The sequence below is a fragment of the Janthinobacterium sp. GW822-FHT07A03 genome (assembly GCF_058798815.1).
In genome coordinates this window covers 111,931-169,601 of record NZ_JBXAKW010000005.1, presented here as the reverse complement: position 1 = coordinate 169,601, position 57,671 = coordinate 111,931, and the positions used below count along the sequence as shown (strand labels likewise).

The window sequence follows — 57,671 nt, the reverse complement described above, 5'->3', positions numbered from 1 at the left end:
ACCATGGGCTTCTTGTACAACGCCACCTCCAGCGAGGCCGTACCGGAGGCCACCAGCACCGCATCGGCGGCGCAGATGGCCGTGTGCGAGCCGCCATCCGTGAGCAATATCTCGACGTCCTGCAAGCCCGCCTCACGGATCAGCTGTAGAAAATACTGGCGCTGCTTCTCGCCGGCCATGGGCGCGACGAAACGCAGGGAGCGGTCGCGCGCCAGCAGCAGCTTGCAGGCGCCGACAAACGCCACGGTATTGTATTTGAGTTCGCCCATGCGGCTGCCCGGCATCAGGGTCACGACATTCGCGTCTTCGGGCAAGCCCAAGGTGCGGCGCGCGGCCGTCTCGTCAGGCTGCAGGGGAATCATTTCGGCCAGCGGATGACCGACATAGGTAACGGGCACCCCTGCCTTGCGGTAGATCTCTTCCTCGAAGGGGAAGATCACCAGCATGTGCGAGACGGCCTTGATGATTTTCTTGATGCGTCCACCGCGCCAGGCCCAGATCTGCGGTCCGATGTAGTGCACGGTGGGGATGCCGCCCTCCTTCAACTGCTGCTCGAGTCCCAGGTTAAAACCCGGATAATCGGCGCCGATGAAGACGGCAGGACGCTCCGCCAGCAGCTGGTCGCGCAGCGCGTTCTGGATGCCCTTGATTTCGCGGTAGCGGGGAATGATCTCGAACAGGCCGCGCACGGTCAATTTGTCGAGCGGCCAGTCGGACACAAAGCCCTGCTGGGCCATGTGCTCGCCGCCGATGCCGTGGAAGCGGGCGCCGGGCAGCTGCGGCACGAGGCCGGACAGCAGCCGGCTGGCCAGCAGGTCACCCGACACCTCGCCGGCGACGATGGCGACCGACAGGCCGCTGGACTGGTCAGCGGACGATGCCACGCGACGCCACGCCCAAAAATTCGCGCATGGCGCGAATGTGTTCCGCCACCTCGGGCGACGACGCCGCTTCTTCTTCGAACAGGGCCGCCTTGGATTCTTCCAGGGTCAGTCCCGAGCGATAGATGAGTTTATACGCGGCGCGGATGCCGTTGATCTGCTCGCGCGTAAAGCCGCGGCGTTTCAACCCCTCGATATTCACGCCGTGGGCCTGCGCCGGATTGCCGTTCAGGAGGACGAAAGGCGGCACGTCCTGCGTCAGGCTGGTGCTCATGCCGACAAAGGCGTGCGCGCCGATCTTGCAGAACTGGTGCACATTGGCGAAACCGCTCATGATGACCCAGTCGCCGATTTCCACGTGGCCCGCCAGTTGGGCGTTGTTCGAAAAGATCGTGTTGTTGCCCACCAGGCAGTCATGCGCCAGGTGCACATACGCCGAGATCCAGTTGTCATTGCCCAGGCGCGTCACGCCGCCACCCTGCACGGTTCCCGTGTTGAAGGTGCAGAATTCGCGGATGGTGTTGCGGTCGCCGATTTCCAGGCGCGTCGCCTCACCTGCCCATTTTTTATCCTGCGGCTGCGCGCCGATGGACGAAAACTGGAACAGGTGGTTGTCGCTGCCGATCGTCGTGTGGCCGTCGATGACCACATGCGGGCCAACCTTGGTGCCAGCGCCGATGCGCACGTGCGGACCGATGATGGTGTACGGATCCACCTCGACCGAGCTGTCGAGCTCGGCCTTCGGATCGATGACTGCCGTGGAGTGGATGGCCGCCATCTTACTGCCCCGCTGGCTGGCTCGCAGACTGGCTCGCATCCTGCGCGCTGCGGATGGTGCACATCAGTTCCGCTTCCAGCGCCACCTTGCCGTCGACCGAGCCGACCGCCTTGTATTTCCAGATGCCGCGCGAGACACGCAGGATTTCCACGTCCATCTTCAGCTGGTCGCCCGGTTCAACGGGACGCTTGAAGCGCGCATTGTCGATGCCGACAAAGTAAACCACCGAATTTTCGTCCGGTTTCACGCCCATCGACAGGAACGACAGCAAGGCCGCCGTCTGCGCCAGCGCTTCGATCATCAGCACGCCGGGCATGACCGGCTTGTGCGGGAAATGGCCCTGGAAGAACTCTTCGTTGACCGTCACGTTCTTGATGGCGGTGATGGTTTTGTTCGCTTCCCAGTCCAGCACGCGGTCAACCAGCAGCAGCGGATAGCGGTGCGGCAGCAGCGATTTGATGGCGAGGATGTCGAGGGTCTTTTTTTCAGTAGTCATTTTTCGTCTTGCGTGGTCAGTGTTTTAATTGTTTTTTCAAGCGCGCGGATCTTCTCGCGCATGCTTGACAGGTTGCGCACGATGGCGGCGCTCTTTTCCCAGTCGGCGTTCTTGGCCAGCGGATAAAAACCCGTGTACTGGCCCGGTTCCGCGATCGAGCGCGAGACCATGCTGCCCGAGCCCACGTGGACGCGGTCGGCAATGGTCAGGTGGCCCAGCACCATGGCGGCACCGCCAAAGGTGCAGTATTTGCCGATGATGGCGCTGCCGGCCACGCCGACGCAGCCGGCCATGGCCGTGTGCGCGCCGATATGGCAGTTGTGGCCGATCTGGATCTGGTTATCGAGCTTGACGCCATCTTCGATGATGGTGTCGGCCAGTGCGCCACGGTCGATGGTGGTGTTGGCGCCGATATCGACATCGTCACCGATCACCACCCTGCCCGTCTGCGGAATCTTGATATACACGCCGCCTTCGTTGGCGAAGCCGAATCCGTCGGTGCCGATCACGGCGCCCGAATGGATGATGCCGCGCTGGCCGATCACGCAGCGCGCGTGGAAGGTCACGTTGGCGAACAGCTGGGTGCCGGCGCCAATGACGGCGTCGCGGCCAATCACGCAGCCAGCGCCAATCACGCATGCAGGGCCAATCACGGCGCCCGCCTCGATCACGGCGCGCGGCCCGACCGATGCGGTCGGATCAACCTTTGCGCTGGCGTCGACAAAGGCGCCCGGGTGGATGCCAATCGGCGCCTTGATCTCGTGCAGGGCGGCAAAATACTGCGCCGCGCGCGCGAAATACACATAGGGATTCGGGGTGACGATGCGCGCGCCGGCGTAGTCGCCGCCGATCAGCGCGTCGTCGGCCGGCGTGAGGATCAGCGCCGCGGCACCGCTCTGGGCCGCCTGTGCGCGGAATTTGCTATTGCTGAGAAAGCTGATGTGCGAAGCGCCGGCGTCGGCCAGCGGCGCGATCCCTGAAACTTCCAGATTGGGATCGCCCGCCAATTGTCCGCCGAAGCGTTCGACCAAGTCTCCTAGTCGAGTGCCCATCTGATTACCTTTATAAGTACGCCTGCCAGCGCATGCACTGGCAGGCTTAAAACCATTTCGATTACTTGTCCAGCGCCTTCAAGACCTTGTCGGTAATGTCGATGCGCGGGCTGGCCCACAGGGCTTCCTGCAGCACGATGTCATATCCTTCGATATGCGCCATCTGCTGGATGATGGTGTTGGCTTTTTCCGCGATGGCGCTGCGCTCTTCGTTCGTGCGCTGGCTCAGGTCTTCGCGGAACTCGCGCTGGCGGCGCTGCAGCTCCTTGTCCAGCTCGAAGAATTCGCGCTGGCGCTTGGCGCGCTCCGCCTCGCTCAGGGTCGGCATGTCCTTTTCCAGGGCTTCGTTGGCCACCTTGAAGCGGGCCGCCAGTTCCTGCACGGCTTTTTCGCGCGAGCGGAACTCTTCGGCCAGCTTGGCGCTGGCCAGCTTGGCCAGCCTCGACTCGTTATAAATACGTTCGCTGCTGATCCAGGCGATCTTCGACTCCTGAGCCTGCGCCTGCACCGGCAACAGCGAACTCCAGCACAATGCGATCGCGGCAAGGGTCTTGGGCAGGGTAGCGGATGCGGTGTTCATGATACTCCATGGTCAAAAGGTAAAAGCTGTCGCCCCCGTTCAGATGGCCGGTTAGAAACCGGTACCCATCTGGAACTGGAAGCGCTCCAGGCGGTCCGTCGGCTTGGCGTTCAGCGGCTTGGCATAGCTCAGCTTGAGCGGGCCCACCGGTGAAATCCAGCTGATGCCCAAGCCAGCAGAATAGCGCAATTGCGAGATTCGCATTTTTTCGCCTTCCTGGTAGACCTGGCCGCCGTCAAGGAAACCGAACCAGCGCAAGCTGCGGTCATTGCCCGAACCGGGGAATGGCATCTGCAGTTCCGCGTTACCGATCAGGCGCGACGCGCCGCCCAAGGCATCGTTGGTGCTCGGTTCGACCGCGCCCAGCGAGGAACTCAGGTAGCCACGCACCGAACCGATGCCGCCGCCGTAGAAGTTCTTGAAGACCGGATACACGTGCTTGCCGATGCCGTGGCCGTAATCGAGCTCGCCTTTCAGCGCCAGGGTGACCTTGCTGAACAGCGGACGGAAATACTGGTGCTCATAGATGGCACGGAAGTACTTCTGGTCGCCGATCAGATCAGCCTCCAGGTTGACGCGCTGGTAGCGGCCGATCGATGGCGTCAGGGCGCTGTCGCGGCTGTCGCGCTGCCATGCCGCCGTCAGCGGGATGGAGTTCGTGGTAGCCGATCCGATACCGTCGGACGGGCCACCATTGTCGATCACGTACTGCTTGAAGCGGATCGGACTGGTGATGTCGGTTTCGATGCGCGAGCGCTCGGCACCGATGCCGAAGAAGACGGTGTCGACTTCCGAGAACGGCACGCCGAAACTGACGCGGCCACCGGTCTGCTTGATCTTGTAGCTGCCGATGTTCAGCGCCGGCGGTTCCGTCGTGCGCAGGTAGACTTCAAAGCTGCGCGAAATGCCATCATCCGTGTAGTACGGATTGGTTTGCGAAAACGCAATCGTGCGGCTGTAATGGCTGGTATTGAGTTCGATGCCGACCGTATTGCCGCTACCGGCGAAGTTGGCTTGCGAAATCGATGCCGACAGGGTGAATTTTTCCGACTGCGAGAAGGCGCCGCCGATCAGGAAGTTACCCGTTGGTTTTTCCACCACCGTCACGTTGACGTCGACCTGGTCGGTCGTGCCCTGCGCTTCCGGCGTGTCGATGGTCACGTCCTTGAAATAGCCGAGGCGGTCGACACGGTCGCGCGACAGCTTGATCTTGTTGCTGTCGTACCAGGACGATTCGAACTGGCGGAATTCGCGGCGGATGACTTCATCGCGCGTGGTGGTGTTGCCGGCGATATTCATGTGGCGCACGTAGACGCGCTTGCCCGGATCGATGAAGAAGGTAAAACCGACTTCATGCTTTTCGCGGTTGATCTCGGGATTCGCATTGACGTTGGCAAACGCGTAGCCGAACGTGGCCAGGCGGTCCTGAATGCGCTTGTTGGTTGCCGTCAGGCGCGCGCCCGAGTAGATCTCGCCTTCGCGCATCAGGTTCAGCGCTTTCAGCTCTTCTTCGCGGCCGAACATCTCGCCTTCGAACTTGGTGCCGGCGATCTTGTACTTCTCGCCTTCCGTGATATTGATCGTCAGGTAGATATCTTTTTTATCGGGCGTGATCGACACTTGCGTGGAGTCGACCTGCATCTCGATATAGCCGCGGTCCAGGTAGAAGGACTTGAGCGACTCGATGTCGCCCGTCAGCTTGGTCTTCGAATATTGATCGGCCTTGGTGTACCAGCTGAACCAGCCGCCCGTGTTCAGGGCCAGCTGCTCGCGCAGTTCCTTGTCGGAGAAAGCCTTGTTGCCGACGATGTTGATTTGCTTGATACGGGCCACGTCGCCCTCGTCGACGGCGAACACCACGTTGACGCGGTTGCGCTCGATCGGCGTGACGGTGGTGGTGATCTTCACGCCGTACAGGCCATGCGACAGGTACTGGCGCTTGAGTTCCTGTTCCGCGCGGTCGACGGACGCCTTGTCGAAAATCTTGGCTTCACCGACGCCGATTTCCTTCAGGGCCTTGACCAGCACGTCCTTTTCAAATTCCTTGGTACCGGTAAATTCCACGGTAGCGATGGCCGGACGTTCCTCGACCAGCACCACCAGCACGTCGCCATCGGCTTCCAGGCGCACATCCTTGAACATGCCCGTCGCATACAGGGCCTTGATGGCGGCAACGCTCTTCTCGTCGGAGAACGTTTCGCCGACCCGCACCGGCAGGTAGGCAAAGACGGTGCCCGCTTCAGTACGCTGGATCCCTTCGACCCGGATGTCCTTGACAGTAAATGGCTGGACGGCCAGCGCGTGGCCGGAACAGATGGCCATGACGGCGGCGCCGATCAGGCTGCGGCGAAAGGAAGGCAAGGCAAAACGAGCAGAATGTAATTTCATTGGGGTTATTCAATGGGTAAATCAATGGACAACATACACAAAAGATTGCTTGTGCGACTCACGCAATGGCATCAACCACCGCCCTAATTCAGCAATCGCAACACGTCATTAAAGACGGCAAGCACCATCAAGGTCAGCAACAAACCGATCCCCAGGCGCTGGGCAATCTCGCCTACGCGCTCCGGCAAGGGGCGTCCGGTCAAAACTTCCAGCGAATAATACAGCAAATGCCCGCCATCCAGAACAGGAATGGGTAGCAAATTCATCACGCCCAGACTGATACTGATGAAGGCGATGAAGCTCAGGTAGCTTACCAGGCCGATGCGCGCCGTCTGGCCCGCGTAATCGGCGATGGTAATGGGCCCCGTCACATTCTTCAGCGACACCTGGCCAGTGATCATTTTGCCCAGCATTTTCAGGCTCATGACACTGGTATCCCAGACCTTGGCGGACGCCTTGCCCACGGCAGAGAACGGTCCGGAGGCCACGGTGATCATATCCGGCACCTGTCCCAGCTTTGCCTGTATCTTACCAACTGTTACAGCTCCCTCTGCCCCGGCGCCCGGCACGGCGTCCGGCGTAATGGGCAAGGTCAGGTCCTGACCCTGGCGCAAGAGCTGCAATTGCAGGGTCCGGCCCGGCGCCTGGCTCAGGGTGGCGATGACGGCCGCCACGTCGTGCACGGGCTGTTCGTCGATGGCCAGGATCTGGTCGTTTTTCTGCAAGCCGGCGCGCGCGGCGGCGCCACCGGGCATGATTTCCATCAAGGTGGGCGCGGAACGGGCCATGGTCAGACCCAGCTTGCCCAGCACGTCGCCTTCCAGGTCCGCTTCCGTCAGGCTGGCCGTTGGCAAGGTCGCTTCCTGCTGGCCACGGTCGGGGCGGCGCACTTCGATGCGCGCCGGCAGCTTGTCGAGGGTGGCCTGGATCAGCTCCCAGCGCAGCTCGGACCAGCTGGCCACGGCCTTGCCATTCACCGACTCGACCATGTCGCCGCTGCGCAAGCCGGCCGTATAGGCGGCCGTCTGCTCGGCCACGGGACCCAGCTTGCTCGACGGCTCTTCGATGCCATGCATGAACAGGCCCGCGTACAGCACGATGGCGACGAGGAAATTGGCCAGCGGGCCGGCGGCCACGATGGCAATGCGGCGCCAGACGCTCTGGCGCGTGAATTCGCGGCGCAATTCGCTTTCCGGCAAGTCGCTGAGGTCTTGCGCGCGGCTGTCGAGCATGCTCACATAACCGCCCAGCGGCAGCGCGGAAATCGCCCATTCCGTCTGGTCCTTGCCAAACTTGCGCGAATACACCACTTTTCCCATGCCGATCGAGAAACGCAGCACTTTCACGCCGCACCAGCGCGCCACCAGATAGTGGCCCAGCTCGTGCAGGGTAATCAGCGAACCGAGCGCGACGATAAAGGCCAGCAACGTGGTGATGAGCGTCATGCAGCCAGCCTTTGCGCGATGTACGCGTGCGCGGCCGCTCTGGCCAGGCGGTCCTGCTCCATCACGGCGTCGATGCTCGAAGCGGCGCCGTGCGGCACCGTCTCGATAACGTGCGCGATGACGCGGTCGATCTGGCGGAAGCCGATCCGCTCGTCGAGGAAAGCTTGCACGGCCACTTCATTGGCCGCGTTGAGCAGCGCCGGCGCCGTGCCGCCCGCGCGCAAGGCGTCGAAGGCCAGTGCCAGACAGGGGAAACGGCGGAAGTCGGGACGTTCGAACTGCAGGGTGGCCACTTGTGCCAGGTCAAGCTGCGCCACGCCAGAATTGATACGCTGCGGATAGGCCAGCGCATGCGCGATGGGCGTGCGCATGTCCGGATTACCCAGCTGGGCCAGCACGGAACCGTCGATGTACGAGACCATCGAATGGATCACGCTTTGCGGATGGATCAGCACCTCGATCTGGTCGGCCGGGGCGCCGAACAGCCAGTGCGCCTCGATCACTTCCAGGCCCTTGTTCATCATGGTGGCCGAATCGACGGAAATCTTGCGGCCCATGGCCCAGGTCGGATGCTTGCATGCCTGGTCCGGCGTGACCTTGTCGAGCGTCTCGACGTCGCGCGTCAGGAAGGGACCGCCGGAAGCCGTCAGCACGATCTTTGCCACGCCGGCGGCGCCAGGCGCGCGGCCATGGGCGTGCGGCATGCATTGGAAGATGGCGTTATGTTCGCTGTCGATGGGCAGCAGCACGGCGCCGTTATCGTGCACGGCATCGATGAACAGCTGGCCGGACATGACCAGCGCTTCCTTGTTCGCCAGCAATACTTTCTTGCCGGCACGCGCTGCCGCCAGGGTGGGCGCCAGGCCGGCGGCGCCGACGATGGCCGCCATCACGCCCGTCACTTGCGGTGCGCTGGCGATGGCGCACAGGGCTTCCTCGCCGTACTCGACTTGCGTATCGACACCCTGCCCGCGCAGCAAGCGCGTCAGTTCAAGGGCGGCATCCGCCGTGCCGACGACGGCGCGCCGGGGACGGAATTGCAGGCACTGGGCGGCCAGTTCGGCCACACGGCTGTGGGCGCTCAGCGCATACACGCTGTATTGCTCGGGATGACGCGCGAGCACGTCCAGGGTGGACACGCCGATCGAGCCGGTCGCGCCTAGAATGGTGATGTATTGCATGAGTTTCCTTAAAGCCAGCTGGCCACGAGGGCGGCAAATGGCAGGACCGGGATCAACGCGTCGATACGGTCGAGTACGCCGCCATGGCCAGGCAGCAGCTTGCTGCTGTCCTTGATGCCGGCGCGGCGCTTCAATTGGGATTCGAACAGGTCGCCAACGATGCTGGCGGCGACGAGCAATAGCAGCACCAGCAAGGCCAGCGGCCAGCCACGGCGCAATTGCAGCTGCACGGCGAAGGTGTCTTGCAGCACCGGCAGCGATGGCGCGGCCACGATGGTGATGGCGGCGATGGCCAGCACGGCGATGCCGCCGCCGATGGCGCCTTCCCAGGATTTCCCAGGAGAAATACTCGGCGCCAGCTTGCGCTTGCCGAAAGCCTTGCCCGAGAAATAGGCGCCGATATCGGCGATCCACACGAGGGCCATGACGGACAGCAGGTATAAAGGGCTATGCAGGAACAAGGCGATGATGGCGACGAAGCAGCCGACGATGGTCACCGGATACACCAGGCTGAGCAAAGTATTGCCCAGACCTTCGGTAGGCGGCAAGCCCGTCGCCAGCGAGGGCACGAAGCGGATCAGCCAGATGGCCACGCACAGGGCGAACCAGAAATTGAGCTGCGCCATGCCGTTACCGACAAAAAACGTATAGGCGAAGGCGGCGGTCCAGACGGCGGCGATCGGCAGCGCCTGGCGATTTTTGAAGATGCGGAAGCTTTCCCAGACGGCGGCGCCGAAGAACGCCGTGGCGATCACGGCGAAGGCGGGGAAATAATTCAGATACAGAACCGGCAGCAAGACCGCCAGAAGGACCAGGGCGGTGATTATCCGTGTTTTCAGCATCAGTTTGTCTTTTCAGTTAGTTGCGCGCTGGTACGGCCAAAGCGCCGTTCGCGCTGCTGGTAAGACGCGATTGCCGCGTCGAGGCACTCGTCATTGAAGTCGGGCCAGAAAGTCTCGGTAAAAAACAACTCAGTGTACGCCAGTTGCCACAGGAGGAAATTGGAAATGCGCTGCTCGCCGCCCGTGCGGATGAACAGGTCGGGCTCGGGCGCATAGGCCATGGCCAGGTGCGGCGCCAGTTGCTCTTCCGTGTAAGCGTGCCCGTCAGGCTGGCCCTTGGCGGCAGCCTCGGCCGTCATTTTGTTGACTGCCTGCATGATGTCCCAGCGGCCGCCATAGTTGGCGCAAATCGTCACGGTCAGGCGCGTATTGCTGGCCGTCTTGCGCTCGGCGTCCGCCACCAGTTGCTGCAACTGGGCATTGAAGCGCGACATGTCGCCCACGACCTTCAGGCGGATATCGTTGGCGTGCATGCGTACGACCTCGCGTTCCAGCATCGTGACGAACAGGCCCATCAGCATCGACACCTCTTCTTCCGGGCGGCGCCAGTTTTCCGAGCTGAAGGCAAACAGGGTCAGATATTCGACACCCCGGTCGAGGCAGGTCTCGACGACACGGCGCACGGTGTCCGCGCCCTTGACGTGGCCTGCCACGCGCGGCAGGAAGCGCTTGGTTGCCCAGCGACCATTGCCATCCATAATGATTGCCACATGGCGCGGCACCGTGCCCACCTCAGGTACTGCCGTTGTCGAACTCGAATAGATCATGAAAACACGAATACCAAAAATAAAAGATAACTATTATGCGCCAAATAGCACTGCCCGGAAAAGCCATGCTTTCCCGGGCAGCGTCAAAAGAACTGAAAACTAGACCGTCAGCACTTCTTTTTCTTTGTCGACAACCATCTTGTCGATGTCGGCAATAAACTTGTCCGTCAGCTTCTGCACTTCTTCCGACGAGCGGCGCTCATCGTCCTCGGAGCAGGCTTTTTCCTTGACCAGTTTCTTCAGCGACTCGTTCGCATCGCGGCGAATGTTACGCACGGCAATCTTCGCGTCTTCCGCTTCACTCTTGACCAGCTTGACCATTTCCTTGCGGCGCTCTTCCGTCAGCGGCGGCGTCGGAACGCGGATCAGGTCGCCCTGTGCCGACGGGTTCAGACCCAGGTCGGCGTCACGGATGGCTTTTTCGATGGTGCTGGCCATCTTCTTCTCGTACGGCTGCACACCGATGGTGCGCGCGTCGATCAGGGTCACGTTGGCCACCTGGGTCAGCGCCGTCGGCGAACCGTAGTACTCGACCATCACGTGGTCCAGGATACCCGTATGGGCGCGGCCGGTACGCACTTTGGCCAGATCGGCCCGCAGTGTTTCCAGCGACTTCGTCATGCGTTCCTGGGCATTCTTTTTAACGTCAGCTAAGGACATTGCTGTACTCCTTGTCTTGATAATAATGAATATTGCTACTTCGCTTGCGATGAAAACACCAGCGCAGTCGGGAGTGCCGAAAACCGTTCAGGGCAAGGCGCTGCGCCGAATGTACGGCAAGGCACTGCAACGCAGCCATGGACGGCTTCTCGGTGCTCCGCTTCCCTTATACGTGAACCAGGGTGCCTTCGTCTTCGCCCATGATGACGCGCATCAGCGCGCCTGGCTTGGTGATCGAAAACACTTTAATGGGCAGTTTCTGGTCGCGGCACAGGGCGAATGCGGTGGCATCCATCACTTGCAGGTGCTTGGCGATGGCGTCGTCGAACGTAATCGTGTGGAACAGGGTGGCGTTCGGATCCTTCTTCGGATCGGCCGTGTAGACGCCGTCGACCTTGGTGGCCTTCAGGACGATCTCGGCGCTGATCTCGGAACCGCGCAGGGCGGCTGCCGTGTCGGTGGTGAAGAACGGATTGCCGGTACCGGCGGCGAAGACGACCACTTTACCTTCTTCCAGGTATTGCAGGGCTTTCGGGCGGACGTACGGCTCGACCACTTGTTCGATGCCGATGGCCGACATGACGCGCGCGGTGATACCGACGTGACGCATGGCGTCGGCCAGGGCCAGCGCATTCATCACGGTGGCGAGCATGCCCATGTAGTCGGCGGTGGCACGGTCCATGCCTTGCGCGCCAGGCGCGACGCCGCGGAAGATATTGCCGCCGCCAATCACGATTGCCAGTTCCACACCCAACTTCGCCACCTCGGCCACATCGGCCACCATGCGCTCGATCGTGGCGCGGTTGATGCCGTAGGGATCATCGCCCATCAGGGCTTCGCCGGACAACTTGAGGAGGACGCGCTTGTAGGCTGGTTTTGACATGAGCTGGGGCTCCATAAATGAGGTTATTCGAGTATGACATGGCGCAGCGCCTTGCAGCGCCGGATAGGCGGGAGGAAGCTGCCCATGCCGCCGCCCGGCACGACAGGTGCGGGCGGGCCAAAAAAACGGGCCTCTCGGCCCGCTTTACTTACGCTCCCTGGGAGGCAGCCATCTGTGCTGCGACTTCTGCTGCGAAGTCGTCTTGCTTCTTCTCGATGCCCTCGCCTACCACGTACATGGCAAAACCCTTGACGCTGGTGTTAGCCGCCTTCAGCATTTGCTCAACCGACAGCTTGTCGTTTTTCACGAAAGCCTGGTTCAGCAGCGAAACTTCTTTCAGGAACTTCTGTACGGAACCTTCCAGGCGCTTGGCCAGGATTTCCGGCGATTGCGCTGGCTTGCCTTCGGCGGCCGCTTTGGCTGCGTCTTCTTCGGCTTTCAGTTGGGCAACCGAACGCTCTTTTTCGATCAGTTCCGCTGGCACTTCGTTCGACGACAGCGATACTGGCTTCATGGCAGCGATGTGCATGGCCACGTCTTTGCCTACTTGCTCATCGGCGCCGTCGAATTCGACGATCACGCCAATGCGCGAACCGTGCAGGTACGAAGCCAGCTTGGCGCTGGTTTCGAAACGCTGGAAGCGGCGGATGGTCATGTTTTCGCCGATCTTGCCGATCAGGGCAGCGCGCACTTCATCCAGGGTCTTGCCGTCGAGTGGCAGGGCCAGCAGGGCAGCTACGTCAGCCGGGTTGTGTTCCGCTACCAGACGGGCAGCGTTGTTGGCCAGTGCCAGGAAATCGTCGTTTTTCGCAACGAAGTCGGTTTCCGAGTTCACTTCGACCAGGGCGCCTACGCCGTTGGCGATGTAGGTTGCCACGACGCCTTCAGCGGTGATGCGCGCCGATGCTTTCGATGCCTTGCCGCCCAGCTTGACGCGCAGGATCTCTTCCGCACGCGCCATGTCGCCTTCGGCTTCGGTCAGTGCTTTTTTGCATTCCATCATTGGTGCGTCGGTTTTGCCGCGCAATTCGCCTACCATCGCTGCTGTAATCGCTGCCATGTGTTTCTCCTGATTCGGTGAGTCGATAGTCGCGGCCGGGCATGCATGCCTCGCCAGCTGTCACTATCGTTTTTTTGTTAAAAAAAAGGGGGAGCTGCTGCCACCCCTTTTCCCTTACTGCTGTGCTTACAAACGGCTATCCTGCGATAGCCTGGCCATTAAGCCTGTTCGTTCACTTCGACGAATTCGTCGCCAGCGGCTGCTTTAACCATTTCAACAACTTCGTTACCGGCAGCTGCACGGCCTTCGATGATTGCGTCAGCAACACCGCGAGCGTACAACATGATGGCTTTCGAGGAGTCATCGTTACCTGGGATCACGAAGTTCACGCCTTCTGGGGAGTGGTTGGTATCGACAACGCCGATGACCGGGATACCCAGTTTAGCTGCTTCGGTGATCGCACCTTTGTGGTAGCCGACGTCGACGACGAAGATTGCGTCAGGAACGCCGCCCATGTCCTTGATGCCGCCGATCGATTTTTGCAGCTTGATCATTTCGCGGGAGAACATCAGCGCTTCTTTTTTCGACAGCTTCTCGATCGAACCGTCTTCGATCATCACTTCCATGTCCTTCAGACGCTTGATCGAGGTTTTGATCGTCTTGAAGTTGGTCAGCATACCGCCCAACCAACGTTGATCAACGAAAGGCACGCCAGCGCGTTGTGCTTCAGCAGCGATGATTTCGCGAGCTTGACGCTTGGTGCCAACCATCAGGATGGTGCCACGGTTTGCAGCCAGTTGACGCACGTGCTTCATTGCGTCCTGGTACATCGCCATGGTTTTTTCCAGGTTGATGATGTGGATCTTGTTGCGATGGCCGAAGATGAACGGTGCCATTTTTGGATTCCAAAAACGGGTTTGGTGACCAAAGTGGACACCGGCTTCCAGCATTTCGCGCATTGTTACGGACATTATTAACTCCAGGGTTGGGTCTGGAATCCGATCAGTCACCATACAGGCACCCTTGTCGATCGGATTCGCGTGTTTATATAAATTAAAGACACTGTTTTACTGCATTGCTTAAAAGAGAATTCAAGCAACCCGGGATTCTACACTGAAATGCCCGCAGCATCAAGTCCGCACCGCAAATCGCGCGCCCGATGGAAACAGCCAACGCACCACGATGGTGCAGGGCGTGGCGGCACCGCCTTTTCATCCGCTTTCCACGCATAATTCCCCTCCCGGCCATAGGAAGGAGGCGGCGGATTCAGGGCGCCTCGTTTATAATTTCGACATATTTGCAGACTTTTTCTCATACAGCAGGAATCGTCTGTGCTTTTCACCTGAATTCTTGCAGATTGCGAATTACACCATGTCCACCATCCGTATCAATACCGCCGCCGACATCGAAGGCATGCGCGTTGCAGGCAAGCTCGGCGCCGAAGTTCTCGACTACATCACCCCCTTCGTCAAGGTCGGCGTCACGACGGGCGAACTGGACCGCCTGTGCCATGAATACATGGTCAACGTGCAGGGCACCATCCCTGCCCCGCTGAACTACTGCCCGCCCGGCTACACCCCCTACCCGAAGGCCATCTGCACCTCCGTCAACGATGTCATCTGCCATGGCATTCCCGGCGACAAGGTCCTGAAAAGCGGCGACTCCGTCAACCTCGACATCACCGTCATCAAGGATGGCTACCACGGCGACAACAGCCGCATGTTCCTCGTCGGCACGCCGACCATCCTGGCCAAGCGCCTGTCGGAAATCACCTATGAATGCATGTGGCTGGGAATCGACCAGATCAAGCCGGGCGCCCACCTGGGCGATATCGGCCATGCCATCCAGCAGCACGCGGAAAGAGCCGGCTACAGCGTGGTGCGCGAATTCTGCGGCCACGGCATCGGCAAGGTCTTCCATGAAGAGCCGCAGGTATTGCACTACGGCAAACCAGGCACCCTGGAACGCCTGGAAGCGGGCATGATTTTCACCGTCGAGCCGATGATCAACTCGGGCCGCCGCGAAATCCGCGAAATGAACGATGGCTGGACCATCAAAACCAAGGACCGCAGCCTGTCGGCGCAATGGGAACACACGGTGCTGGTCACGGAAACGGGCTATGAAGTGCTGACCGTCTCGCCCGGCATGCCGCCGCCACCCGCCTTGATCCTGAACAAAGCCTGATTCTTCCATCCCACGCACCGCCACCCAGGGCCCAGATGAAAAAGCAAGTTCGGGAACAGCTGAAGCAGCAACTGAAAGCCGACCGCCAGGTCGTCATTGCGGCCTTCCAGGCCGACGGCAAGCCTGAAAAACTGCTGCGCAGCCTGCGCCACAGCGTCGATGGCGTGCTGGCGCGCGCCTGGCAGGAAGCGGGCTTGCCGCCCGGCACGGCCCTGGTGGGCGTGGGCGGCTATGGCCGCGGTGAACTGTTTCCGTATTCCGACGTCGACCTGCTGATCCTGCTGCAACAGGCGCCGGACGCCGCCACGCAGGAAAAGCTCGAGGAACTGGTGCAGCTGCTGTGGGACCTGGGCCTGGAAATCGGCCACAGCATCCGCACGGTCGACGAGTGCCTGGTGGAGTCGAAGGCCGACATCACCGTGCAGACGAGCCTACTCGAAGCGCGCCTCGTGTGCGGCAACGCGGACTTGTTCGCGCAATTGCAGCAGCGCTATGACGCGGCGATGGACCCGCAGGCATTCTTCCAGGCAAAAACGGCGGAAATGCGCCAGCGCCATGCCAAATACGAAGACACGGCCTTCAGCCTGGAACCGAATTGCAAGGAAAGCCCGGGCGGCCTGCGCGACCTGCAGGTGATCCTGTGGGTGGCCAAGGCAGCCGGCCTGGCCAATTCCTGGCGCACGCTGGCCACGGGCGGCCTGATCACCCTGACGGAAGCGCGCCAGCTGATGGAAAAGGAGCGCGCCTTCAAGGATATCCGCGTGCGCCTGCACCTGCACGCGGGACGGCGCGAAGACCGCCTCGTGTTCGACGTGCAGACGGCCATCGCCGAATCGCTGGGCCTGCAAGCGACGGGCAGCGGGCCGCACATGCGCCGCGCCAGCGAATTCCTGATGCAGCGCTATTACTGGGCCGCCAAGACGGTGACCCAGCTCAACACGATTTTGCTGCAAAACATCGAGGCACGGCTGTTTCCGCAAGACGACGTGGCCGTGCCCATCAACGAACGTTTCAATGAAGTCAACAGCCTGATCGACATCAGCGCCGACGATACCTTCGAGCAATACCCTTCGGCCATGCTGGAAATCTTCGTCCTGATGACGGAACGCCCGGCCCTGAAGGGCATGACGTCGCGCGCCACGCGGGCCCTGTGGCACGCGCGCTTCAAGATCGACGCCGCCTTCCGCCAGGATCCCGTCAACCGCGCCCTCTTCCTGCGCATCATGCAAGCCCCGGTCGGCATCATCCACGCGCTGCGGCGCATGAACGAGATGAGCATCCTGGGGCGCTACCTGCCGAATTTCCGCCGCATCGTGGGCCAGATGCAGCACGACCTGTTCCACGTGTACACGGTCGACCAGCACATTTTGATGGTGGTGCGCAACATGCGCCGCTTCACCATGAGCGAACACGCGCACGAATACCCGTTCTGCAGCCAGCTGATGGCCGATTTCTCGCAATCGTGGCTGCTGTACGTGGCAGCCCTGTTCCACGACATCGCCAAGGGCCGCGGCGGCGACCACTCGAAGCTGGGCGTGGCCGACGCCACCCAGTTCTGCCAGGACCACGGCCTGTCGGCGGAGGACACGGAACTCGTCGCTTTCCTGGTGGAAAATCACCTGACCATGTCGCAAGTGGCGCAAAAGCAAGACTTATCCGATCCGGACGTCATCGCCGCCTTTGCGAAAGTGGTCAAGGACGAACGCCACCTGACGGGCCTGTACCTGCTGACGGTAGCCGATATCCGCGGCACCAGCCCGAAGGTGTGGAATGCCTGGAAGGGCAAGCTGCTGGAAGACCTGTACAAGATCACCTTGCGCGTGCTGGGTGGCGAGCCGCACACGGCCGACCGCGAGCTGAAGAACCGCCAGCAGGAAGCGCTGGCCACCCTGCGCCTGTACGGCTTGCCGCCCGATGCGCACCTGAAACTGTGGCAGCAGCTGGACGTGGCGTATTTCCTGCGCCACGACGCGTCCGACATCGCCTGGCAGACGCGCTCGCTGTATGACAAGCTCGACAGCAAGTTGCCGGTGGTAAAATGCCGGCTGGCGCCCATCGGCGAAGGCTTGCAGGTGGCCGTGTACATTCCCGACCAGCCCGATCTGTTCGCGCGCATCTGCAGCTATTTCGACCGCAAGAATTTCAGCATCCTCGACGCAAAGATCCACACGACGAAAAATGGCTATGCGCTCGACACCTTCCTCGTCACCGAGCAGAACTTCGCCAAGAGCTACCGCGACATCATCAGCCTGATCGAGCACGAACTGGGCGAGCTGCTGCAGTCGCAGACGCCGCTGCCGCCGCCGGGCAAGGGACGGCTGTCGCGCCTGTCGCGCACCTTCCCCTTCCAGCCGACGGTGGACTTGCGCCCCGATGAAAAAGGCCAGTACTACCTGCTGTCGGTGGCCGCCAATGACCGCACGGGCCTGCTGTATGCGATCGCCAACGTGCTGACCAAGTACCGCATCAACTTGCACACGGCCAAGATCATGACCCTGGGCGAGCGGGTCGAAGACGTTTTCCTCGTCGACGGTCCCGCGCTCAACAATGCCCGCAACCAGATATTGCTGGAAACCGATTTACTCGATGCGCTGAAAGTGTAAGCTTTCCGCGCAGCGCCTACCCTTACTGAAACTGAAACAACATGACCGAAGAATTATTACGCTTGTCCAAACGCATGTCGGAACTGGGCCTGTGCTCGCGCCGCGAAGCCGATGAATGGATCGCCCGCGGCTGGGTCCGCGTGGATGGCAAGGTGGTGTCCGAGCTGGGCAGCAAGGTCTACCCCAGCCAGCGCGTCACCGTGGAACGCCAGGCGGCGGCCGAGCAATCGAAGCGCGTCACCGTGCTGATCAACAAACCGGTCGGCTACGTCAGCGGCCAGGCCGAAGACGGCTACACGCCCGCCGTGGCCCTGATCAAGGCGGAAAACCGCTGGGCGGAAGACCGCAGCCCGGAACAGTTCCACCCGACCCAGCTGCGCAGCCTGGTGGCCGCCGGCCGCCTGGACATCGATTCCGTCGGCTTGCTGGTCCTGACGCAGGATGGGCGCGTGGCCAAACAGCTGATCGGCCACGATACCGATATCGACAAGGAATACCTGGTGCGCGTCAGCTACACCAAGGGCGGCACCCTGCCCGACAGCGAACTGAAAAGGCTCAACCACGGCCTGTGGCTCGACGGCAAGCCGCTGCTGCCGGCCAAGGTGCGCTGGCAGAATGAAGACCAGCTGAGCTTTACCTTGCGCGAAGGCAAGAAACGCCAGATCCGCCGCATGTGCGAAGCCGTGGGCTTGAAAGTGCTGGGATTGAAACGCGTGCGCATCGGCAAGGTCAAGCTGGGCGACTTGCCGACGGGCCAATGGCGCTATCTGAGCGCGGACGAGCAGTTTTAGCGTACCTGCAGCCAAATGGCATGCCACGCGGCATGCCATGCTGCATAAGCAACAGGAATATAGTGATATAAAAACAATTATTGTGATTTACTTAGTAAATATTGCCTTAAACCTATACACTATTCCCCATTAGAATAAAAGAGATACGCTGTCGTGAACGATCCTATCCCCAATCCCCTGCGCAAAGGCGCGCCCAGCCTGGCTGACGTGGCCGAGCCGATGGCGCCCGGCACCAAGCCGCACCATATGAGCGATCCGTGGGATATCGGCGAAACCCTGTGCAGCCTGGCTGACAATGGCGATGCCATTTCCATCTACCCGACGGGCGGCGAAGACGTCATCATGGCACGCATCCTGTCCGTCGATGATGACTTGCCGCAATTCGTACTGGAACTCAATGAAGGCGCGACCCTGCCGCCAGGCGGCGCCACGTTTGTGTCGTGGGTGCAAAGCGCCAAACTGCAATTCACCATCAATGGCGAATGGCAAGCGTATCCCGAGCGGCCGAACGTCTACCTGACAAACTTCCCCAGTCATTGCCTGGTGCTGGAACGGCGCGAATCGGCGCGCCTGGAAACGCCGCTGGGCGTGTACTACCTGGCCGCCTTCGTGCTCGAGGGGCGTCCGTATGAATTGCAGCTGTATGATTTCTCGGCCGGCGGCATCGGCATGCGTGCCCACCCGCGCGACACGGTGGGCCTGTACGTGGGGCGCAAGCTGTCGCGCGTGCGCCTGGAACTGGGGCCGGACAAGGTCATGATCGCCGACCTGGAAATCCGCCTGTCGCGCACCTTCCGCTCCTTCCTGCTGGGCGAACAGGTGCAGATCGGCTGCCGCTTCCTGAACCTGACGGATGCCATGCAGGATGAATTGAAAGCCTTGCTCGATAACCTGGGCAGCAGCCGCAAGGTGCGCTGACCACGGCACCACCCGACTTGAACCCAGCTGCCGCAAAAAAAGTGGCCGCACAGCATCAGCTGCGCGGCCATTTTTTCATCCTGCGCAGTCCGCCTGACTTACCCGTAATGGTGCGCGCAATCAAGCCACCTGCCCACGACGCAATCCCATTCTTCCCACACCAACGGCAACCACAAGGCTGCGCAAAAATGCCTGGAACTTTTTCGCGCGTACAAGGTGATGTGGCTCAATATAGAACACTACAGAAAGCGCATCTTCGCTGCTAATCTGAGATACCACCCATCCCGAACAAGCGACCACCGTGCCGGAGGAAAAATGCACTCCCTTTCCCAATTATTCGGATTCCCGGCATGTTTAATGGCCGTCTCCCTCTGTGTCCATGCGCAAGCGCCACTCGGCATCGCACTGGAGGTTGGCAGCGGCCCGGGCCAGGTCGGCCTGGAAATCCACCCCAACGAGGAATGTCGGGGACCTGCCGCCATTACCAGTGCGGGAGCGGAAAAGATAGCGGTACTGGATAAGGTCAACGGCAAGATAGTCGTGTTTGCGGATGGCGGTACGCGCGATGTCCCGTTACCATCCGACTTACTCGAGCCTGGTGATTTTCTTGCCACGTCCCAAGGATTTCTCGTTATCGGAGCACTCGGAGATGTTGTGATTGTGAGCCGCATGGGCGCTGTGCTGGCTCGCACACGCACCGGCTACAATGCCGAAGCAGGGATGCCACGGCTGGTAGCACTCGCGGACGGTTTTGCGCTTGAAGACCTGAATGGCAAACGCACGACGATCAATCTGTCGAAGGAACAAGCAGGCGCGCCGTTGGCAGCCAAGTTGGCCGCTGCCACATCGTATGCAGTATCGGCACCGCGTGCTAATTCCAACGAGATCCTCATCGAATCGCCCCAGATAACCGGCCCGCTTGCGAAGATCCGGCTCACCTCAAGCATGCGTATCGTCGATGCCAGGGTTCTATGGGTCGATGAAGGGCAAGGCGCGCTGGTTGCCCTGCATGAAAGCCGGCGCTTGCCAGATGAAGCGGCCTTCGTGCGCCTCGTCAAGGTCAACGCCTCCAGCATTGCGGACGCCGAGGCCTACGTGCAGCCGGCGGCTTTCGCCTGCGACGCCCGCCGCCCCTATGTACGCCGCGACGATGGAACGGTGCTGAGCCTGATGTTCCACGAGAAGACCATGCGGCTTCAGTCACTCCTGTTTTTCCAGATGGGAAAGGCGGAGCCCCTGGCGCTGGCGCCACAGCTAGCAAGCGCCACGCTCATCGCAGAATACGATGACAGCCTGCGTGAACTTGAGCGCCTCAACGACGTTTACGATGCCAGCAACATCGCACTGATACCGATCAGCGCATCGCAAATCCTGGCACGTGCCCGCGCGCCACTGGAACTCGTATGGCGGCTGCAGCCCAGCGCATTCGAACAACGCGCGGTCGCCAACTTGTGTGAGCCACCCGACAACACATGGCGCCGCCCGCGCCGCCTCGATAATTTACTCAACAAAGACGTGACTGGTATCCCATACCGCTGGGGCGGCTACATGAGTTCGCTGAGCACCTTCGCAAGGCACCTCGACGCGGGCAGGCTTGCAGGCGACGACTGTACCTGCCGCCACGCAAATTGCATTTATCCCAACAGCACAGGCATGGACTGTTCGGGATTTGTCTCATATGCATGGAATACGGGGCGCTACTTCACCACAGGCAGCCTGCCCGGTAGCGCAGTAAGCAAACCCATCACCTGGCACGACTTATCCCCGGCAGACATCATCAACAAGCCACGCAACCACGTGCGCCTGGTCGAGTCAGTCCACGCCGGGCCGGCGGGTCCCGTGGTAGTCGTGATCGAGTCGACGGCCAACCTGTCGTGCGGCGGTGTCTGCCGCAGATCTTACACGCAGGCCGAGCTGCAGCAAGCCGGGTACAAGCCACTACGCCGAGTTGCGCTGAGTCCAGCAAGTGGAGATCAACATGAATAAAATCTTCCTGATTTGTTTGCCAGTTGTCGTGCTCCTCACGCCAAGGTCAGAAGCACAGGATATGCAGTGCCTGTTCACGGTCAACCGGCCGGCCACGGTACAAATCAAGTATGAGTATTCCACGCCCGATGGCGACGGCGTCGATTACGGGAGCGGATTCATTGTCTCACCCTCGGGCCACGTCATTACGAACGCCCATGTCATCAGCCCGCAGATAAAAGATGTGAAGATCAATTCGGCAACGGTGACTGCGCGCGTAGGCTCCCGTCTCAATCTGCCTGTCGAGGCAAGCATCATCTCGCGCGATCAGGACTCCGATCTGGCCTTGCTGAAGTTGCCTATGGCGCCTGGCGCTGCGCCGTGGCCGACGGTAACGATCGCCTCGCCTGACAATATCGTCGTCGGCACCACGTTAACAGCCCTCGGCTTTGCTGGCGCGAGCGACCTGGCGCTGGTGCCAGCCGGGCAAAAAACAGCGGAAAATACCATACTCGACGGTCAACTAAAACCGTGGTGGCAAACCAATCTGGCGCTTAATCCAGGCAATAGCGGAGGTCCGGTCTTTGGCCGATATGGCACGGTGGTAGGGGTTGCTGTGGCGATCAACAATGGTGGCCAATTGGTCACTTACATCATCCCGATCACACGCGCCCAGCACCTGCTGACGGCCGCAGGGGCGGGAGTAAAAAAATCCGCCACATGCGCTGACTTTCCCGTTTGCCAACATCCCAGCCATGGCATAGAGCACTATGCCATCGATGAGCTCAAGAACGAGTGGTCACCATGGCGAGGAGGAGGATATAACCGCACGGCCGCCTGCAATGACTATCAGCAACAGCTAAAAAGTGCCTACCCGACCGCCACTCTGACCTTTATCCGCGACGACGAAGATAGCCGGGATACCGGTTTCAGGCATTTTGAGTATCGCTATTTCTGCGAATTTCGCAGGCAGGAAAATCCGATCTACATGGCAAAGCAAAGTGAGGCGTGCATGGAATCTGAAAAATAATCACTGACGCCCCAAGGTGAGGCCGCCTAGTCGTCGTCGTTCGGATCCAGGTCAGGGAACATCACTTCTGTGTAACCGAACTGCGTGAAGTCGACGATACGCATCGGATACAGAATGCCGTGCAGATGGTCCACTTCATGCTGCACCACGCGGGCATGGAAGCCGTCGCAGTCGCGGCTGATGGGCTGGCCGAACTGATCCACGCCCTCGTAGTGCAGCTCGCTCCAGCGCGGCACGCTGCCGCGCAGGCCCGGCACGGACAGGCAGCCCTCGAAACCCTCTTCCTTGCGTTCCGACAAAGGCGTCAGCACGGGGTTGATCAACACGGTTTCCGGCACTTGCGGCGCGTCGGGATAGCGCAGATTCTGCTTGAAGCCATAGATCACCAGCTGCAGGTTGACGCCGATCTGCGGCGCCGCCAGACCCGCGCCATTGGCCGCATGCATGGTGTCGAACATGTCGGCGATCAAGGCATGCAATTCGGGCGTATCGAATTCACGCACGGGTTCGGCCATCCGCAGCAGGCGCGGATCGCCCATCTTCAGAATTTCACGTACCGTCATTTTGCTTCCAGTATCGATTGCAGTTCTTGCAGATAAGAGCGGAAGGCCGCACCCGTTTCCGGATGTTTCATGCCCATCGCCGTCGTTGCCTTCAGATAACCCAGTTTGGAGCCACAGTCATAACGCTGCCCCTGGTAGCGGTAAGCCAGCACGCGCTCTTCGCGCATCAGGGCGGCAATACCGTCCGTCAGCTGGATTTCGCCGCCGGCGCCCGTGCCGATTTTTTCCAGGTGTTCGAAGATGCGGCTGGTCAGCACATAACGCCCCACTACGGCCAAGGTCGATGGCGCCTCTTCGGGCGCGGGCTTTTCCACGATGGCCGAGACCAGTTCCAGGTCGGGCTGATAATGCTGGGCGCTGACGATGCCGTACTGCTTGGTTTCCGCGCGCGGTACGTCCTGCACCGCCAGCAAGGAGCAGTTTTCATACTGATATACATCCGCCATCTGTGCCAGCACCGGGCGCACGCCCTCTTCCACATCCATGAAATCGTCGGCCAGCAGCACGGCAAACGGCTCGTCGCCGATCACGGGGCGGGCGCACAGCACGGCATGCCCCAGGCCCAGCGGCGCCGACTGGCGTATGTAAATACAATTGATGTGCTTGGGAATGACGTTTTGCACCATTTCCAGCAACTGGCGCTTGCCGGCCGCTTCCAGCTCAGACTCCAGCTCATAGGCCGTATCGAAATGGTCTTCGATGGCGCGCTTGTTGCGGCCCGTGATGAAGATCATTTCCGTGATACCCGCCGCCACGGCTTCTTCCACCGCATACTGGATCAATGGCTTGTCGACGATAGGCAACATTTCCTTCGGTTGCGCCTTGGTCGCAGGCAAGAAACGGCTGCCCAGGCCAGCGACAGGAAAGACTGCTTTTCTGATTTTTTTCATGGGTCTTCTGTAATGAATGATTAGTCTTGCGCCAACAGGGTCAGCAAGCCAGCCTCGTCGAGTATGGTCACGCCCAGTTCCTGGGCCTTGGCCAATTTGCTGCCGGCGTCCGAACCGGCCACGACATAGCCAGTCTTCTTCGACACTGAACCGCTGACCTTGCCACCGGCCGCTTCGATCAGCTCCGCGGCTTCATCGCGACTCATGTTGGGCAAGGTGCCCGTCAAAACGAAAGTCTTGCCGTCCAGCTTGCCGCCATTGGCTGGCATTTCAGGCAATTGTGACAGTAATTCACTGCGCAGGGCGTCCAGTTGACCAAGCAGCTTGACATTGCCCTCATCGGCCAGCCATTGCGCCAGCGCTTCGGCCACGGCGGCGGGCAAGCCCGCGTGGAAGCTGGCGCCTTGCGCCGCCAGGCTGGCCAGGGTCACGCCCCGCTCTACCAGCTGCCTGCTGCGCGGCTCCGTCAGCTTCGGGATGCCGATGGCCGCCAGCAGCGTGGTTTGCTCCAGTTGCGTGCGCAGCTTGGCGCTGGGTGCGTGTTCGCCCTGCGGCGTGACGCCCGCATCCAGCAATGCCTGCAGCGCCTGCTGGTTCTTTTCTTCGGCAAAGAAGTCGGCGATCGATTCGGCCACCGTGCCGCCGATATCGGGCAGCACGCGCAGCAAGGCGGCCGGCGCCCGGCGCACGTAGTCGAGGCTGCCCAGCCATTCGGCCAGAGTCTTCGCCGTCGACTCGCCCACGTGGCGGATGCCCAAGGCAAACAGGAAACGCTCGAGCGGCGGACGCTTGCTCGCTTCGATGCCCGCCAGCAGGTTTTCCGCCCATTTGGTGGGAATCTTGCCTTGTTGCACTGTTTCCGGCGTGGAGCCATCGCGTTCGTCGGCGCGCAGCTTCATTTCCAGTAATTTGTCCAGGGTCAAGCTGTACAGGTCAGCCAGGCCATGCACGTATTCGAGTTCGACCAGGGTATCGATATAACGTTCCCCCAAGCCTTCGATATCCATCATGCGGCGGCCCGCGAAATGACGGAACGCTTCCTTGCGCTGCGCCGAGCAGAACAGGCCGCCCGAGCAGCGGGCGATGGCCTCGCCCTCTTCGCGCACCACGTGCGAGCCGCAGACGGGACACGCTTCCAGCATCTTGAACGGCAGCGGCGCCGGTTCCGGACGCCTCTCCAGCACCACGGACAGCACTTCGGGAATCACGTCGCCAGCGCGGCGCACGACGACGGTATCGCCCACGCGCACATCCTTGCGCAGCACCTCGTCTTCATTGTGCAAGGTGGCGTTGGTCACCGTCACGCCGCCGACGGACACGGGCGCCAGGCGCGCCACGGGCGTCATCGCGCCCGTGCGGCCCACCTGGATGTCGATGCCCAGCACCTGCGTCAGCGCTTCTTCGGCGGGGAACTTGTGCGCCAGCGCAAAACGCGGCGCACGCGAGACAAAGCCCAGCTCCTGCTGGTCTTCCGTCGCGTTCACCTTGTAGACCACGCCGTCGATTTCATACGGCAAGGCGGGACGGCGCGCGCCGATGTCGGCATAGTAGGCCAGCAAGCCCTGCGCGCCCTGCACCACCTTGCGCTCCTTCGACACGGGGATGCCCAGGGTTTCGTACCAGTCAAGCAAGGCCGAATGCGATACGGGCATGGCGGCGCCATCGAGGGCGCCGATGCCGTAGGCATAGAAGCGCAGCTTGCGCTGCGCCGTGATGCGCGAATCGAGCTGGCGCAGGCTGCCGGCCGCCGCATTGCGCGGGTTGGCGAATTCCTTCTGGCCCGCCTCGCGCTGGCGTTCGTTCAGGCGGGCAAAATCGCCCTTGAACATCATCACTTCGCCGCGCACGTCGAGCACGGCCGGAATCTTGTCGCCATGCAAGCGCAGCGGGATGCCGGAAATGGTGCGGATATTCGCCGTCACGTCCTCGCCCGTGGCGCCGTCGCCGCGCGTGGCCGCCTGCACGAACAGGCCGTGCTCATAGCGCAGGTTGATGGCCAGGCCATCGAATTTCACTTCGGCAGCGTAGTCGACTTCCGCACCGTCAAGGTCCAGGCCTTCGCGCACGCGGCGGTCAAAGTTGACGATATCGTCATCGGAGAAACCATTGTTCAGCGACAACATCGGCACCGTGTGCGTGACTTGCTCGAATTGCGGCAAGGGTGCCGCGCCCACGCGCAGGGTGGGCGAATCCGGTTGCAGCAAGTCGGGATGCGCCGCTTCCAGCGCCTGCAGCTCGACGAACAGCTTGTCGTACTCGGCGTCGGGAATCGTGGGATTGTCGAGCACGTGGTAGGCGTGCAGGTGCCGGTTGAGTTCGGCAGTGAGATCCAGGACCCGCGCTGCGGCGTCCTGGTTGATCGGATCAGTCATTGTTGCGGGATTCTTCAGCTAAATAAACGCAGGGCGCGGGTGGAACCGGCCGGAATGTCGGCCGCATCCATTTCCTGGTAAAACTCTTGCACCTGGCCGGCGATCTCGGCCAGCGCCGCATCGGACAGGGCCTGGTTGTAATCATCGACGATGGTGGCGTCGAGGCGGCCCACCAGTGCCTTGGCGCAAGCGACCATGGCGCCGAAACCGTCGCGCGCGGGCGCCACGCAGGGCACGTCCAGCAGCAGAGTCAAACGGGACGTGGTTTCCTCGGCCAGGGTGACATTCGTCGACAGCGAGAACAGATAGCTGCCGTCGCCGTCGGGCATGACGAAACGGCCATCGGGACGCACGTCGAAGCCCTGCTTTTCCAGCGCGAACAGCAAGGTGGAAATGGCCCATGGCGCGCCATTCGTGTGCAGGTTGACGCCCAACTGGGCGTCGTGGCCGGCCACGAAACGGTGCAGATTGCGCGCTTCGGCCATCACTTCCATCATGTCCGGCACTTCCGGCTCGGCGCCGATCTCGTCGGCGACGCCGCGCAGGCGCGTGACCAGTTCCGAGTATTCGAGTTCATTCAGGGCCGTGCTGCGGCTGGCCAGCTGCACGCCGCCCTGCATCTTGGTGTAGACACCGCCATGCGTGATCGGTTCCCAGTCGCCATTCACGTGCAAACCAATGAAATGGACGGGCTTGTTGCCCACCAGGCGCAAGGTTTGCAGCACGGGCAGGATCTTGTCGCCGCGCACGGGCGCTTCCAGCGACAAAGGCAGCAGGCAATCGATCAGCGGGTCGACCAGGCTGGTCGCCTGCTCGCTGGCGGCGCTGACTTCCTGCTGCAGCGGCGCGGCCACGGCAGCAGGCGCCTCGACGCCAGCTTCGCCGAGCGATGGTTCCGCATGCACGGGGGCGTCGGGCACGGGCGCCGTCGGCGGCGCGCCGAACGACGGTTCGGCCTTGGCGGCGGGCGCGGCGTCAAAGCGCGGTTCCTGGCGCAGGACGGGTTCCTGGGCCTCCACTGCCGGCGCATCGCCGTCGCGCATCAGCACGTCGTCGTGGTCGGTGGAAAAAGCCCGCTCCACGCTTTTCTTGGCCTTGTATTCCTGCCATTTGTTGTAGGAGAAAACACCGACGATAAAGACGCCGCCGGCGCCGAACAAGGTAATTTGAAGGTCTGTCATGCTGCTTGTGCCTCGGTTGCAAAATTTGCGGCGGACTCCATGTCCACCGCCACGATGCGCGATACGCCCTGCTCCTGCATCGTCACACCGATCAATTGATGGGCCATTTCCATCGCAATCTTGTTATGCGAAATGAAAAGGAATTGGGTCTGGTCGGACATGCGCTTGACCATGCGGCAGAAGCGTTCCGTGTTCGAATCGTCCAGCGGTGCATCGACTTCATCGAGCAGGCAGAACGGCGCCGGATTCAGGCGGAACATGGAAAACACCAATGCGGTCGCGGTCAGCGCCTTCTCTCCACCGGACAACAGGTGGATGGTGGCATTTTTCTTGCCGGGAGGCTGCGCCATGACTTGTACACCGGAATCGAGAATCTCGTCGCCCGTCATGGTCAGCCTGGCCTGGCCCCCGCCGAACAGGATGGGGAACAGCTCGGAAAAGTGGTGATTGACCTTGTCGAACGTGTCTTGCAGCAAGTCGCGCGTTTCCTTGTCGATCTTGTGGATCGCGTCTTCCAGCGTGTTGATCGCTTCCGTCAGGTCGGCATTCTGGGCGTCGAGGAAATTCTTGCGCTCGGATGCCTGCGCCAGTTCGTCCAGCGCGGCCAGGTTGACGGCGCCCAGCGACGTGATGGCGTTGGTCAGGCGCGTGACTTCGCCCTGCAGATACGAGGGGCGCATGTCCGGATGCAATTTTTCCGTCAAGGCGGCCTCGTCGGCGCCCGACTCCAGCAGTTGCTGGGCGAACTGCTCCTGGTTCAGGCGCGCGGCCTGTTCCTTGAGCTGCATTTCCATGATCTTGTCGCGCTGCGGCTGCAGGCTGCGTTCCGATTGCGTGCGCGCATCTTCGGACAGGCGCAGCTGCTGCGTAATTTGATCGAGTTCATGGCGCGCGTCGGCCAGCGCCCGCTCCTGCGTGGTGCGGCGCTCGAGCAAGTCCTGCAAGCCGTCGGCGGCCGCGCCGCTTTCCAGGTTGGCCAGTTCCAGTTCGCCCGCCTGCAGGCTGGCCGTTACTTGCTGGGCCTGCGTACTGGCCGTGGCGATATTGCGGCGCAATTCCTCGATCTTCGCGCGGTGGGCTTTTTCCGCGTATTCCGTATCCTTGGCGGCCCGCTCCAGGTCGCGCAAGGCTTCGCGCGCCTCGGCCAGACGCTGTTCCTTCTGCAGGAAGTCCGTATGGCCGTCTTCGTGCGCTTCCTGCAGGTTGCCCAGTTCCATGTCCAGCTGCTCGAATTTCTCTTCCGATTCGGCCTTGATCTGCTGCTGCTCCGCTTCCTGCGCGGCAATTTCCGCCAGGTCGGCGCCGATCTGCGTGCTGCGCTGGTTGAAGCGCGCTTCCACTTCCGACAGTTTCACCACGTCCAGTTGCAGAGTATGCACGGAAGACGTCAGTTGCTGTATGCGCAAGCGCAAGTCGGACAGGTTGCGCGTCAAGGTTCCCACGGCGGCGTCGGCCCGCACGGAACGGGCGCGCGCCTCTTCGGCCAGTAGTTGCTGCGCGCGCAACTGCTTGCCGATATTGTCGATTTCCTGCTGGCGGCCCAGCATGCCTTCCTGCTCCGAATCGGCCGCATAGAAGCGCACGCTGGTGGCCGTGACCACGTGCCCAAGCCGCGTGACGAAATAGCCGCCCGGCGGCAATTTCGCCCGTTCGGCCAACGCCTCGGCCGCGTCTTCCACGGCGTAGGCGTTGTACAGCCAATCCTGCAGCAAGCCGCGCAAGCCGGGATCGTTGAGTTTCAGCAAGTTCAAAAACGGTTTCAGGCCTGGCACGTCCGGCAGCGGCAACGGCGCCACCGTCGATGGCGCATACAGGGCCAGCTTGGCCGGCGGCGCGTCCGCAAAGAAGGCCTTGGCCCAGTCGATATTCGACAGTTGCAGGGCCGACGTGCGCTCGCGCAAGATCGATTCCATGGCCGCTTCCCAGCCCGCTTCGATCTGCAGCTTTTGCCACAGGCGGGGCAAGGTGTCGAGCTCGTGCTTTTTCAGCCACGGCTGGACCTTGCCCTGCGTCTGCACCCGTTCCTGCAATTGTTTCAAAGCAGAAAGACGCGCTTCCAGCTGGGCGTTGGCCGCCGTTTCGGCATTGACCTGTGCCTGGGCTTCGGCCCGTTCCTGTTCCAGCTTGGGCTGCTGCTCCAGCGCTTCTTCCAGGTAGAAGCCCTGCTCTTCCAGGGTTTGCTGTTTTTCTTCCAGCTGCAGTTTCAGGTTTTCCAGATGGCTGCTGTCAGGCAAACTCAGACTGTTCTTTTCCTGCTGCAGGCGCTCACGGCGGCTCAAGAGGCTGGCCAGGATGTTGGAGGCGTTGCGCTGGTGCGCCGATTCCAGTTCCAGCTGCTGCTGGGCCTGCATGATCCGCGCGCGCGATTCCGTGCTCTTGTTCTGCGCGGCGCGCCAGGCGGCGTCCAGCTCGGGCAATTGCTCGCCCTTCTGCTCGGCCATCATTTGCGACTGTTCCACCTTCGCGGCCAGTTCCTCGAGGTGGAATTCCGCCTCTTCGATCTGTTCCTGGTATTCGCTGCCCTGGCTGTTCCACTGGTCGCGCTGGGCCGTCAAGGTGGCCAGCTGGGCCTGCAGGCGGGCGCGCGATTCGATGACGAACTTGATCTGCGCTTCCAGGCTGCCGATTTCCGCATTCGTCTGGTACAGATGGCCTTGCGCCGTATGCAGGCGGTCGCCCACGGCAAAGTGCGCCTGGCGCATCTGTTCCAGGGTCAGCTCGACATTGCGCAGCTTGGCCGTCTGCTCTTCCAGGTCCGTCTGCGCCTGTTCCACTTCGCGGAAATAGCGCGTCTGCTCGTTTTGCGCCTCGTTCTTGCGCAACAGCCACAGCAATTTCTGTTTTTCTTCCTGGTCCGCCTGCAAGGCGTGGAAACGCGTGGCCACGGCCGCCTGCGCTTCCAGCTTTTCCAGGTTGGCATTGAGTTCGCGCAAGATGTCTTCCACGCGCAGCAAATTCTCGCGCGTGTCCTGCAGCCGGTTTTCCGTCTCGCGGCGGCGTTCCTTGTATTTGGAGACACCGGCCGCTTCTTCGAGGAAGACGCGCAATTCTTCGGGCCGCGATTCGATGATGCGCGAAATCATGCCCTGGCCGATGATGGCGTAGGCGCGCGGACCGAGACCCGTGCCGAGGAAGATGTCCTGGATGTCGCGCCGGCGCACGGGCTGGCCATTGATGTAATAGGTGGAGGTGCCGTCGCGCGTCAGGGTGCGCTTGACGGCGATCTCGGCGTACTGGCCCCACTGGCCGGATGCCTTGCCATCGTTGTTGTCGAACACCAGCTCCACGGAAGCGCGGCCGGCCGGCTTGCGGTGCGTGGAGCCGTTGAAGATGACGTCCTGCATCGACTCGCCGCGCAACTCCGACGCTTTCGACTCGCCCAGCACCCAGCGCACGGCGTCGATGATGTTCGACTTGCCGCAGCCATTCGGTCCGACCACGCCCACGAGCTGGCCTGGCACCTGGAAATTGGTGGGATCGACGAAAGACTTAAATCCCGACAACTTGATGGAAGAGAGACGCACGTGTTTTAGAGTTCCTGGCCTATGCTGGCGGTTGAATTATCGGCGAACCCGGTTCATATTCAGTTCAGATGCACCATTGCGACGGCAGCCTGGCCGCCCGCCGCAAAAAAAAGTGGTTCATCATACCATTTCCTGATGCTTTTCTGGCCAAAAAACAGCAGCGTCAAGTGCCGGCGGGCACCATCTCAACGGGCTGGGCGGCCATCCTGCGCCAGTTTCCAGTCCGCGCGGGAAAAAACGCGCTCATGGCCGGACAGCACCATGGCCAGTTTTTGCAGCCATTGCTCGGTCGGCATGGGTTCGGCCTTGAAGCTCAGCACCACCATCAGTACCAGGCTGGCCAGGGCCAGCGCATGGCTGACGGCGAAATTGACGGCGCCACGGGCATTCCACATGAAGCCCAGCGCCAGCGCCAGGCCCAGCACGCAGCCGCTGACGGCTTCCGACACGCTGTGCGCATGCACGACCACGCGCGAAATGGCCACCAGCACGGCAAAGGCCACGCCGACGAGCACGCCGGCATGGCGCCAGCGCGGCGCGGCCCGCTGCAGCAGCACATACATCAGCACGGGAAACACGGCGCCGGCGCGCATGGCGTGGCCGCTGAAACCGGTAAAGTCGAGCGTGCTGCTGCCCACGCCCCAGCTCATGAAGGCCAGCTTCGACAGCACCACGAGGGCCAGGCCGCCGCCATACCACAAGCTCCAGCTGAGTACCAGCCGCCACTGGCGCGACACGAGCAGCCACAGGGCGATCGCCACGCCAGCCGGTCCCATCACGGACATGTCGGCCGCAAAAGAAATCCCATTCCACCAAGTCATCGTGCCTACGCTTATTTCATGATCAGCGTGCACTATGCCACGACTGGCCCTGCTTGCACCCGGGTTTTTATCAACTACGGGCAAGAATTACATTCCATTACAATTTCCACTTCGAAAATTGCCATATGAAAATATTCTCGCGGATGCCGCACCGGCGACGCCTCAGATATTCGTCAGGCGCTTGCCCTTGGGGGGTGCAAAATCACGGATCGATTCGACCATGCCCACTTCCAGCGCCTGGTCGGCCGTCAGGTGCAGGTCGGAATACGCGTGCACCTGCCACTGCTCTTCCGTCAGGCTGACGTGGCCACGCAGGATGCGCTCGGTGCGCATGTCGTCGGCGCGCAAGCCTTCGACGATGATGCTGAGCGCATCGGGGCGCGAACCGGGCGAGGCTGTCGCATGCGACTTGTGCACCATGAAGCGGGCCGTGTCGCTGGCATGGCGGTGCCGCCCCGACAAGAACAGGGTCACGGCGATGGACGCCACGGCGCCCGCGTTGTAGGTAATGATGTCGAACGGCAACTTGCTGAGGAAGTTGTACAGACAGATGCCGTCGCTGACGTAGCCGCCGTTGGACTGGATCAGGATGTGCGCGGTGGTGAGCTTGTCTTCCGTGATGTCGGCCACGGCGTTGAAGACGCGCCGCACCATGTCGCTGTTGACATCGCCCGAGAGGGTAAAGTAACCGTGCTGCTCGGTGTTGTTTTGCGTCTCGCTTTGTGTAGTGTTCATGGCAGGCACCCGCAAGAAAGCCAGGATTTCATCATAGCGCATTCCCGCGCGGCCGGGCGCCCTTTTGCACCGGGCCAGCACCCCTCCCAGCCCCGCAAACCGGGACTTTTGCTGCAATTTGGCAACGTCTTTTCAGATTGACAGAAACACCCTGCTGGCATATATTCCTCCCACTTGATCGGGAGAGGGCAACCCAGCGTTGCCGCCGAAGGGGCACTACCCAAAAACTCTCAGGCAAAAGGACCGATCAGGCGGACTGAAGCTGTTGCTTTGGCGACACGTTTTAGCTCAACTCTGGAGAGCGGCCGCGGCACATGCCGGCGGCCCACCGAAGGGGCGCACGGGGCAAGCTCCCCGTAATCTCTCAGGTACAAAGGACAGGGGGGTCAGTGATCACGCTGGAAAGCCGTGTTTGGCTATTCTATGTTTTGTTAACTTCCCCCTTTACCTTCGTCCCGAGGAATCCATGACGCTCAAAGCGACCCCACTCAACAACGCCCACCGTGCCCTCGGCGCCCGCATGGTCGATTTCGGCGGCTGGGACATGCCCGTCAACTACGGCTCGCAAATCGAAGAACACAACGCCGTGCGCGGCGACGCCGGCATGTTCGACGTGTCCCATATGTGCGTGGTCGATATCGAAGGCCCCAACGTGCGCGCCTTCCTGCGCGGCTTGCTGGCCAACAACGTTGACAAGCTGCAAGTGTCGGGCAAGGCGCTGTATTCGTGCATGTTGAATGCCGAAGGTACCGTCATCGATGACCTGATCGTCTACTTCTTCAACGAAAACTGGTTCCGCCTCGTCGTCAACGCGGGCACGGCTGAAAAAGACGTGGCGTGGATGCAGCAGCAAAACACCAACACCAACAGCGGCCTGACGATCACCGAGCGCCGCAATGCCAACAATCCGATGGCCCTGGTGGCCGTGCAAGGCCCGAACGCGCGCGCCAAGGTGTGGCAAGTGCTGCCGGAAACGCAAGCCGCGTCCGAAGCCATCAAGCCCTTCAATGTCGTCATCGTCAAGGACACGGCCTTCGGCGAAGTCATGCTGGCGCGCACCGGCTACACGGGCGAAGACGGCTTTGAAATCGGCGTGGCCGCCACCCAGGTGGAAGCGCTGTGGAACGCCCTGGCTGCCGCCGGCGTCAAGCCGGCCGGCCTCGGTGCGCGCGACACCCTGCGCCTGGAAGCGGGCATGAATCTGTACGGCCAGGACATGGACGAAACCGTCAACCCGCTGGACGCGGGCCTGGCGTGGACCATCGACCTGGTCAGCGAGCGCGACTTCATCGGCAAGGCCGCCCTGCTGGCGAAAGGCCAGAACGCGCAATTCGTGGGCCTGATCCTGCGCGAAAAAGGCGGCGTGCTGCGCGCCCATCAAAAAGTCATCATTGCCGGCAGCGACGCCACCGGTGAAATCACCAGCGGCACCTTCAGCCCGACCATGCAGGAAGCCATTGCTCTCGCGCGCGTGCCGAACGGCGTCAACGTGGGCGACACCGTGCACGTGGAAATCCGCGGCAAGCAGCTGGCCGCTTCCGTCGTCAAGCTGCCTTTCGTGCGTAACGGTAAAATCCTGGCTGCGTAAGCGTATTTATAGAGCCGCCCGCAAGACCGTACAACCATAATCAATAACGAACACTTACCATCTGGAGCCACACATGAACATTCCTGCAGACCTGAAGTACACCGCTTCCCACGAATGGGTACGCCTTGAAGGCGACGGCACGATCACCGTCGGCATCACCGAGTACGCGCAGGACGCCCTGGGCGACATCGTCTTCGTCGAACTGCCAACCGTGGGCAACAGCTACGGCGCCGGCGACGACGCCGCCGTGGTGGAATCGGTCAAGGCAGCGAGCGACATCTACGCGCCGATCGCCGGCGAAGTCGTGGCCGTCAACGACGACGTGGTCAACTCGCCCGAGTCGATCAACGCCGACGCCTACGCCAACTGGCTGTTCAAGATCAAGCCAGCCGACGTGTCGGCCCTGGACGGCTTGCTCGACGCTGCCGCCTATGGCGCCACCACCGGCGCCTGATCGCGTTTGACTCACGGGCCGCGTTTGCGGCCCGTTTGCATTTAATTTTGTAGCTATACCCCGCCGCCGCGCCCGCGCGCCGCATCCCGGTTTTTCAGTCTTTTTTGGCCTCTATATCATGACCCGCACCAGCCTGACCCAACTCGAAGCACGCGATGCCTTCATCGCCCGCCACATCGGCCCTTCCGTCACCGAACAGCAAGCCATGCTGGCGACCCTCGGCTATCCATCGCGCGCCGCGCTGATCGACGCCCTGGTACCGGCCAACATCCGCAACAAGGGCGCCCTGCCATTGGGCGCGTACTCGCAGCCGATGCCGGAACAGGAAGCCCTGTCGCGCCTGAAAGCCATCGCCGGCAAGAACCAGGTGCTCAAATCCCTGATTGGCCAAGGCTACTACAACACGTTTACCCCTGGTGTCGTTTTGCGCAACATCTTTGAAAATCCCGCCTGGTACACGGCTTACACGCCTTACCAGCCTGAGATTTCGCAAGGCCGCCTGGAAGCGATTTTGAATTTCCAGCAAGTGATCACGGATTTGACCGGCATGGGCATCTCGAACGCCTCGATGCTGGACGAAGGCACGGCCGCCGCCGAAGCGATGACGCTGATCCAGCGCGTGGGCAAGTCGAAGTCGAACGTGCTGTACGTCGCCAATGACGTGCTGCCGCAAACGCTGGAAGTGGTGCAGACGCGCGCCCAGCCGATCGGCATCGAAGTGCGTACGTTTGATCCGGCTGAAATCGAAGCGCTGGACGCCTGCTTCGGCGTGCTGCTGCAATACCCTGGCGTGAACGGCTTAGTCCGCGACTACCGCGCCGGCGTGGAAAAACTGCACGCGAATGGCGCCATGGTCATCGTCGCGGCCGACCTGCTGGCCCTGACCATGCTGACCCCTCCTGGCGAATGGGGCGCCGACGTCGTCGTCGGCAACAGCCAGCGCTTCGGCGTGCCGCTCGGTTTCGGCGGCCCGCACGCGGGCTACCTATCCACGCGCGATGAATTCAAGCGCAATATGTCAGGCCGCCTGGTGGGCGTGACCGTCGATGCGCAAGGCAACAAGGCGTACCGTCTGGCCCTGCAAACGCGCGAACAGCATATCCGCCGCGAAAAAGCGACGTCCAACATCTGCACGGCGCAAGTGCTGCTGGCCGTGATGGCCTCGATGTACGCCGTCTACCACGGCCCCGCCGGCCTGCTGCAGATCGCCCAGCGCGTGCACCGATACACGGGCGTGCTGGCCGCCAACCTGAAAACCCTGGGCTATGGCGTCGTCAACGCGAGCTACTTCGACACCCTGACGATCAACGTCGCCGATGCGGCGCAGCTGCACGCGACGGCCATGCACCACGGCGTCAACCTGCGCAAGATCGACAACACCCATGTCGGCGTGTCGCTTGACGAAACCACCACGCGCGACGATATCGCGCTGCTGTGGAAAGTGTTCGCGCACGGCCTGGCCAACGCGCCTGCCGCCCCGGACCTGGACGCCGTCGAAGCGGCGGTGACCAGCGCGCTGCCGGCCAACCTGGCGCGCGAGAGCGCCTACCTGACCCACCCCGTCTTCAACAGCTACCACTCGGAACACGAAATGCTGCGCTACCTGCGCAGCCTGGCCGACAAGGACCTGGCGCTGGACCGCACCATGATCCCGCTCGGTTCGTGCACCATGAAGCTGAACGCGACGAGCGAAATGATCCCCGTCACCTGGCCGGAATTTTCGAACATCCACCCGTTCGCGCCCGATGCGCAAACGGTCGGCTACCGCGAAATGATCGCGCAGCTGGAAGAGATGCTGTGCGCGCTGACGGGCTACGCTGCCGTCTCGCTGCAGCCGAACGCCGGCTCGCAGGGCGAATACGCGGGTCTGCTGGTGATCAAGGCGTACCACGAATCGCGCGGCGAAGGCCACCGCAACATCTGTCTGATTCCATCGTCGGCGCACGGCACCAACCCTGCCTCGGCCAACATGGTCGGCATGCAGGTCGTCGTCACCAGCTGCGACGCCAACGGCAACGTGGACCTGGCCGACCTGAAGGCGAAAGCGGAAAAGCACAGCGCCAACCTGGCCTGCGTGATGGTCACCTACCCGTCCACCCACGGCGTGTTTGAAGAAGGCATCCAGGAACTGTGCGAAATCATCCACTCGCACGGCGGCCAGGTCTACATCGACGGCGCCAACATGAATGCGCTGGTCGGCGTGGCCGCTCCCGGCTCGTTTGGCGGCGACGTGTCGCACCTGAACCTGCACAAAACCTTCTGCATCCCGCACGGCGGCGGCGGCCCAGGCGTCGGCCCGATCGGCGTGGGCGCCCACCTGGCGAAATTCCTGCCGAACCAGCGTTCGTCGGGCTACCAGCGCGACGTCGCCGGCATCGGCGCCGTCAGCGCCGCGCCATTCGGCTCGGCCAGCATCCTGCCGATTTCGTGGATGTACATCGCCATGATGGGCGCGGAAGGCTTGACGGCAGCGACCGAGACGGCGATCCTGGCGGCAAACTACATCGCGCGCCGCCTGGCGCCGCACTACCCGGTGCTGTACTCGGGCCACGACGGCCTGGTCGCGCACGAGTGCATCCTGGACCTGCGCCCGATCACGGACGCCACCGGCATCAGCAACGAAGACGTGGCCAAGCGCCTGATGGACTTCGGTTTCCATGCGCCGACCATGAGCTTCCCCGTGCCGGGCACGCTGATGATCGAGCCGACGGAAAGCGAATCGAAAGTGGAAATCGACCGCTTCATCGACGCCATGATCGCCATCCGCGGCGAAATCGCCAAGGTCGCCAGCGGCGAATTCGACCACGACGACAACCCGTTGAAGAACGCGCCGCACACGGCACAGGTATTGATGTCGGACAACTGGGAACGCAAGTACAGCCGTGAAATTGCGGCCTACCCCGTCGCTTCCTTGCGCCAGCGCAAATACTGGCCACCGGTCGGCCGCGCCGACAACGTGTACGGCGACCGCAACCTGTTCTGCGGCTGCGCACCGATCAGCTCATATGAAGAAGAGTAAAACTGATTTGCCCGGCTAGCCGGGCAAGAGTAAAACAGAACGGCAGGCCGCAAGGTCTGCCGTTTTTTTGTGCGCGCTCTACAGCGCCAGCAAGACAGAGCCCGGCAGCCCTAGGGTAGTGCCGAGTATCGTCAGCAACACGACATCACGCCGCTCGCAGCGGCTGCGGTGCGAACTCCAGGCGGCAAACAACAGCGCCGCGGCCACGCAGCTGAGCGAAATTCCCACTTCCGTCATGCCCGTTCTCCTTGCAGAGGCAATGTGCAAGTCATGATTTCTTCTTTCATCGTTCTCACCTTTTCATTGATCGGATTAACTACCTACCGGTAGGCAGTAAGTGTACAATGAAAAACACAGCGGCGTCCATGCCCCGTTTTTTGATAGATGAAGGAAGCGCAATGCAGCAGCAAACCACTCTCCCCGCCGCCAGTCTCGGGCTGGCGGCTTCCCTGGCCCTCGTGGCCGTGCTCGGTCCGGCCGGCATCGACATGTACCTGGCCTCAATGCCCGCCATGGCGCGCGAGCTGCACACCTCGTATGCGAATGTGCAGCTGAGCCTGACCGTCTTCCTGCTGGCCCTGGGCGGCGGGCAGCTGCTGTGCGGGCCGCTGACGGACATGCTGGGCCGGCGCCGTCCATTGCTGGCCGGCATCGCCGTCTACATCGTGGCGGCCGTATGGGCGTCGCAGGCGGAGCAATTGCACACCCTGCTGCTGGCACGGACGGTGCAGGGCCTGGGCGCGGCGCTGACCCTGGTCGTGGTAATGAGCATGGTGCGCGACGTGGCCGACGGCGTGCAGGCGGCGCAGCTGTTTGCCCTGTTGATGACCATCGTGGGCCTGGCGCCCGTGCTGGCGCCCGCCGTGGGCGGCTTGCTCGACGCGCATTATGGCTGGCGCGCCGTGATGCTGGCCCTGGCCGCGCTGGGGACCTTGACCCTGCTCAATAGCACGCTGTTCCTGCCGGAAACTTTACCCATCGCCAAGCGGGTCTCGCCGCGCGGCATGCACCGCACCTATGCGCGCATCGCGCTCGACCGCGCTTTCCTGCTGCCCACGCTGGCCCTGTCGGCCGCGTTCTTTTTCCTGTTTGCGTATATCGGTGGCGCGTCGCTCGTGTACCAGCGCGATTTCGGCCTGTCCGCCGGCAGTTTCGGCCTCGTGTTCGGCGCCACGGGCGTGGCCGTGCTGCTGGGCGCGATGGCCAGCGGCCGCCTGGTAAGCCGCCATGGCGTGGCGCGCCTGAGCGCGGCGGGCAGCGCGGCCATGCTGGGCGGTGCGGGGCTGGCCCTGCTCGGCGCCTGGGCCGGAGGGGGAATCATGGCCGTCGTGCCCGGCATGTTCGTGGCCCTGTTTGGCCTGGGCATCGCGGAAGCGGCGCTGATGGCCATGGCCATGGGCTCGCAGCAGCGCGCGCTCGGTTCCACGGCGGCATTGCTGGGCGCCATCCAGATGAGCTTGTCGTCCCTGGCCACGCCGCTGGCGGCCAGCCTGTCCGAATGGGGGCCATTGCCCTGGCTGCTGTTCTTGACCGTGGCCGGCCTGCTGGTATCATGGCTGACCCTGGCTACTGCGCGCATCCATCCGGCACACGCCAGCAGCCTGGGAGCGCACTGACGCTTCACCCAACTACTACCCTCATATGAAGAAACGCTCGGCTTCGGCCGATAACATCTGCGCCGTCGCCGTCGTGCACTTTTCGGAACATGGCTACGATGCCTCGTCCCTCAGCGACATCGCCGCACAGGCCGGCATGCGCAAGGCTTCGCTGTACTCGCACTTCGCCGGCAAGGACGCCCTCTTCCTCGACGTCTTTGCCGACGCCCTGGCCGAAGAGCAAGCCTTCATGGACGCCTGCTTTGCCGATGAAACGGCGCTGGCCGCGCCCGGCGGACAGCTGGCTGGCTCGCTGTACTGCGACCGCATGGCGCAGCGCTATGCCGATTCGGCCCATCTGCGCTTTTTGCTGCGCACGGCGTATCTGCCGCCCGCGCCCCTGCGCGTGGAAGTCGGCACGGGCTACGAAGCCTTGCTGGCGCAATTGCAACGGCATTACGTGGCCAGCCTGGGCCGGCTGGCGCCCCGCCTGCCGCCGCAGCGCATCGACCTGTACGCGCAAGCCTACCTGGGCATCGTCGACAGCCTGCACGTGGAACTGATTTACGCGGGCGGCGCCGCGCTGCAGCAGCGCCATGCGGCGCTGTGGCAGATATTGTCCGATTCGCTGGCCAGCAGAGTCCAGTGAACTCGTGGCAAGTTAAGCATCCAGGATGCATCATCACAGCCGACAATACTAGCAACTGAAAAAAAGCGAGAAACAAAGCTCGTGGTATCGGCGGCATGAACTTCCATTGCAGGCTCTTCGTCGGTGAAATCAAGGCAGACTTATTGCTTCCCACGCAATAAAATAATGCCGATAGAGCCAAGGAAAAAATTCTTACATTAGCCGGTACAACTTCAGGAGCAAAGGCGCAGCCAAAGAAAATTGACGCGAAAAAAAATAAGGAAATGCGAGAAATTTTCTGTCCCAACTGAAGTTGTATTTGAGATTCCATAATTTTTATCATTGATTTTAGTTACTCAAGTTTCGCTTCGAACAACTGCTCCTGGCCGCTTGCCGTCGTTGGCAGGTCACGCCCTATGATGTCGAAAAACTCAGGCAGGTAGACCCTTAGATCAATATCCTGCCAGCCCAGCCTGGCCTGTACCGCCGCCGGTGAACGATCACCGGCGGCCTGGCGGCCGGACGCCTCTGGAAATCATTGCCGCTCGACTTACTCAACACAATGGGGCGAAAGACGTCCGTCGCTGCCAATAGTGCTTGCCGTAAAACAGTCATCCACGGGTTTCCACACATGCGAAGCAGCAGCGTGGAAACTGGCAGGGAACGAGAAGCTTTTGGCGAGGCGCGCCACGCCAAAAATGGGTCAGGCATAGGCGTACACCAGTAGAAAGCCAGCCAGCGGAACGACGGCAAACAGCACAACAACGCCCAGGCAACCTGATCTCGCCCCCGATCTGGAACCCGCAGCAGAAGCGCCACGCGCACGCTCTCGTGGCGTCCTGGCATGCACCCATTTGATATGACAGGACTGGCAAAAGAATGTGGTTTTGTTGTTACGCCAGGCTGCGATGGTGCGATCGGTATGGCGTGCAACCGTGCCGCAACGGGCACATTCGAAATGTGTTTCTTTGGGCATTTTTTTTGAAAAGTGCTTGCCGGCAAAGAACATGACAACAAGTCCGGCTATGACTGCCCCAACGATGAATTCCGTAGACATGTGTTTTTCTGTATTTGCATCGTGTTTACCATGGCTATTTACAGCCCATCAGCGTACCCGAGCATAACGGATTGCCAAACGGAAAGAATCACACATTGTCACAGCAAGGGGAATGGCCGCTTCGGCCCTCCCCGCACCGCGCATCAACCTTTCTTATTTGACATCTATCGTTCGTATTTACCCACAGCCACATTACACTTTGGAAACCTAAGATTTCTTCAGTTGACACTCTTGCAGCACGTGCATAAGATGCCCCCATTATTCATTTACGGAGTCCCACGTGGGTACTTGTTCTAGTGACAGTAGCCGATCTTGTATCGGCGATTGCCTCGGCAGCTAAACAGCAAGCAACGCGGAATTCCGTTTCCTCCGTGCCTTGCTGAGCAAGGTGCGGTGTCTCGCGCGGCCAGTCCGGCTGCGCGCCTCTCCCCCCTCTTTCCGATCGCGACCGGCTACTGACCCGGATTGCCCGCCAGCACGATTGTGTCTTGGCGGCACGCAAGTCTTGCCTGCGGCTGCGCCGCCCGTCAACACCTCGTCGTGAAAGGAAGAGCAATGAATCTCTTCACCCGCTTATTCGAATCGTTCCTGCGCAAGCGCCATACGGCTGGCAACTTCCGCCGCCGCGCCATGCCGCTGGAAAACAGCACTGCCCGGCCCGTGCCCGACCACCTGGCGCGCCAGCTGCTGGCCGCCGCGCATGAAGACCTGGACAGCGCCCTGAACCGCCTGCACACGCGCCTGGAAGGCTTGCGCGATGCCGAGGCGCAAGTCATCGGCGCGCAAACGGGGCCGAACGAGGTCGAGCATGAGAAACCGCTGGCCTGGTACCAGCACCTGTGGCTGTGCTACAAGAATCCGTTCAACCTGCTGCTCACCGTGCTGGCCATCGTGTCCTACCTGACGGAAGACCCGAAAGCGACCATCGTCATCGGCACCATGGTGATTTTGTCAACCCTGCTGCGTTTCGTGCAGGAAGGCCGCTCGAACCGGGCCGCCGAACGCCTGAAAGCCATGGTCAGCAATACGGCCACCGTGCTGCGCAATGGCCAGCAGATCGAGCTGCCCATCCGCCAGCTGGTGCAGGGCGACATCATCGTGCTGTCGGCCGGCGACATGATCCCCGCCGACTGCCGTTTGCTGTCCGCCAAAGACCTGTTCGTCAGCCAGGCCGCCATGACGGGCGAATCCTTGCCGGTGGAAAAGATGGCCGAACTGGCCGATGCCCATGGCAAAGACCCGATGGAACTGGCCAATCTGCTGTTCATGGGCACCAACGTCATTTCCGGCGCCGCCACGGCGCTGGTCCTGGCCACGGGCAACCGCACCTATTTCGGCACCATCGCCACGCGCGTGACGGCCACCGAGCGCACGCCCACGGCATTCGAGGCGGGCGTCAACAGCGTCAGCTGGCTCCTGATCCGCTTCGCCCTCGTGATGGCGCCGCTGGTGTTCCTCATCAATGGCTGGACCAAGGGCGACTGGATGGAAGCGTTCCTGTTTGCCCTGTCCGTCGCCGTGGGCCTGACGCCGGAAATGCTGCCCATGATCGTCACCAGCACCCTGGCCAAGGGCGCCGTGAAACTGTCGAAAAAGAAGGTCGTCGTGAAACGCCTGGACGCCATCCAGAACTTCGGCGCCATGGATGTCTTGTGCACGGACAAGACGGGCACCTTGACGCAGGACAAGATCGTGCTGGAACGCCATACGGACGTGTTTGGCCAGCAATCGGATGAAGTGCTGCAATTCGCCTACCTGAACAGCCACTACCAGACTGGCCTGAAAAACCTGCTGGACCGCGCCGTGCTCGACCATGTGGAATTGCAGACGGAAATGCAGCTGGCCCGCGATTACGTGAAAGTCGATGAAATCCCGTTCGATTTCGTGCGCCGCCGCATGTCCGTCGTTGTTTCCGAAAAGAATGACCACCATGAACTGATCTGCAAGGGCGCCGTCGAGGAAATCCTCGCCGCTTGCAGCCAGCTGCGCCTGAACGGCGTCAACGTGCCGCTCGACGCCGCCCTGCTGGACAAGGTGCTGGAAACCACGCATGGCCTCAATGCGGAAGGCTTGCGCGTGGTGGCCGTGGCCGTCAAGGAAGTGCCGCCCCATAAAACCGTGTATGGCGTGGCCGATGAAACGGCGCTGACCCTGATCGGCTATGTGGCGTTTCTCGATCCGCCGAAGGAATCGACGGCGCCCGCCCTGCGCGCGCTGGCGGAACATGGCGTCACCGTAAAAGTATTGACGGGGGACAACCACCTGGTGACGGCGAAGATCTGCCGCGAAGTGGGCCTGGCCGTGCATGGCGTGCTGCAAGGCCCGCAACTGGACGACATGGACGACGCCACCCTGGCCAGGGCGGCCGAAGAGAATACCGTGTTTGCCAAGCTCAGCCCGCTGCACAAGGAGCGCCTGGTGCGCGCCCTGCGCGGCAATGGCCATATCGTCGGCTTCATGGGCGACGGCATCAACGACGCGCCCGCCCTGCGCGCGGCCGACATCGGCATTTCCGTCGATTCGGCCGTCGATATCGCCAAGGAAGCGGCCGACATCATCCTGCTGGAAAAAAGCCTGATGGTGCTGGAAGAAGGCGTGCTGGAAGGCCGCCGCACCTTCAGCAACATGCTCAAATACATCCGCATGACGGCCAGCTCGAACTTCGGCAATGTGTTTTCCGTGCTGGTGGCCAGCGCCTTTTTGCCGTTCCTGCCCATGCTGCCGCTGCACTTGCTGGTGCAAAACCTGCTGTACGACGTGTCGCAGATCGCCATCCCGTTCGACAATGTCGACGCCGAGCTGATCCAGCAGCCGCTGAGCTGGAACCCGCGCGACATCGGCCGCTTCATGGTGTTCTTCGGCCCCATCAGCTCGATCTTCGACATCAGCACGTTTATCCTGATGTGGCATGTGTTCGGCGCGAATACACCGGAACAGCAGACCCTGTTCCAGTCCGGCTGGTTCGTCGTGGGCTTGCTGACGCAGACGCTGATCGTGCACCTGATCCGCACGCCCAAGCTGCCCTTCATCGACAGCATCGCGTCCGTGCCCCTGCTGGTGGCCACCACCATCATCATGGCCGTGGGCGTGTTCCTGCCGATGGGCCCGCTGGCGACCTACTTCAAGCTGCAAGCCTTGCCGTTGGGCTATTTCCCATGGCTGCTGGGCATCCTCGTCTGCTACACCCTGCTGACGACGTTCATGAAACGCGTGTATCTGCGCAAATTCGGCTGGCAATAGTATGATGAGCCGCTCTTTCCCCTAGAAAAGGCACGCATGAGCGGCTCTCCTCCTTCCAAGCGTCATCTCGCCCTGCTGCTGTCGGCACTGGTGTTTCCCGGCAGCGGGCATTTCTTATTAAAACGCAAGGCCCGTGGCTGCCTCTTCCTCGTGCCGGCCCTGGTCGCGCTGGCGATCGTATTGCGCCAGATCATGGCACGGTTAGACCAGGTTATGGCACAGATCGACAGCGGCGCCCTGCCCCTCGACGTGCAGCTGATCATGGAAAAAGTGGAGGCGCTCTCCGCCAATGACGGCCCCGCCATGACGGTGGCCGTTGGTGTGCTGGTGGCGTGCTGGATCGGCAGCCTGATCGACACTTTCCTGATCAAGCCATGATGCCGGAAGCAGCGGCGCGAAAACTGCGCAAGGAAGCCAGGATGCAGGCGCGCCGCGCGCAGCTGGCGCTCAAGCGGCAGGACCATGGCGGCCCGCAGGCCTGGCGCGGCTGGTTCGACGGTTCCGCCCACCCGAACCCGGGCAAGCTGGGCATAGGCGCACTACTGCTGGGGCCGAACGGCGAACGTATCGAAGTGAGCGAAGCGGCCGGTTATGGCAGCAGCAGCGACGCGGAATACGCGGCCCTGACGGCCGTGCTGCAGGCGGCACTCGGCGTGCGCCCGCCGCCCGTGCAACTGCTGCTGTACGGCGACAGCCAGGTGGTGATCAATGACGTGCTGGGAACGACGCCGGTCGGCGCCAAGGGGCTGGAAACGCAGAGGGCCACCGTAGTGGCCCTGCTGGAACAATTTACTGATGTGAGCTTGCGCTGGCTGCCGCGCCACCGCAATGGCGAGGCGGACCGGCTGTCGCAGCTGGCGATCGCCGGCTGGGTAGAGAAAGACTAAGCGGCGCGGCCGATCCGCAGCGCTTCTTGCGGTGCCTTGGCTGCCGGGCGCGCGGTGCCATTGATGCCCTTCAAACCGCTGACGCCGGCCTGCTGCCCATTCAGTTTAAAGACGCTGACGACTTGCGCCAGGTTGTGCGCCTGGTGCTGCATCGATTCGGCGGCGGCCGCCGACTCTTCCACCAGCGCCGCATTTTGTTGCGTCACGGCATCCATCTGGCCGATGGCCCGGTTGATCTCGTCGATGCCCACGCTTTGCTCGCTGCTCGCTGCCGTGATTTCCGTGATGATGTCGCTCACGCGCTGCACGCTGTCGACGATATCGTTCATGGTCGAACCGGCTTGCGCCACCAGCATGCTGCCCGCGTTGACTTGCTCCACGGACGCGCCGATCAGCGTCTTGATCTCTTTCGCGGCGCTGGCCGAACGCTGCGCCAGGTTGCGCACTTCGGACGCCACGACGGCAAAGCCGCGCCCCTGCTCGCCTGCGCGCGCCGCTTCCACGGCCGCATTCAGGGCAAGGATATTCGTCTGGAAGGCGATGCCGTCGATGACGCTGATGATGTCGACGATCTTGTTCGACGACGCGTTGATCGACTCCATCGTGCCCACCACCTGCGCCACGACCTCGCCGCCCTTGACGGCCACCTGGGCCGCCGAGGCTGCCAACTGGTTCGCCTGGCGCGCATTGTCCGCGTTCTGTTTCACGGTGGAAGTCAGCTCTTCCATCGAAGAAGCTGTTTCCTCCAGGGAACCAGCCTGCTCTTCCGTGCGGGAAGACAGGTCCTGGTTACCGGCGGCAATTTCCGTCGAGGACGTGGCGATGCTGTCCGTGCCGTTGCGCACTTCGCTGACGATATTGAGCAGGCTGGTGTTCATGTCCTTCAACGCCAGCAACAGTTGCCCGGTTTCATCCTTGGCGCTGGCGTCGATCTGCGCCGTCAAGTCGCCATCGGCCACCTTGCGGGCGATCTCCACGGCCGTGCGCAGGGGGCGCACGATGCCCATCGTCAAGACCCAGGCGCAGACGACGCCAAAAGCCAGCGCCAGCGCGGCCAGCACCAGCATCAGGTTGCGGCTGGTCTTTGCCACTTCGTCGATCTCGCGCGCGGTGGCGTCAATGCTGGCACGCTGGTGTTCCAGCATGTTCATGATGACTTTCTGGTATTTCGTCGAGCCTGGCACGAACACGGCCTGGAAGGCCTTTTCCGCTTCTTCCGTCTGGCCAGCCGCCTTCAGCTTCGATACTTGCTCGCGGGAATCAAGATAGACCTTGCGCATTTCGCTGACCTGGCGGAACAGCTCCGTTTCTTGCGGGCCGGAAATCAAAGCTTCGATTTTCTTTTGCAGTTCACTCGATACGACGGACGACTGTTTCGCTTCTTCCGCAAAATACGGTCCCAGCGAGGTGTCGGCGCTGCGCACGATGGCCGTGGTGCGGCGGATGCCGCTGTCGATCTTGCTGTACCAGTCGGAAATATAGCGTTCCTTCGCCAGCGGCTGCTCCATCATGGTGCGCGTGGCCGTGGCCACGTCGTGCAAACGCCACACGCTGATGCCCGTGATGACCATGGAAAACAGCAAAATCACGGCAAAACCCAGGCCGAGGCGCACACCAATACTGACGTTTCTTAACAAATTCATGTGAATATCCTAAAAAAGCGGAACCAGACTATATAAAAGGGAAACAAAAGGCTGCGGCTGCACGGAACAGCCACAGCGGCATCAGCGCGTGCCGATGCGTAAGGCAGTTTGCGGTGCTGCCGGGCGTTTCTGCGCGTGTCTTACACCGTTCGCAGCGCCAGCGCCGGCCTGCTGGCCATTCAGCTTGAACACGCTGACCACTTGCGCCAGGTTGTGCGCCTGGTGCTGCATCGATTCGGCGGCGGCCGCCGACTCTTCCACCAGCGCCGCATTTTGTTGCGTCACGGCATCCATCTGGCCGATGGCCCGGTTGATCTCGTCGATGCCCACGCTTTGCTCGCTGCTCGCTGCCGTGATTTCCGTGATGATGTCGCTCACGCGCTGCACGCTGTCGACGATATCGTTCATGGTCGAGCCGGCCTGCGCCACCAGCATGCTGCCCGCGTTGACTTGCTCCACGGACGCGCCGATCAGGGTCTTGATCTCTTTCGCGGCGCTGGCCGAACGCTGCGCCAGGTTGCGCACTTCGGACGCCACCACGGCAAAGCCACGGCCCTGTTCGCCGGCGCGCGCCGCTTCCACGGCCGCATTCAGGGCCAGGATGTTCGTCTGGAAGGCGATGCCGTCGATGACGGAAATGATGTCGACGATCTTGTTCGACGACGCGTTGATCGATTCCATCGTGCCCACCACCTGCGCCACGACTTCGCCGCCCTTGACGGCCACTTGCGCCGCCGAGGCTGCCAACTGGTTCGCCTGGCGCGCATTGTCCGCGTTCTGTTTCACGGTGGAAGTCAGCTCTTCCATCGAAGAAGCTGTTTCCTCCAGGGAACCAGCCTGCTCTTCCGTGCGGGAAGACAGGTCCTGGTTACCGGCGGCAATTTCCGTCGACGAGGTCGCGATGCTGTCCGTGCCCGTACGCACTTCGCTGACGATGTTGAGCAAGCTCGTGTTCATGTCCTTCAGGGCCAACAGCAGTTGCCCCGTTTCATCCTTGGCGCTGGCGTCGATCTGCGCCGTCAAGTCGCCATCGGCCACCTTGCGGGCGATGTCCACGGCCGTGCGCAGGGGGCGCACGATGCCCATCGTCAAGACCCAGGCACAGACGACGCCAAAAGCCAGCGCCAGCGCGGCCAGCACCAGCATCAGGTTGCGGCTGGTATTGGCGACGGCGTCGATCTCGCGCGCCGTCGTGTCGATGCTGGCGCGCTGGTGTTCCAGCAAGTCCAGCACCATCTTCTGGTATTTCGCGGCGGCCGGCACGAAGGTCTTTTCAAACACTTCGTTGGCGGCATCGACCTGCGCTTCACCCTTGAGCTTGTAGACCTGGTCGCGCGAACCGATGTACAGCTTGCGCTGTTCCAGCAAGCCCGCGAACATGGCTTTTTCTTCCGGCTTGTCGATCAGCGCCTCGATCTTCTTTTGCAGTTCGGCCGAGCTGGCCGACGAGACTTTCGATTCTTCGGCGAAATAGCCACTGAGCGAGGTATCGCTGCTGCGGGCAATGGCGATGGTGCGGCGTACGGCGCTGTCGATGCGGCCATACCAGTCGGAAATATAGCGTTCCTTCGCCAGCGGCTGCTCCATCATGACGCGCGTGGCGCTGGCCACGTCGTGCAGGCGCCAGACGCTGATGCCCGTGATGAGCATGGAAAACAGCAAAATCACGGCAAAACCGAGTCCGAGGCGGACACCGATGCTGACGTTGCGTAATACATTCATGTGACTATCCTAAAAAGCCCTGCCATCAGCCTGGCAACAAGCTGACGATCTCGCTCATGGGCGGGCGCTGGCTGGCCGCAGTAGCGAATTGGCGTAAAAAGTGAAACGAAAGTGAAACTGGCGCACGGTTCGGCTGAACCGTGCGCCAGGAAAGGTGCTAGCGTGCGCCTTGCAGAAAAAGCAAACAATGCTTGGGGTCAATTGTTTCCAAGAAACCCTCTCGGCACCAGGGTGTCAGGAAATGTTCAGGGCAAGGCGCGTTGCCGAAGACAGTACGAAAGTACGGCAAGGCAATGCAACGCCGTCCTGGACTTTTCCTGGCGGCCTAGGCTGCAAGTTTTTCGATCAGGCCCATGTCGGCGCTGGACATCAGCTGGTCGATATCGACCAGGATCAGCATGCGCTCGTCGATGGTACCCAGGCCGATCACGTATTCCGTATTGATCGAACGGCCCATGTCCGGCGCCGGCTTGATCTGTTCCGGCATCAGGGTGGTGACGTCGGAGACGCGGTCGACGACCATGCCGACGACGCGGTTGCCGATATTGAGGATGATGACGACGGTGAACTGGTCATAGCTGGGCGTGCCCAGGTTGAACTTGATGCGCATGTCGACGATCGGCACGATGATGCCGCGCAGGTTGACCACGCCCTTGACGAACTCGGGGGCGTTGGCGATGCGGGTCGGCGTTTCGTAGCTGCGGATTTCGCTGACTTTCTGGATGTCGATGCCATACTCTTCCTGGCCCAGGGTAAAGGCCAGGTATTCGGCAGCCTTGGCAACGGTGGCGCCAGTGTCGCTGGAATTGGTGTTCATGATAATCCTTTCGTTAACTCGCCTGGGGCGCAGGCCAAGGCACGCTGCGCGCGACCCTGGACGTGGCGCGCCATGCACGATGGAATGGCCGCCACTGCTATGTTTTTGCAAATACTTTCTCGCAATTAGCTTATGCTTCTAATTTCCGTACGGCAATGTTACCCCATGTAAATTTTACATGCACTAAAAAAGAGCGGCCGCCTGATTTGGACTTTTCAAAAATGCAATTTATGTGGCGAATACGGCACGCCGCGGCGTCACGCTCCCCGCCGCACGGGGCGGCGTTTTATGCCACACTGGCGGCCCCTGCTTTTTATGACTTTGAACCATGCATTCTTTGCTTTCCCAATGGCAACCACGCCTGCTGGCGCTGGCCACGGCCGGCCTGGGCGATGACGGCGCCCACGACATCAACCACCTGCACCGCGTCTGGCGCAACGCCGCCGTCCTGCTGCAGGAACATGCGCAGGCCGACGCCCTCACCGTGATGGCCGCCTGCTACCTGCACGACCTGGTCAACCTGCCGAAAAACCATCCCGAGCGCCACCTGGCCTCGCGCCAGGCGGCCGCTCTCGCTTGCCGCCAGCTGGCCGAACTGGATTTCCCGGCAGAAAAACTGGCCGGCGTGGCCCACGCCATCGAGACGCACAGTTTTTCCGCCAACCTGCCGCCGCACACGATCGAAGCGCAAATCGTGCAGGATGCCGACCGCATCGACGCGCTGGGCGCCGTGGGACTGGCGCGCCTGTTCTACACGGCCGCGCGCATGGATAGCGCGCTGGCGCATGGCACGGATCCGCTGGCCCGGCATCGCCCGCTCGACGACAAGGCTTACGCGCTCGACCATATCGTCACCAAGCTCGACAAGCTTCCCGGCAAGATGCAGACGGCGGCCGGCCGCGCGCTGGCCGAACAGCGCCTGGCCGTGCTGACGGATTTTCGCGCCGCCTTTGCCGACGAATGGGGAATGAACGCATAAGCTTGGTGGCGATAGCCAGCAGCGCGCATGCTGTCTATAATGCAAGCCTCAGCTATCGCGCCGCGCGCCAGCAGCATCCTGTAACGCGCCGGCGCGATGCCAACGCGCCGAAAGCATGCATGTCCGATAAAACCAGCCCCGACAGCCAGTCCCCGTCCAGCGCCGCGCCCGCGCGCGCCGGCAACCTCAATTTCATCCTCGTCTGCGTCTTCATCGACATGCTGGGCATCGGCCTGGTGGTGCCCGTGCTGCCCATCCTGATCGGCGACTTTGTCGACGGCAAGGATGCGCAGGCGTTCTGGTACGGCATCATGGCGGCCGTCTTCGGCTTGCTGCAATTCATCTTCATGCCCATGCTGGGCGCCATCAGCGACCGCGTGGGACGCCGTCCCGTGCTGCTGTACTCGATGGCCGGCATGGGCATCAATTTCCTGGCCACGGGCTGGGCGCCGAACCTCGCTTGCCTGTTCATCGGCCGCATCATCGGCGGCGTCTCGTCGGCCAGCATGTCGGTCGCGTCCGCCTACGCCTCCGATATTTCCACGCACGACAACCGCGCCAAGAGCTTCGGCAAGATCGGCGCCGCCTTCGGCCTGGGCTTCATCTGCGGCCCCATGCTGGGCGGCCTGCTGGGCGAGATCAACCTGCACCTGCCGTTTTACGTGGCGGCGGGCCTGTCGGCGGCCAATTTCATCTACGGCTATTTCTTCGTGCCCGAATCGCTGCAGCCGGGCCCGCGCGCGCCCTTTACCTGGGCACGCATCAATCCGTTCGCGGCCCTGCTGAAACTGGTGCGCCGCGTGGAGATCCGCGGCCTGGTGCTGGCCTTCGGCCTGATGACGTTTGCGCAAATGATGCTCAACACCACCTGGGTGCTGTACACGCATTTCCGCTTCGACTGGACGCCGCGCCAGAACGGCATCGCCCTGTTCTGCGTGGGCCTGTGCGCGGCCGTCGTGCAGGCGGGATTGCTGGGCATCCTCATCAAGCGCTTTGGCGAAGTGCGCCTGTCCCTGCTGGGCATGGCCTCGGGCGCCCTCACCTACCTGCTGTACGGCCTGGCCACGCAAGGCTGGATGATGTACGCGTTGATCCTGTGCAACCTGCTGGCCTTTGCCGCCGGCCCCGCACTGCAAGGCATCATCTCGAAATCATCGAACGCCGGCGAACAGGGCGAACTGATGGGCTCCCTGCAATCGATCAGCAGCCTGGGCATCATCATCATGCCTTTGCTCGGCAGCATGATCCTCGGCGAAGTGAGCCACTTGCCAGCACAGGACTGGCGCATCGGCAGCACCTTCTATCTGTGCGCCATCATGCAAACCCTGGGCATCGTGGTGGCCTGGCGCTACTTCCAGGCACAGCGGCTGGCCAGACTTGCGGTTTCCACCACAAAGTAGTCGGCAGGATAATATTGCATTTGAGAAATAAATAAGCGAGAATGGGATAATCAAGCGGACGTTGCCGACGCCCGCGATTCGATGGTGAGCAAGGATGGGTATGACTGACTTTTATTCCAGCGCCTGGCGCCGGACCATGGCCATGCTGGCGCTGGCGCTGCCGCCCCTGGCGGGCGCGCAATGCTCGCGCGACATCCAGGTGCCCGTCTCGGCCATCGGCGCCAGCGTAGTGGTCAATGGCGCCGCCATCGGCGGCATCTACCCCGACTTGCTGCGCAGCATGGGCGCCAAGCTCGGCTGCAATTTCATCTTCACGGCCGTGCCCCGCGCGCGCCTGGAGGCGATGTTCGAGGCGGGCAAGGCCGACATGCTGATACCCGCCAGCAGCACGCCGCGGCGCGACCAGCACGGCCTGTTCATCCCCCTGATGGGCAGCCGGCCCCTGCTGATCTCGCTGCAGGGCACGCGCACGCCCATCAACACCATGCAGGAACTGATCGAGCGGCGCGAATTGCGCGTGGCGCTCGTGCGCGGCTACGACTATGGCGTGTCCTACCAGGCGCTGGCCAAGGAACTGAGCAGCCAGGGCCGCCTGTTCTACGAAGTTGACGCATTGTCCGTGGCGCGCCTGATGCAAAGCGGCTTCATCGACGCCACCATCATGAGTCCCACCATCCTGGCCGGCGTGGCGCAAAACGATGCCCGCGTGTATGGCCTGGCCGACCGCCTGCGCCTGGAAGCCTTGCCGGAATTGCCGTGGGGCATGAGCGGCGTCTACCTGTCGCGCAAGTCGCTGACGGCGGATGACCAGGCGGCCCTGCGCGAACTGCTGGAAAAAGCCAGCCGCTCGGGCACCCTGATGGAAGGCTTCCAGCGCCATCACCGCCAGGAACTGTTGTCGCAGAGCATACGCCCGCGCTAAGGCCTGCATGTCCGGTCTCGTCGTCGCCGTCGTCCTGTTTGCCGCCCTGCTGCATGCCAGCTGGAATGCCATCGTCAAGTCGGGCGAGGATACCTTCCTCACCACCGTGCTGGTCTCCGCGGGCGCGGCCCTGATCTCGCTGGCAGTCTTGCCCTTCGTCGCTGCCCCCGCCCCCGCCAGCTGGCCCTACCTGGCCGCCTCGGCCGTGGCACAGCTGGCCTATTATTCTCTGCTGGCGGCCGCCTACAAGGCGGGCGACATGAGCCATGCCTACCCGCTGATGCGCGGCAGCGCGCCGCTGCTCGTGGCGCTGGCCAGCTGGCCGCTGATCGGCGAGCGCCTGTCTTCCATGCAGATGGGCGCCGTCGCCTGCATCAGCGCGGGCATCTTCGGCCTGTATTTCGCCGCGCGCACGCCCGCCATGCCTGGCGCGGCGAAAAGCACGGGGCGCGCCACCGCCTTTGCGCTGGGCAACGCCTGCGTCATCGCCAGCTATACCCTGATCGACGGCATCGGCGTGCGCCTGTCCGGCGCGCCGGCCGCCTACACGATGTGGATTTTTGTGCTGAATGGCGCCGGACTGCTGCTGTGGACCTTGCTGCGCCGCCGCGCCGGCTTGTTTGCGTATGCGCAAACGCAATGGCGTCTGGCCGCGTTTGGCGGTTTCGGCACGCTGGCCTCGTATGGCCTGGCCCTGTGGGCCATGACGCAGGCGCCCGTGGCCGCCATCGCGGCCCTGCGCGAAACGTCGATCCTGTTCGCCATCGCCATTGCGGCCCTGTTCCTGCGCGAAAAAATCAGCCCCCGCCGCTACCTGGCCATCGGCCTGATCGCGGCGGGCGCCATTCTCATGCGCATGGGCTAGCGGGCGTCCAGCGGCGCAATCGGCAATTCGATCGCGCTGGCAGCACCTGCCGCGTGGTACACGCGCTGCGTCGCCTTTCTATAATGGCCCGGGTCGGCCAGGAAGATGTTCGGCACGTAGTTTTGCGGGTTGCGGTCGTACAGGGGGAACCAGCTCGACTGTATTTGCACGGCAATGCGGTGGCCGGGCAGGAAGACGTGATTCGCGTTCGGCAAGGCGAAGCGGTAGCGCTCCACTTTGCCCGCCGGTATTGGCGTCGGGTGCTCGAAGCTGTCGCGGTAGCGCCCGCGGAAGATATCCATCGCCACGCCCAGCTGGTAGCCGCCCATGGCCGGCTGCGACGGCACTTCGTCCGGATACACGTCGATCAGCTTTACCACCCAGTCCGCATCCGTGCCGCTAGTGGCGGCGAACAGGTTGACCATCGGTGCGCCGGCGATGCGCACGGCCGTTTTCAACGGTTCGGAAACGTAGCTGAGCACGTCCGTGCGGTCCGCATAGCCGCGCTGGTCGCTGACCAGCCATGGCTTCCACACGTCGGCGTCGTTCAGGCGCACGGGACGGGGCACGAAAGGCACGGGCTTGGCGGGATCGGACACGTATTCGTCGAAGGCGCCGTTGGCGGCGTCCGCCGCCGCTTGCGCTGGCGCAAAGCCCAGCTTGTAGCCATCCTGCAGGTAGATCGGCGTCAGCTTGGTGTCGCAGGTCTCGCAGGCCAGCGGCCACTGCTGCAGGCGCTGCCACTGGTTGGTGCCGCTCTGGTAGGACACGACGGGCGCCGTATTCGCCTCCGGCGCGCCATCCTTCAGGTATTGGTTGAGGAATGGCTGCATGACTTTTTCGCGGAACTGGCGCGCCGTATCGCCGTCAAACTTCAGGGCGCCCAGGCTGGAGCCTTCATAGTTGACGCCGCTATGGCGCCACGGGCCGATGGCCAGGTAATTGAGGTTGTTGTGCTTGTCGCGCCCTTCCATCGCCGCGTAGGTGGCGTAGGGGCCATAGATGTCTTCCTGGTCCCATTGCCCCACCACGTGCATGGTGGGCACGATCAGCGGACGCTTGGCGAGGATTTTATCGAGCGCCTGTTCTTGCCAGTAACTGTCGTAGGCCGGATGCTCGAACAGCTTTTTCGTGTAGGTCAGCTTGTCGATGCCGAATTTCTTCGCGAAATCACCGGCCGAGCCGATGCGCAGATACGCGTCGTAGTCGTCGTAGACGCCCAGCACGGGCGCCTCGCCGCTGCCGCGCACGCTCGTCTGCCACGCCAGGTAGGACAAGCTCGGCATGCGGAAGGCGCCGTTATGGAACCAGTCATCGCCGCGCCAGCCGTCGACCATGGCGCTCATGGGAATGGCCACCTTCAGCGCCGGATGCGGGTCGACCAGGGCCATCAGCACCGTATGGCCTTCGTACGAGGAACCCAGCATGCCCACCTTGCCATTGCTTTCCGGCACATTTTTCACCAGCCAATCGATGGTGTCCCACGCATCGGTCACGTTGTCGACCTTGGTATTGTTCAGCGGGCCGCGCACGGGGCGCGTCATCACGTAATCGCCTTCCGAGCCATGCTTGCCGCGCACGTCCTGGAAGACGCGGATGTAGCCGTTCTCGACCAGGGTGTCGTCGCCCTGCGGCAAGGTGGCCAGCATGCTGGCGCTGGTGGCGCGCTGGGCGCGGCGCGCCGCGTTGTACGGCGTGCGCGTGAGCATGATGGGCGCCCGCTTGGCGTCTTTCGGCACGACGATCACCGTGTACAGCTTGACGCCGTCACGCATGGGGATCATCACCACGCGCTTGACGTAATCATTCATATCGGGCAGCACCAGCCTGGCGCCGATATCGGGCGTCATCGGCGGCGTTTGCGCCATCGCCGGTACGGCAAACAAGGAACTGATAACAAAAGCCAGGCCGGTGAGCCGGACGGGGGACGACACGCGCATACTGTTCTCCAATGATTCATGCCACGTAAAAGTGGCCGAACGGCAATAGTACCCGGAAAGCAAGTTCCGCAGTAGGCTAGCCTCTGACGCAGCGCAGCAGATATATAGGCACGCAACTTGACAGAACGCGCACGAACTGCAACCATAACGCCATGAAATTTATCCCATCACAACACGCCTGCTTGAATTGGTGGTCCCGCTCACTTTCGCGCGGCCACTGCATAGTGATGTGAATTTGATCCACGCCGCCTCGATCGGTGGCGTAACAGGCTCAGCCTGGATCATCCCCGATGCAGGCGGCTCAAAAGGAAACTTGATGAGCTTGCCTAACACTCCCGATACCCCCGACACCGACAACACCCCGGCCGCACCGCTGTCGGCCGCCGCCATCGCTTCGCAATCCGTGATCCTGACGGGCGACCGCCCCACCGGCCCCCTGCACCTGGGCCACTATGTGGGCAGCCTGCGCGACCGCGTCGCCTACCAGAACAGCTACAAGCAATTCATCATGCTGGCCGACGCGCAGGCGCTGACGGACAATATGGACGACATCGACAAGGTGCACCGCAACGTCGTCGAAGTGGCGCTCGACTACCTGGCCGTCGGCATCGACCCGAGCAAGACTACGGTCTTCATCCAGTCGCAGATTCCCGAACTGGCCGAGCTGACCTTTTACTACCTGAACATCGTCACCGTGGCGCGCCTCGAGCGCAATCCCACCGTCAAGGAAGAAATCCGCCTGCGCGGCTTCGAACGCGACATTCCGGCCGGCTTCCTGACCTACCCGGCCAGCCAGGCGGCCGACATCACGGCCTTCAAGGCGGGCGTGGTGCCCGTGGGCGAAGACCAGATCCCGATGATCGAGCAAACGAATGAAATCGTGCGCCGCTTCAACCGCATGTACAACCGTGAAGTATTGATGGAATGCAAGGCGCTGGTACCCGATATCGGCCGCCTGCCCGGCATCGACGGCAAGGCGAAGATGAGCAAGTCGCTGGGCAACACCATCAACCTGGGCGCGACCCCGGCCGAAATCACGGCCGCCGTGAAAAAAGTCTATACGGACCCGCTGCACCTGCGCGTGGAAGACCCGGGCCACCTGGAAGGCAACATCGCCTTTACGTACCTGGACGCCTTCGACCCGGAAAAAGCCGCGCTGGCCGAAATGAAGGCCCATTACGTGCGCGGCGGCCTGGGCGACAGCATCGTCAAGAAACGCCTGGACCTGGTCTTGCAGGAAATGCTGGCGCCGATCCGCGCCCGCCGCGAAGAGTTCGCCAAGGACAAGGGCCAGGTCATCCAGATGCTGAAGGAAGGCACCTTCAAGGCGCGCGAAGTGGCAGCCCGCACGGCCGATGAAGTCAAGTCGGCGCTGGGCCTGAATTACTTCTGATTACCATTTACAAATAGCAAACTGATGCGCCTTGGCGGAGTCGGGTAAAATCCCGCTTCCTCCAGGGCGCAATGCATTTGGCACCGTGACATCAGCAATCAGTAGAGAAGACAAACGCGCAATGACCGATACCGCTATCGAACGGCTGCTGCAGCAGCATTTTTCCATCGATGCGCTGCAACAGGAGCCTGCGCCCCTGCAGCAGGCGCTGCGCATGCTGGGCGGCTGGCTGGCCGCCGAACGCGACACACCATACCCGCACACGCCGTACGCGGAACTGCTGACACAGCTGTCCGACACTTGCCTGCCCGCGCACGGCATGCCCGTCGCAGATTTCCTGCAGGAACTCGATACCACCGTGCTGGCCAACACGGCCCAGCTGAACCATCCGCAATACATCGGCCACATGACGCAGGCCTTGCCCTGGATCAGCGTGCTGGCCGAAGCGTTTACGGCCACCCTGAACCAGAACCAGGTCAAGATCGAGACGGCGTATGTGTCGACCCTGATCGAAAAGCAGATCCTGGGCTGGCTGCACCGCCAGGTGTACCAGCAGCCGGACGCCGTCTACGCGCAGGCGATGGCCGCCACCAGCGGCGCGCTGGGCAATGTCGTCAATGGCGGCACCATGGGCAACCTGACGGCACTGGCCGTGGCGCTGGAAAAACAATTGCCCGGCACGCGCAAGCGCGGTTTGTTTGCCGCCATGCAAGAATCCGGCTACGCGGGACTGGCCGTGATCGGTTCGGCCCGCAGCCATTATTCCGTGAAAAAGGCGCTGGCGACCCTGGGCCTGGGCGAAAACGCCCTGCACCTGGTGGCCGTCGACCGCGACAACCGCATCGACGTGCAGGCGCTGGAAGCGACGATTGCCGATTTAAACTTGCGCAAGATCAAGGTCGTCGCCATGATCGGCATCGCCGGCACGACGGAAACGGGCGCCATCGACCCGCTGGCCGCCATGGCGGCGATTGCCGCGCGGGAAAACATCT

At 62.0% G+C, this 57,671-nt stretch carries 47 protein-coding genes and 2 riboswitches (2 of these 49 only partly in view); of the genes, 20 read left to right on the top strand and 27 right to left on the bottom strand.

Annotation, left to right across the window (positions count from 1 at the left end; translation table 11 throughout):
* The 14 genes from lpxB to rpsB form a co-directional block, all read right to left on the bottom strand.
* Positions 1-884 carry the 5' portion of a lipid-A-disaccharide synthase gene (gene lpxB, locus AC1RJW_RS15615; protein ID WP_493045707.1) on the bottom strand. 292 nt of this gene lie to the left of the window's left edge, so the window shows 884 of its 1,176 coding nt (coding positions 1-884); it begins with the start codon at positions 882-884; its stop codon lies off the left edge, out of view.
* Positions 868-1,659 carry an acyl-ACP--UDP-N-acetylglucosamine O-acyltransferase gene (gene lpxA, locus AC1RJW_RS15610; RefSeq protein ID WP_493045706.1) on the bottom strand — a complete coding sequence of 264 codons (792 nt, stop codon included), beginning with the start codon at positions 1,657-1,659 and terminating at the stop codon, positions 868-870. Before lpxA ends, lpxB begins: the two co-directional genes overlap by 17 nt.
* 1 nt (position 1,660) lies before the next feature.
* Positions 1,661-2,155 carry a 3-hydroxyacyl-ACP dehydratase FabZ gene (gene fabZ / locus AC1RJW_RS15605; RefSeq protein WP_071077748.1) on the bottom strand — a complete coding sequence of 165 codons (495 nt, stop codon included), beginning with the start codon at positions 2,153-2,155 and terminating at the stop codon, positions 1,661-1,663.
* On the bottom strand, positions 2,152-3,207 hold the full coding sequence (gene lpxD, locus AC1RJW_RS15600; RefSeq protein WP_493045705.1) for a UDP-3-O-(3-hydroxymyristoyl)glucosamine N-acyltransferase: 1,056 nt from the start codon (positions 3,205-3,207) through the stop codon (positions 2,152-2,154). The genes fabZ and lpxD overlap by 4 nt, the downstream gene beginning before the upstream one ends.
* 61 nt (positions 3,208-3,268) lie before the next feature.
* Entirely contained in the window at positions 3,269-3,787 is a 519-nt protein-coding gene (locus tag AC1RJW_RS15595; RefSeq protein ID WP_290602399.1) for an OmpH/Skp family outer membrane protein, read from the bottom strand.
* Between the two features lie 51 nt (positions 3,788-3,838).
* On the bottom strand, positions 3,839-6,175 hold the full coding sequence (gene bamA / locus AC1RJW_RS15590) for an outer membrane protein assembly factor BamA (protein WP_493045704.1): 2,337 nt from the start codon (positions 6,173-6,175) through the stop codon (positions 3,839-3,841).
* Positions 6,176-6,258: 83 nt separating this feature from the next.
* Entirely contained in the window at positions 6,259-7,620 is a 1,362-nt protein-coding gene (rseP, locus tag AC1RJW_RS15585; RefSeq protein ID WP_493045703.1) for an RIP metalloprotease RseP, read from the bottom strand.
* On the bottom strand, positions 7,617-8,801 hold the full coding sequence (ispC, locus tag AC1RJW_RS15580) for a 1-deoxy-D-xylulose-5-phosphate reductoisomerase (protein WP_493045702.1): 1,185 nt from the start codon (positions 8,799-8,801) through the stop codon (positions 7,617-7,619). The genes rseP and ispC overlap by 4 nt, the downstream gene beginning before the upstream one ends.
* Positions 8,802-8,809: 8 nt before the next feature.
* A complete protein-coding gene (locus tag AC1RJW_RS15575; RefSeq protein ID WP_475414241.1) occupies positions 8,810-9,643 on the bottom strand; it encodes a phosphatidate cytidylyltransferase in 834 nt (277 codons plus the stop codon).
* Complete coding sequence (gene uppS / locus AC1RJW_RS15570) at positions 9,643-10,410, bottom strand: polyprenyl diphosphate synthase (RefSeq protein ID WP_493045701.1); 768 nt, start codon at positions 10,408-10,410, stop codon at positions 9,643-9,645. The genes AC1RJW_RS15575 and uppS overlap by 1 nt, the downstream gene beginning before the upstream one ends.
* Before the next feature lie 99 nt (positions 10,411-10,509).
* The gene (gene frr, locus AC1RJW_RS15565; protein ID WP_092715571.1) at positions 10,510-11,070 is read right to left on the bottom strand and encodes a ribosome recycling factor; all 561 of its coding nucleotides are present in this window, start codon (positions 11,068-11,070) and stop codon (positions 10,510-10,512) included.
* Positions 11,071-11,236: 166 nt separating this feature from the next.
* Positions 11,237-11,953: a UMP kinase gene (gene pyrH / locus AC1RJW_RS15560; RefSeq protein WP_034752258.1), complete on the bottom strand. Its 717-nt coding sequence runs from the start codon at positions 11,951-11,953 to the stop codon at positions 11,237-11,239.
* A gap of 148 nt (positions 11,954-12,101) precedes the next feature.
* Positions 12,102-13,013 (bottom strand): translation elongation factor Ts, encoded by a 912-nt coding sequence (gene tsf / locus AC1RJW_RS15555; protein WP_086137734.1) that lies wholly within the window; start codon positions 13,011-13,013, stop codon positions 12,102-12,104.
* 158 nt (positions 13,014-13,171) lie between these two features.
* Positions 13,172-13,924, bottom strand: a complete 753-nt coding sequence (rpsB, locus tag AC1RJW_RS15550; protein ID WP_086137733.1) for a 30S ribosomal protein S2 — start codon at positions 13,922-13,924, stop codon at positions 13,172-13,174.
* A gap of 400 nt (positions 13,925-14,324) precedes the next feature.
* Between rpsB and map the strand changes: the two genes are divergently transcribed.
* The 6 genes from map (at position 14,325) to AC1RJW_RS15520 (ending at position 22,444) form a co-directional block, all read left to right on the top strand.
* Positions 14,325-15,137: a type I methionyl aminopeptidase gene (gene map / locus AC1RJW_RS15545; RefSeq protein WP_493045700.1), complete on the top strand. Its 813-nt coding sequence runs from the start codon at positions 14,325-14,327 to the stop codon at positions 15,135-15,137.
* 35 nt (positions 15,138-15,172) lie between these two features.
* Entirely contained in the window at positions 15,173-17,740 is a 2,568-nt protein-coding gene (locus AC1RJW_RS15540; protein ID WP_493045699.1) for a [protein-PII] uridylyltransferase, read from the top strand.
* Positions 17,741-17,781: 41 nt separating this feature from the next.
* Positions 17,782-18,531: a pseudouridine synthase gene (locus AC1RJW_RS15535; protein ID WP_289915539.1), complete on the top strand. Its 750-nt coding sequence runs from the start codon at positions 17,782-17,784 to the stop codon at positions 18,529-18,531.
* Positions 18,532-18,684: 153 nt separating this feature from the next.
* The gene (locus tag AC1RJW_RS15530) at positions 18,685-19,449 is read left to right on the top strand and encodes a flagellar brake protein (protein WP_493045697.1); all 765 of its coding nucleotides are present in this window, start codon (positions 18,685-18,687) and stop codon (positions 19,447-19,449) included.
* A 357-nt stretch (positions 19,450-19,806) separates the two neighbouring features.
* A complete protein-coding gene (locus AC1RJW_RS15525) occupies positions 19,807-21,435 on the top strand; it encodes an NlpC/P60 family protein (RefSeq protein WP_493045696.1) in 1,629 nt (542 codons plus the stop codon).
* The gene (locus AC1RJW_RS15520; RefSeq protein WP_493045695.1) at positions 21,428-22,444 is read left to right on the top strand and encodes a S1C family serine protease; all 1,017 of its coding nucleotides are present in this window, start codon (positions 21,428-21,430) and stop codon (positions 22,442-22,444) included. Before AC1RJW_RS15525 ends, AC1RJW_RS15520 begins: the two co-directional genes overlap by 8 nt.
* A 26-nt stretch (positions 22,445-22,470) precedes the next feature.
* Here the strand turns inward: AC1RJW_RS15520 and def are convergent, their stop codons facing one another.
* From def to AC1RJW_RS15485, 7 genes are all read right to left on the bottom strand, one after another.
* Positions 22,471-23,007 (bottom strand): peptide deformylase, encoded by a 537-nt coding sequence (def, locus tag AC1RJW_RS15515; RefSeq protein WP_034752265.1) that lies wholly within the window; start codon positions 23,005-23,007, stop codon positions 22,471-22,473.
* Positions 23,004-23,897, bottom strand: a complete 894-nt coding sequence (gene galU / locus AC1RJW_RS15510; RefSeq protein ID WP_493045694.1) for a UTP--glucose-1-phosphate uridylyltransferase GalU — start codon at positions 23,895-23,897, stop codon at positions 23,004-23,006. The genes def and galU overlap by 4 nt, the downstream gene beginning before the upstream one ends.
* A 20-nt stretch (positions 23,898-23,917) precedes the next feature.
* A complete protein-coding gene (ligA, locus tag AC1RJW_RS15505) occupies positions 23,918-26,269 on the bottom strand; it encodes an NAD-dependent DNA ligase LigA (RefSeq protein ID WP_493045693.1) in 2,352 nt (783 codons plus the stop codon).
* Positions 26,270-26,283: 14 nt separating this feature from the next.
* Positions 26,284-27,450, bottom strand: a complete 1,167-nt coding sequence (locus tag AC1RJW_RS15500; protein WP_493045692.1) for a cell division protein ZipA C-terminal FtsZ-binding domain-containing protein — start codon at positions 27,448-27,450, stop codon at positions 26,284-26,286.
* The gene (gene smc / locus AC1RJW_RS15495; RefSeq protein ID WP_493045691.1) at positions 27,447-30,974 is read right to left on the bottom strand and encodes a chromosome segregation protein SMC; all 3,528 of its coding nucleotides are present in this window, start codon (positions 30,972-30,974) and stop codon (positions 27,447-27,449) included. Before smc ends, AC1RJW_RS15500 begins: the two co-directional genes overlap by 4 nt.
* Before the next feature lie 185 nt (positions 30,975-31,159).
* Positions 31,160-31,759: a phosphatase PAP2 family protein gene (locus tag AC1RJW_RS15490; protein WP_493045690.1), complete on the bottom strand. Its 600-nt coding sequence runs from the start codon at positions 31,757-31,759 to the stop codon at positions 31,160-31,162.
* Positions 31,760-31,957: 198 nt separating this feature from the next.
* A complete protein-coding gene (locus AC1RJW_RS15485; RefSeq protein WP_493045688.1) occupies positions 31,958-32,530 on the bottom strand; it encodes an ATP-dependent Clp protease proteolytic subunit in 573 nt (190 codons plus the stop codon).
* A gap of 169 nt (positions 32,531-32,699) precedes the next feature.
* Positions 32,700-32,786: riboswitch (glycine riboswitch) on the top strand.
* A 28-nt stretch (positions 32,787-32,814) separates the two neighbouring features.
* A riboswitch (glycine riboswitch) is annotated at positions 32,815-32,921 on the top strand.
* 75 nt (positions 32,922-32,996) lie between these two features.
* Between AC1RJW_RS15485 and gcvT the strand changes: the two genes are divergently transcribed.
* From gcvT to gcvP, 3 genes are all read left to right on the top strand, one after another.
* Positions 32,997-34,118 (top strand): glycine cleavage system aminomethyltransferase GcvT, encoded by a 1,122-nt coding sequence (gcvT, locus tag AC1RJW_RS15480; protein ID WP_077403330.1) that lies wholly within the window; start codon positions 32,997-32,999, stop codon positions 34,116-34,118.
* A 73-nt stretch (positions 34,119-34,191) separates the two neighbouring features.
* Positions 34,192-34,572, top strand: a complete 381-nt coding sequence (gene gcvH / locus AC1RJW_RS15475; protein ID WP_305055181.1) for a glycine cleavage system protein GcvH — start codon at positions 34,192-34,194, stop codon at positions 34,570-34,572.
* A 118-nt stretch (positions 34,573-34,690) separates the two neighbouring features.
* A complete protein-coding gene (gcvP, locus tag AC1RJW_RS15470; RefSeq protein WP_493045687.1) occupies positions 34,691-37,591 on the top strand; it encodes an aminomethyl-transferring glycine dehydrogenase in 2,901 nt (966 codons plus the stop codon).
* A gap of 78 nt (positions 37,592-37,669) precedes the next feature.
* On the opposite strand, the gene AC1RJW_RS15465 is transcribed toward gcvP, so the two are convergent.
* On the bottom strand, positions 37,670-37,828 hold the full coding sequence (locus tag AC1RJW_RS15465) for a hypothetical protein (protein ID WP_493045686.1): 159 nt from the start codon (positions 37,826-37,828) through the stop codon (positions 37,670-37,672).
* A 161-nt stretch (positions 37,829-37,989) separates the two neighbouring features.
* On the opposite strand from AC1RJW_RS15465, the gene AC1RJW_RS15460 reads away from it, so the two are divergent.
* Both AC1RJW_RS15460 and AC1RJW_RS15455 read left to right on the top strand, forming a co-directional pair.
* Positions 37,990-39,207 (top strand): Bcr/CflA family efflux MFS transporter, encoded by a 1,218-nt coding sequence (locus tag AC1RJW_RS15460; protein WP_493045685.1) that lies wholly within the window; start codon positions 37,990-37,992, stop codon positions 39,205-39,207.
* A gap of 25 nt (positions 39,208-39,232) precedes the next feature.
* Positions 39,233-39,835 (top strand): TetR/AcrR family transcriptional regulator, encoded by a 603-nt coding sequence (locus AC1RJW_RS15455; RefSeq protein WP_493045684.1) that lies wholly within the window; start codon positions 39,233-39,235, stop codon positions 39,833-39,835.
* 682 nt (positions 39,836-40,517) lie between these two features.
* Here AC1RJW_RS15455 and AC1RJW_RS15450 read toward each other — a convergent pair.
* Positions 40,518-40,871 carry a hypothetical protein gene (locus tag AC1RJW_RS15450; RefSeq protein WP_493045683.1) on the bottom strand — a complete coding sequence of 118 codons (354 nt, stop codon included), beginning with the start codon at positions 40,869-40,871 and terminating at the stop codon, positions 40,518-40,520.
* 555 nt (positions 40,872-41,426) lie between these two features.
* Here AC1RJW_RS15450 and mgtA point away from each other — a divergent pair.
* The 3 genes from mgtA to AC1RJW_RS15435 are packed head-to-tail and all read left to right on the top strand — an operon-like array spanning position 41,427 to position 44,998.
* Positions 41,427-44,111 (top strand): magnesium-translocating P-type ATPase, encoded by a 2,685-nt coding sequence (gene mgtA / locus AC1RJW_RS15445; RefSeq protein WP_493045682.1) that lies wholly within the window; start codon positions 41,427-41,429, stop codon positions 44,109-44,111.
* A gap of 36 nt (positions 44,112-44,147) precedes the next feature.
* The gene (locus AC1RJW_RS15440) at positions 44,148-44,489 is read left to right on the top strand and encodes a hypothetical protein (RefSeq protein ID WP_493045681.1); all 342 of its coding nucleotides are present in this window, start codon (positions 44,148-44,150) and stop codon (positions 44,487-44,489) included.
* Positions 44,486-44,998, top strand: a complete 513-nt coding sequence (locus AC1RJW_RS15435; protein WP_493045680.1) for a ribonuclease HI family protein — start codon at positions 44,486-44,488, stop codon at positions 44,996-44,998. The genes AC1RJW_RS15440 and AC1RJW_RS15435 overlap by 4 nt, the downstream gene beginning before the upstream one ends.
* Here the strand turns inward: AC1RJW_RS15435 and AC1RJW_RS15430 are convergent.
* The 3 genes from AC1RJW_RS15430 to AC1RJW_RS15420 all read right to left on the bottom strand — a co-directional run bounded on the left by AC1RJW_RS15430 (position 44,995) and on the right by AC1RJW_RS15420 (position 49,180).
* On the bottom strand, positions 44,995-46,641 hold the full coding sequence (locus tag AC1RJW_RS15430; protein WP_493045679.1) for a methyl-accepting chemotaxis protein: 1,647 nt from the start codon (positions 46,639-46,641) through the stop codon (positions 44,995-44,997). The genes AC1RJW_RS15435 and AC1RJW_RS15430 overlap by 4 nt on opposite strands.
* 81 nt (positions 46,642-46,722) lie before the next feature.
* Positions 46,723-48,363, bottom strand: coding sequence for a methyl-accepting chemotaxis protein (locus tag AC1RJW_RS15425; protein WP_493045678.1), 1,641 nt, complete (start codon positions 48,361-48,363; stop codon positions 46,723-46,725).
* Between the two features lie 325 nt (positions 48,364-48,688).
* Complete coding sequence (locus tag AC1RJW_RS15420; RefSeq protein WP_034752308.1) at positions 48,689-49,180, bottom strand: chemotaxis protein CheW; 492 nt, start codon at positions 49,178-49,180, stop codon at positions 48,689-48,691.
* A gap of 328 nt (positions 49,181-49,508) precedes the next feature.
* Between AC1RJW_RS15420 and AC1RJW_RS15415 the strand changes: the two genes are divergently transcribed.
* The 4 genes from AC1RJW_RS15415 to AC1RJW_RS15400 all read left to right on the top strand — a co-directional run bounded on the left by AC1RJW_RS15415 (position 49,509) and on the right by AC1RJW_RS15400 (position 53,346).
* Positions 49,509-50,159, top strand: a complete 651-nt coding sequence (locus AC1RJW_RS15415; protein ID WP_493045677.1) for an HD domain-containing protein — start codon at positions 49,509-49,511, stop codon at positions 50,157-50,159.
* 119 nt (positions 50,160-50,278) lie between these two features.
* Positions 50,279-51,559: a TCR/Tet family MFS transporter gene (locus tag AC1RJW_RS15410; RefSeq protein ID WP_493045675.1), complete on the top strand. Its 1,281-nt coding sequence runs from the start codon at positions 50,279-50,281 to the stop codon at positions 51,557-51,559.
* 100 nt (positions 51,560-51,659) lie between these two features.
* Entirely contained in the window at positions 51,660-52,481 is an 822-nt protein-coding gene (locus tag AC1RJW_RS15405; RefSeq protein ID WP_493045674.1) for a substrate-binding periplasmic protein, read from the top strand.
* Between the two features lie 7 nt (positions 52,482-52,488).
* Positions 52,489-53,346 (top strand): EamA family transporter, encoded by an 858-nt coding sequence (locus tag AC1RJW_RS15400; protein WP_493045673.1) that lies wholly within the window; start codon positions 52,489-52,491, stop codon positions 53,344-53,346.
* Here the strand turns inward: AC1RJW_RS15400 and AC1RJW_RS15395 are convergent.
* The gene (locus AC1RJW_RS15395; protein ID WP_493045672.1) at positions 53,343-55,286 is read right to left on the bottom strand and encodes a CocE/NonD family hydrolase; all 1,944 of its coding nucleotides are present in this window, start codon (positions 55,284-55,286) and stop codon (positions 53,343-53,345) included. The genes AC1RJW_RS15400 and AC1RJW_RS15395 overlap by 4 nt on opposite strands.
* 316 nt (positions 55,287-55,602) lie before the next feature.
* On the opposite strand from AC1RJW_RS15395, the gene trpS reads away from it, so the two are divergent.
* Together trpS and AC1RJW_RS15385 are read left to right on the top strand one after the other, a co-directional pair.
* Entirely contained in the window at positions 55,603-56,679 is a 1,077-nt protein-coding gene (gene trpS, locus AC1RJW_RS15390; RefSeq protein ID WP_493045671.1) for a tryptophan--tRNA ligase, read from the top strand.
* Positions 56,680-56,800: 121 nt separating this feature from the next.
* Positions 56,801-57,671 carry the 5' portion of a pyridoxal-dependent decarboxylase gene (locus tag AC1RJW_RS15385; RefSeq protein WP_493045670.1) on the top strand. Its footprint extends 719 nt past the window's final position, so only the first 871 of its 1,590 coding nucleotides appear in the window; the start codon lies at positions 56,801-56,803; its stop codon lies beyond the right edge, outside the window.

Coding starts and splice junctions, on each gene's coding strand:
- lpxA (WP_493045706.1), bottom strand. CDS start 1,659: ATGGCGGCCATCCACTCCACGGCAGTCATCGATCCGAAGGCCGAGCTC.
- fabZ (WP_071077748.1), bottom strand. CDS start 2,155: ATGACTACTGAAAAAAAGACCCTCGACATCCTCGCCATCAAATCGCTG.
- lpxD (WP_493045705.1), bottom strand. CDS start 3,207: ATGGGCACTCGACTAGGAGACTTGGTCGAACGCTTCGGCGGACAATTG.
- AC1RJW_RS15595 (WP_290602399.1), bottom strand. CDS start 3,787: ATGAACACCGCATCCGCTACCCTGCCCAAGACCCTTGCCGCGATCGCA.
- bamA (WP_493045704.1), bottom strand. CDS start 6,175: ATGAAATTACATTCTGCTCGTTTTGCCTTGCCTTCCTTTCGCCGCAGC.
- rseP (WP_493045703.1), bottom strand. CDS start 7,620: ATGACGCTCATCACCACGTTGCTGGCCTTTATCGTCGCGCTCGGTTCG.
- ispC (WP_493045702.1), bottom strand. CDS start 8,801: ATGCAATACATCACCATTCTAGGCGCGACCGGCTCGATCGGCGTGTCC.
- AC1RJW_RS15575 (WP_475414241.1), bottom strand. CDS start 9,643: ATGCTGAAAACACGGATAATCACCGCCCTGGTCCTTCTGGCGGTCTTG.
- uppS (WP_493045701.1), bottom strand. CDS start 10,410: ATGATCTATTCGAGTTCGACAACGGCAGTACCTGAGGTGGGCACGGTG.
- frr (WP_092715571.1), bottom strand. CDS start 11,070: ATGTCCTTAGCTGACGTTAAAAAGAATGCCCAGGAACGCATGACGAAG.
- pyrH (WP_034752258.1), bottom strand. CDS start 11,953: ATGTCAAAACCAGCCTACAAGCGCGTCCTCCTCAAGTTGTCCGGCGAA.
- tsf (WP_086137734.1), bottom strand. CDS start 13,013: ATGGCAGCGATTACAGCAGCGATGGTAGGCGAATTGCGCGGCAAAACC.
- rpsB (WP_086137733.1), bottom strand. CDS start 13,924: ATGTCCGTAACAATGCGCGAAATGCTGGAAGCCGGTGTCCACTTTGGT.
- map (WP_493045700.1), top strand. CDS start 14,325: ATGTCCACCATCCGTATCAATACCGCCGCCGACATCGAAGGCATGCGC.
- AC1RJW_RS15540 (WP_493045699.1), top strand. CDS start 15,173: ATGAAAAAGCAAGTTCGGGAACAGCTGAAGCAGCAACTGAAAGCCGAC.
- AC1RJW_RS15535 (WP_289915539.1), top strand. CDS start 17,782: ATGACCGAAGAATTATTACGCTTGTCCAAACGCATGTCGGAACTGGGC.
- AC1RJW_RS15525 (WP_493045696.1), top strand. CDS start 19,807: ATGGCCGTCTCCCTCTGTGTCCATGCGCAAGCGCCACTCGGCATCGCA.
- AC1RJW_RS15520 (WP_493045695.1), top strand. CDS start 21,428: ATGAATAAAATCTTCCTGATTTGTTTGCCAGTTGTCGTGCTCCTCACG.
- def (WP_034752265.1), bottom strand. CDS start 23,007: ATGACGGTACGTGAAATTCTGAAGATGGGCGATCCGCGCCTGCTGCGG.
- galU (WP_493045694.1), bottom strand. CDS start 23,897: ATGAAAAAAATCAGAAAAGCAGTCTTTCCTGTCGCTGGCCTGGGCAGC.
- ligA (WP_493045693.1), bottom strand. CDS start 26,269: ATGACTGATCCGATCAACCAGGACGCCGCAGCGCGGGTCCTGGATCTC.
- AC1RJW_RS15500 (WP_493045692.1), bottom strand. CDS start 27,450: ATGACAGACCTTCAAATTACCTTGTTCGGCGCCGGCGGCGTCTTTATC.
- AC1RJW_RS15490 (WP_493045690.1), bottom strand. CDS start 31,759: ATGTCCGTGATGGGACCGGCTGGCGTGGCGATCGCCCTGTGGCTGCTC.
- AC1RJW_RS15485 (WP_493045688.1), bottom strand. CDS start 32,530: ATGAACACTACACAAAGCGAGACGCAAAACAACACCGAGCAGCACGGT.
- gcvT (WP_077403330.1), top strand. CDS start 32,997: ATGACGCTCAAAGCGACCCCACTCAACAACGCCCACCGTGCCCTCGGC.
- gcvH (WP_305055181.1), top strand. CDS start 34,192: ATGAACATTCCTGCAGACCTGAAGTACACCGCTTCCCACGAATGGGTA.
- gcvP (WP_493045687.1), top strand. CDS start 34,691: ATGACCCGCACCAGCCTGACCCAACTCGAAGCACGCGATGCCTTCATC.
- AC1RJW_RS15465 (WP_493045686.1), bottom strand. CDS start 37,828: ATGACGGAAGTGGGAATTTCGCTCAGCTGCGTGGCCGCGGCGCTGTTG.
- AC1RJW_RS15460 (WP_493045685.1), top strand. CDS start 37,990: ATGCAGCAGCAAACCACTCTCCCCGCCGCCAGTCTCGGGCTGGCGGCT.
- AC1RJW_RS15455 (WP_493045684.1), top strand. CDS start 39,233: ATGAAGAAACGCTCGGCTTCGGCCGATAACATCTGCGCCGTCGCCGTC.
- AC1RJW_RS15450 (WP_493045683.1), bottom strand. CDS start 40,871: ATGTCTACGGAATTCATCGTTGGGGCAGTCATAGCCGGACTTGTTGTC.
- mgtA (WP_493045682.1), top strand. CDS start 41,427: ATGAATCTCTTCACCCGCTTATTCGAATCGTTCCTGCGCAAGCGCCAT.
- AC1RJW_RS15440 (WP_493045681.1), top strand. CDS start 44,148: ATGAGCGGCTCTCCTCCTTCCAAGCGTCATCTCGCCCTGCTGCTGTCG.
- AC1RJW_RS15435 (WP_493045680.1), top strand. CDS start 44,486: ATGATGCCGGAAGCAGCGGCGCGAAAACTGCGCAAGGAAGCCAGGATG.
- AC1RJW_RS15430 (WP_493045679.1), bottom strand. CDS start 46,641: ATGAATTTGTTAAGAAACGTCAGTATTGGTGTGCGCCTCGGCCTGGGT.
- AC1RJW_RS15425 (WP_493045678.1), bottom strand. CDS start 48,363: ATGAATGTATTACGCAACGTCAGCATCGGTGTCCGCCTCGGACTCGGT.
- AC1RJW_RS15420 (WP_034752308.1), bottom strand. CDS start 49,180: ATGAACACCAATTCCAGCGACACTGGCGCCACCGTTGCCAAGGCTGCC.
- AC1RJW_RS15415 (WP_493045677.1), top strand. CDS start 49,509: ATGCATTCTTTGCTTTCCCAATGGCAACCACGCCTGCTGGCGCTGGCC.
- AC1RJW_RS15410 (WP_493045675.1), top strand. CDS start 50,279: ATGTCCGATAAAACCAGCCCCGACAGCCAGTCCCCGTCCAGCGCCGCG.
- AC1RJW_RS15405 (WP_493045674.1), top strand. CDS start 51,660: ATGACTGACTTTTATTCCAGCGCCTGGCGCCGGACCATGGCCATGCTG.
- AC1RJW_RS15400 (WP_493045673.1), top strand. CDS start 52,489: ATGTCCGGTCTCGTCGTCGCCGTCGTCCTGTTTGCCGCCCTGCTGCAT.
- AC1RJW_RS15395 (WP_493045672.1), bottom strand. CDS start 55,286: ATGCGCGTGTCGTCCCCCGTCCGGCTCACCGGCCTGGCTTTTGTTATC.
- trpS (WP_493045671.1), top strand. CDS start 55,603: ATGAGCTTGCCTAACACTCCCGATACCCCCGACACCGACAACACCCCG.